The organism is Clostridium yunnanense (assembly GCF_016595795.1).
Lineage (GTDB): Bacteria > Bacillota > Clostridia > Clostridiales > Clostridiaceae > Clostridium_AR > Clostridium_AR yunnanense.
Genome location: NZ_JAENHN010000066.1, coordinates 230,686 through 278,278 on the forward strand (window position 1 = coordinate 230,686; position 47,593 = coordinate 278,278).

Sequence of the window (47,593 nt, forward strand, 5' to 3'; positions counted from 1 at the left end):
TTAATACAATTATAAAGAGCACAGACAAGATTATTGGATATATACAGGATGTCAGTACAAATATAACTGGAATTAATAATGATAAGAATGAAATGAATAAAAGATTATCAGATGTTAACACTACATTTGAGGAATTTAACAAAAGTATTGAAGAAATTTCAGCTTCTGTTAATAAGCAATGGGAAGATTCAGCAATGCTGGATGAGGTTAAATACTCTATGAATCAGACGGTTTCTAAGCTTCAGAGCTCCATATCAAGCTTTAAAGTTGATTAATTTAAGTTCATAAAATATATACACTTTGTTAAATAAAATTTACATGGTTGTAAGATTACTTAACAAACAGCTAATACTCACTTAACTTAAGGATAATATAATTTATTATGTAAGGTAGATAAATAATAAATTAGTAAATAAAATTTGGAGGTTATCAAATATGAATAAAAGAAGTTTAAAATTCGGTGTAATCGCACTAGCATTAACTATGGCAACTGGAATTTTCGCAGGATGTGCTTCAAAGAGTGATAACACAACTACAGATTCAGGAAAAGAAGCAGCTGTGGCTGGATCAATAACTTTATCAGGGTCAACGGCTTTACAACCCTTAGCAGAAAAAGCAGCAGCAAATTTCTCTGCTAAGAATAAAGATGCAGTAATAAATGTACAAGGCGGAGGAAGTGGAACTGGGTTAACTCAAGTTTTACAAGGTGCTGTGGAGATAGGTAACTCAGATGTTACTGCTGAAGAAAAGTTAAAAGCTGAGGAAGCAAAACAATTAGTAGATCATAAGGTTGCGGCTATAGGATTTGCTATAACTGTAAGTAAAGATGTTCCAGTAACTTCACTTACTAAAGATCAAATTGCTGGGATATTCTCAGGAAATATAAAGAATTGGAAAGAGATAGATGGTAAAACTGATTTAGAAATAAAAGTTGTTCATAGACCAGCTTCTTCAGGTACAAGATCAACTTTCATTAAAACAGTATTAGGTGGTAAAAAGGAACTTGAAAGCGACAAAATTGGTACAGTACAAGAAGCTAATGGTTCTGTTAAGACTACGCTTGAGAGTACAAAAGGTTCAATAAGTTATGTTGCATTATCATACTTACTTGATGAAGAAGCAAAAAAATCATTAAAAACTGTAGCAATTGACGGAGTTGAACCAACTAAAGAAAATATAACTACAGGAAAATATATATTCTGGGCATGGGAACATATGTATACAAAAGGAGAAGCTAAGGAATTATCAAAAGCATTTATAGAATATATAATGAGTGCTGATAATAAAAAGACTGTTGAAGATTTAGGTTTTGTATCAGTAACAGACATGAAAGTACAGTAATTAAAACAAATAGCTTTTAAGACTGGCGTATGCCAGTCTTAAGGTGTTTCTATATTCCTAAAGGTAAATTTCGAAAAAATCTATGTTTAGGTTAATGATTTTCTTATGTAATTCAGTATGTAAATATATCGAAAGACACTTATCTGTTTAAGATGGTGTATCACAATAAATATTATGAGGGAAGAGTTATGAAAAAAAGAAGTTTTTGGCAGAAATTAAAATCTGAATATATTGGCAAAGGTTTTGCAGTGTTTTGTGGGCTTTTAATAGTGGTATTGACTCTATCCATTATATTTTTTATAGCGTCAAGAGGATTGAATTTGTTCACAAAAGATAAGTATTCTATATTTAAATTTTTATTTAGTACAAATTGGACTCCAAATGCAGATTCTCCTCAATTTGGAGCGTTGACTCTTATTGCAGGCTCTACAGCGGTTTCTATTGGTGCGGTAATAGTAAGCACGCCAATAGCTATATCTCTTGCAATTTTTATGAATATGATTTCTACAAAGTATGGTAAAAAATTTCTTCAGCCAGCCTTAGAACTTTTCGTTGGTATACCTTCAGTTGTATATGGATGGATCGGACTTAGTGTGCTCGTTCCATTGATTAGAAATTATTTCGGTGGTGACGGTTCTAGCCTTCTAGCAGGGATCTTAGTTCTTAGTGTTATGATTCTTCCAACCATTGCATCCTTATCTTCTGATGCAATAAGAACTATACCTAATGATTATATAGAAGCAGCTTACGGTTTAGGATCTACCAGATGGCAAACTATTTATAAAGTAGTAGTTCCAGCTGCTAAAGGCGGAGTACTTACAGCCGTAGTACTAGGGCTTGCAAGAGCTTTTGGGGAAGCACTGGCAGTTCAAATGGTAATAGGAAATACAGTAAAGATTCCAGGAAGCCTTCTTCAATCTACCACTACGCTAACCAGTGTTCTTACAATGGATATGGCAAATACAGCTTTTGGTTCAATGTGGAATAATGCTTTATGGTCACTAGCATTTATGTTACTGATAATATCCTTTATATTTATAGTTATAGTTAGAAGTATAGGAAAAAGAGGTGAAGCATAATGAAGGCTAAAACTGCAGATAAGATTGCTACTACCGTACTTTATGTAATTTCAACATCAATAGTATTGCTTTTAGTGGCGTTCTTGGGTTATATTTTATTCAAAGGTGTAGGAATGATTAACTTTAATTTCCTATTCGGTCAATCAAAGAGTGGTGTAGCAGGTGGTGGTATAGGACCACAGTTATTTAACTCCTTTTACATGTTAATAGTCTCTCTTATAATTACTGTTCCTATAGGACTTGGTGCAGGAATTTATCTTTCTGAGTATGCAGGACAGGGAAGATTTGTTAACTTTTTGAGACTTTGTATAGAAACAATGTCTTCACTTCCTTCTATAGTTGTCGGTCTCTTTGGTCTTTTGGTATTTGTTACTCTTGCAGGATGGAAATACTCAGTTTTAGCTGGTGCTTTATCGGTAAGTATATTAAATCTTCCTTCCATGACAAGAGTAAGTGAAAATGCTATAAGAGAAGCATCAAAAAAGGTTAAAGAGGCAAGTGTTGGGCTTGGCGCAACACGATTTCAAACTATAAGAAAGATTACGTTGCCTTATGCTATGCCTCAGATATTGACAGGTATTATATTATCTGCAGGAAGAATATTCGGTGAAGCAGCAGCTTTCTTATACACAGCAGGGATGAGCGCGCCTTTGTTTAAATTTGATAGATTTTCACTTTTTGGCATGAGCTCAGTTGATAAGATTTCTGCTTACGATTTATTTAGACCGGCAGAAACATTGGCGGTTCATATATATAAATTGAAATCAGAAGGTACAGTTCCAGATGCAACAGCTATTGCAAATGGTGCTTCAGCAGTCTTAATAATAATGGTGCTATTATTTAATATAATTTCGAGATTAGTAGGTAATGCACTTTATAAGTCTTATAGTGGTAAGTAGGAGGATACAACATGTCAATAATTACAACGAATAATTTAAACTTATATTATGGGAATAATCATGCACTAAAGGGTATAAGCCTTGATATAGAACCTAATACAGTAACTGCGCTTATCGGACCTTCTGGTTGTGGTAAGTCAACTTTCCTGAGAACTTTAAATAGGATGAATGATCTTATAGATTCTGTTAGAATAGAAGGTGATGTTTTCTTCGAAGGCAGAAATATTTATAATGATTTTGACGAAATAGAACTAAGAAAAAGAGTAGGTATGGTTTTCCAAAGACCAAATCCATTTCCAATGTCAATCTATGATAATATAGCCTATGGCCCAAGAATTCATGGGATAAAAAATAAGGCTAAGTTAGATGAAATAATCGAGAAAAGTCTTAGAGGCGCAGCTTTATGGGATGAAGTTAAGGATAGATTAAAGAAAAGCGCTTTAGGTCTTTCTGGTGGCCAACAGCAAAGACTTTGTATAGCAAGAACTCTTGCAGTAGAACCAGAAGTCCTTTTAATGGATGAACCAACTTCTGCACTTGATCCTATCTCAACGAATAAAATAGAAGAACTAATGGATACACTAAAAAAGACATACACTGTTATAATTGTAACTCATAATATGCAGCAAGCAGGAAGAATTGCTGATAATACAGCATTTTTCTTGACAGGAGAAGTAGTAGAATACGGAAAAACAGATGACATATTCTATAAGCCAAGAGATAAGAGAACAGAAGATTATATAACAGGTAGATTCGGTTAAAATTACTTTATGAGGTGATATAAATGACAAGAACATCTTTCGATTATGGTTTACAGCTTTTACATGATGACCTAATAAAAATGGGAAGCATTGTAGAAAAACAAATACACGGTTCAGTTGAATCCTTAGTTAATCAGGATGTGGAACTAGCTGAAAGAATAATAAAGGGTGACGATTTAGTAGATGATCTTCAAAGAGAAATTGAAGACAAGTGTATAAAGTTAATTGGAAGGGAGCAGCCTTTAGCAAAAGATTTGAGAAATATCTTTACAACTACAAAGATAGTTACAGATCTTGAAAGAATGGCTGACCATGCAGTTGATATAGCAAAGATAACAAGAAGACTTAAAGATGAAAAGTATATTAAAAAGTTAATAGATATACCTAAGATAGCAACAGTTGTTCAAGAAATGATTAAGCTTTCTATAGATGCATATATAGCAGGAGATTCAGATAAAGCTTATGAAATTTGTAAAATGGATGATGAAGTGGATGCTGTATATAAAAAGGTATTTACTGAGCTTTTAGCATATATGAATTCTCATCATGAGACAGTAACTCAAGCAAGCCAACTATTATTTGTATGTAAATACTTAGAAAGAATAGCTGATCACGTTACTAATATATGTGAATGGACTATCTATCTTGTTACTGGTAATTTTGTAGATCTTAATGAATAGTATATAGATGTACAGTTTCTTAGATTCATCGAAAGCATCATTTTGAGTATAAGGATTTAAGTAGTCTATCTGCTTTGCGGAGTAGATATACCATTTCCACGATTTTAAAATATACAAAAAATCATTTTAACTATGGTGAACAGGGTGTTTAATAAATATATATTTATTAAATATAAAATAGCTTGAAATCCTAAAGGATATTCGAGCTATTTTTTACTGTAAAAGAAAGTATAAAATGTTATGACTAATAAATCTAGTGATTTAAGTGATTATGATAAGTTTTTAAGCATTTACAGTGGAAAATGAAGCTATGATTAAGACTTTTGTTAAAATTCAGTGGCGCATCTATATTTGTGTTAAATGATTTTTAATAATAAATTTTCAGATAATATATATCTTTTTATGAAAATGGACAAAATTTATAATGAATAGGGTTTTTATCCTAAAAATTTTGCTTATTTAGAGTTATATGAAAATGAGTATGGAGCGGTAATTGTTGACTACTAAGGGCTAATAGGGTATATTACATATTGAAGTATTTTTCAGGAGTGAAAAAGATGAAAAACAAAATTGCGAAGATTCTTCCTGGTGGAATAGCAGAAGAATTAGGAATTGAAGTAGGAGATTACTTAATTTCAATAAATGAAACAGAAGTAAATGATGTTATAGACTATAAGTTTTTGATGGCAGAGGAATACTTAGATGTAGAAGTAGAAAAACCAGACGGTGAAGTTTGGGTTTATGAAATAGAGAAAGAATATGATGAAGACTTAGGCGTTGAGTTTGAGGCTTCTATAATGGATAAAGCAAAAAGTTGTTCTAATAAATGCATATTCTGTTTTATAGATCAATTACCTACAGGTATGAGAGAGACTTTATATTTTAAAGACGATGATTCAAGACTTTCATTTCTTCAAGGTAACTTTGTAACCTTAACAAATATGAAGGACTGTGACATAGATAGAATAATAAGATATAGAATAAGTCCGATTAATGTATCAGTACATACAACTAATCCAGAGCTTAGAGTTAAGATGTTAAACAACAGGTTTGCAGGTAATGTTTATGACAGGCTTAAGAGGCTAGCAGAAGCTGGCATTGAAATGAATGCTCAAATAGTAGTTGTACCTGGTATTAATAATGCTGAAGAGCTTCAAAGGACAGTTTTAGACCTATATAAGCTATATCCTTCTATCCAAAATATAGCTGCGGTTCCCATCGGGATAACCAAACATAGAGAAGGACTTGCAAAATTAGATATTTTTGATGGTGACAGTGCAAGAAAAGAAATTGAAATGGTAGAGAAACTTCAAGAAAAATTCATTAAAGAGATAGGTTCACCTTTTGTGAGATTATCTGACGAGTTTTATGTTTTAAGTAATTATAACATACCTGATGAAGATTTCTACGATGGGTATCATCAGATAGAAGATGGCGTAGGTGTTATAAGAATGCTTAGAAATACCATCGACAGAGATATATCAGAACTAAAAGACAATATAAATGGCCATTTCGCTATTGCTACAGGTGTTTCTGCCTATGATGAAGTAAAAAAAGTAGCAGATAGCATTATGAATAAAAATAATAATATAAAAATTGATGTTTATAAAGTTATAAATCATTTCTTTGGAGAAACTATTACAGTAAATGGACTTTTAACTGGTACAGATATTATAAATCAGCTAAAAGAAAGCCTTGAAGCACCATACCTTATAATGGCTGATAATATGTTCAGAAAAGGTTATGAATTAGGTGATTCTCAGGATAAGATAATGCTTGATGATCTAAAGATAAAAGATGTTGAAGAGCAGCTAGATGTGAAAGTCATTGTATGTGATTACACTGGAGAAGACTTAATACAAATTATAAACACATATTGTGAGGAGGAATAAACATGGGAAAACCAATAGTTGCTATAGTTGGACGTCCAAATGTAGGGAAATCTACATTGTTTAATAAATTAGCAGGAAAAAGAATATCTATAGTACAGGATACACCAGGAGTTACTAGAGATAGAGTTTATGCAGAGGCTGAGTGGTTAAATTATAAATTTACTATGATAGATACAGGTGGTATTGAACCAGAAAGTGAAGATGTTATAGTAAAACAAATGAGAAGACAGGCACAAATAGCTATTGAAACTGCAGATGTTATAGTGTTTATCGTTGACGGTAAGGAAGGTCTTACAGCAGCAGATAAAGAAGTTTCTCAAATGCTTAGAAAGAGTAAAAAACCTGTTGTACTTGTTGTAAATAAGATTGATAACTTAAAAGATGAAGCTAATGCTTACGAGTTCTATAATTTAGGTATAGGTGATCCTATAACAATATCGGCAACTCAAGGTCTTGCACTTGGAGATATGCTTGATAGAGTAGTAGAACACTTCAAAGAGCTTGGAACAGATGATGAAGAAGATGAATATGTAAGAATAGCTATGGTTGGTAAACCAAACGTAGGTAAATCATCTCTTATCAATAAGCTTCTGCGTGAAGATAGAGTAATAGTAAGTGATGTTCCTGGTACAACTAGAGATTCTATAGATAGTTACCTTGAAACAGAAGAAGGAAAGTTTATACTTATTGACACTGCTGGTCTTAGAAGAAAAAGCAAGGTTAAGGAAGAAATAGAAAGATATAGCGTTATCAGAACTTACGCTTCAATTGAAAGAGCAGATGTAGTTATTCTTATGATTGATGCTCAAGAAGGTGTTACTGATCAAGATGAAAAGATTATAGGCTTTGCTCATGAAATGAATAAAGCTATAATGGTTATAGTAAATAAGTGGGATTTGATTGAAAAAGATGATAAGACAATGAATACTTATCTAAAAGATCTTCAATCAAGCTTAAAGTTCTTATCCTACTCACCTTTCTTATTCATATCAGCATTAACTGGCCAAAGAGTGCATAAGGTATTAGAGATGGCTAAGGGCTGCTATGATAACTACTCAAAGAGAATATCTACTGGTATTCTTAATGATGTTATAAATAGAGCAGTACTAATGAAAGAGCCACCTGTAGTTGGACTTAAGAGACTTAAGATATATTACGCAACTCAAGTTGCAAACAAACCACCTAAATTTATATTCTTTGTAAATGACAGCAATGCGTTACATTTTTCTTACGGAAGATATCTTGAAAATCAGCTAAGAGAGAGCTTTGATTTTAAGGGAACAGGATTAGAAATAGAGTATAGAGAAAGGAAGGAATAAAATATGAATAAGGTGACTTTTTTAGGAGGAGGAAGCTTTGGAACAGCTTTATCAATTCTTCTAGCCAAAAAGGGTGTAACGGTGTCTATTTGGGACAGAGATAAAGAGGTTGTTGATGAAATAAACAACAAAAGAACAAATGATAGATACATTAAGGAGTTACACATTCCTGAAAATGTCACTGCCTATTACGATTTAGAGGAAGCACTTAAGGATACAGGGTGCTTAGTGCTTGCAGTACCTTCCCATGTTATAAGAAATGCTTGCAAATCACTAAAAGGAAAACTTCCAGAGGATATTGTTGTTGTAAGTATAGCTAAAGGAATTGAAGAAGGTACTGATTTAAGATTATCAGAAGTAATAGAGCAGGAGCTTAATAATCCAATAGTAATTTTATCTGGACCTTCTCATGCAGAAGAAGTTGCCTTAGAATACCCAACTACCTTAGTTGCAAGTTCTAAAGATATGTCAGCGGCTGAAAAAGTTCAGGATCTATTTATGGCTCCGCATCTTAGAATATATACCAATGATGATCTCGTTGGTGTAGAAATAGGTGGAGCAGTAAAAAATATAATTGCTTTAGCAGCTGGGGTTTGTGATGGTATAGGTTATGGAGACAATGCAAAAGCGGCGCTTATGACTAGAGGTATGATGGAGATAAGTAAAATAGGTTTTAAGCTTGGAGGAAAGATGGAAACTTTCTTTGGACTAACAGGTATGGGAGACCTTATTGTAACTTGTACAAGTATGCATTCTAGAAATAGAAGGGCTGGAATATTAATCGGTCAAGGTAAGAGCCTTGCTGAAGCAGAAAAAGAAGTAGGAATGGTTGTTGAAGGGGTTAAAGCCTGCAGAGCCTTCTACGAATTGAAAGAGAAACTTGGAGTTGATATGCCAATTACTGATATTCTTCATAGAATACTTTTTGATGGACTAAGCCCAAATGAAGCAGTTAGTGGACTTATGGAAAGAGATAAGAAGTCAGAAAAATATCAATAATAAATATAGATACTTAAAGACTTGCTTTTTAGGCAGGTTATAATACGGTGATAATCGTAGGTATAACTTGTAAATGAAAGCAAGTTTTTTTACTGTAAAGAAAAGTGAAAAAATTATGCCGATTAAAACTAGTTACAGTAAAAAAATAAAACTTATTTGCCGCCAAACTTCCCTCATATACATTCGAAAAGGCAGATGAGTTAAAAAAGCTAAATAAAGAAGGTCACTTCAGCGATTTTTTTAGTTAGGTAATTTAATTTGGAACACTATGCAATTTAAAAACATAAGCTTAATTATAGGCTTCAGAATCCATATATACTAAAATTTGCAATATATATGTTTTTTTTATATAATTAACAAAAAGAACATTGATAAATTAATATAACTAGAGGGAGTATACCTATGGATTTCTTTTTATCATTTTTATACTGTGTTATATCAGCCATTTTATCAGGAATAGTATTTTATATAATATTTAGTGCGTTAAATGAAAGTGTAATACAATTATTTGTACCTATTAAAAGAATCGTAAATAAGTTAAAGTGGAAGAATATTTTGCGAAGTATTAGCTTTTTAATTACAATATTTTTAGCTGTAAATATAAAAGATTTTTTTAACTTAGGAGATGTTTGGTTTGGAGTTATTATCGGTTTTTTTAATAGTTTAAGTGATATTATCTTTGAAACTGGGCTGGCTGCACCTAAAAAAGATAGAGTAACTAGGGAAAGTTAGAAATATAAAATTACTTTATGTTAGGAGAATAAATATGAGAAAGTCCATATTTTGTTTAGTATTTGCCATAGGATTAACCTTAGTGGGGTGCCAAAATAATGATGGAAGTAAGGTAGCTAGTGACTCCTCGAAAAATAGTATAGAAAGTAATAACAAAAATAATGCTGAGGATATTAATGGCATAATTGATAAGTTAGAAGCTTTGGTTAATGAAAAAAAATATGTAGAGGCAAATGAGCTAATAACTGAACTAAATAGTAAAGAATTAAATAATACTCAAAAGAATACTATCAATGACCTAAAGATAAAAGTTGCTTCATCAGTGGCTAATTCAAAAAATGACAATCAGAAAAACAATAAGCAACAATATAAAGAAAAATTAGATAAAGTGGAAAAAAGCCTTAAATACTTGGATGATCCTAAATATTCGGCTACGACTTTGGATATGCGTAAGGCAGCTGGTGAAACCTATAAGCAGTGGGATGGAGCTTTAAATGAAATTTACGGTGTGTTAAAGAAACAGTTATCACAAAGTGAGATAAACGAACTGCAGGCTGAAGAAGTAAAATGGATAACCTACAGGGATAAAAAAGCAGAAGAAGATTCAGCAAGAGTAAAAGGCGGGACATTGGAACCTGTAGAACATACTTATTCTTTAGCGAATACTACAAAAAGTAGATGCTATGAACTTGTAGAAAAGTATATGAAGTAGTTTTTACCTGCTTAATCCCAATAGATATACCAATTCCATATATAAATAAATGTTGCAATTCTAAGTTATAAATTATGATAATAATATTGGATATTGGTGAGTAAATTTATTTTTTTGAAAATAAAAGGCCACGCATGATTTATGGGATATACCCATTAATATGCATGGCCTTTACTCTTAATGATGGAGAAGCAATTTCAATTTGTTTATTTATTAGCGTGAAATGATTGAATGTATTTGTAGCTTGAAAAATATAATGTAATGGTTTTACTTATTCTTCATTATCATCAAAGGTTGCAGTAGTTTTTGAAGACCAACTTTTATCCTTGTGAAATTCTGGTATTAATGAATCGCTTTCATCACCTTCAATGTCTGAAGATTCAACAGTTAAGTTTGAAGAAGTTGATAAGCCAAAAGAACCAGATGTTGATGGAGAAGTAAGTACTTTATCATGTTCACTTGATTTTGTTCTTTTCATAAAACCACCTCCAGAATTAGTATGTACATTTCATATTTTATTATTAAAGATGTAAACCTCCAGTCGAGAATATATTTAAACAAAGCTTTGTAGAACCACTGAAATCTTTATTTGGGTTTTAAAGCTTAAAGTAGTTTATCTGTATAGGCGAATAAATGTCCAGTTCCATTAATTTAAAACATAATAGAAATAATTTTAATTGTTAATTTATATATGTGCCCCTATATACAGATGACGCTATTTTCAAACAAGTATGAACTAAGTTTTCGTAATGGAAGCCTGTAAGTTATATCTATAATAAGATTAAATAACAATAATAGTATCTGTAAATGATTCGTTTTATGGTATATTGTGTATATGAAATATCTTTTGTTGGGTGAATAATAAATTTATTAAGCGAAATCCTACAACTAATTTTATTGCAAAGCTAGAAGATGATGTCGTAGGTGTAATATTGTGTGGCTATGATGGAAGAAGAGGATATTTTGATCTACTTAGTTTAAATAATAGATTTGTTTATGGAGAAAGGATGTAAAGAATATGGTAGAAAAGATATTGACTATGAGATTATTAAAGGATAAATATGGAGTTTGCAGACTACATAAAAATGAGCTTATACCTATTTGGGCTCAAGAGGGAGAATTCTTTTCTATAACCAAAACAACGGATGAGCTGTCTATCGTGTGTTATGAAGACAATATTCCTCACAATATAAAATGTGAAAAGGATTGGAAGATTTTAAAGATTGAAGGACCTTTAGATTTCTCTCTAATTGGTATACTTTCATCAATCAGTTCAATATTGGCAAGCAAAGGAATTAGTATTTTTGCTGTTTCTACTTATGATACAGATTATATACTAATCAAGAATAAGGATATAGATAAAGCTGTGAAGTCATTGATTGAAGAAAGGTATGAAATCATTGAATAAAAATACATAGTTAATGTGATTTTAAATTGAGGAGCTGTAATTATGAAGCTGATAGAAATTTGTGTTTTTTCAAAGGATGTTGAGGCGCTGGCTAATTTCTACTGTAATATACTTAGTGTGGAGTGTAAAGGTGATTCTAACTTCATGGAACTAAGTTTTGAAAATATTAAATTTACTATATTCTCTAATGAAGGAATGGAAAATATGGTACCTAATTCTATGAAGAATTCAGGTAGCGGGAATTTTGCAATCAGCATTGAGGTAAATGATGTGGACTTAGAGTATGAACGTTTAAAAACAATGGATATTGAATTTATAAAACTGCCAGCAACTCATCCATGGGGTACGAGATCAATGTGGTTTAGAGATATTGATGGAAATATTGTTAATTTTGTTACTGTAGTATAGATGTAACAGTTTTAAAATAAAAGGAGGTAAGCAATGAGTTACATAATTGATATAGTATTATTTAATGATTTTGAAACTTTGGATGCATTTGGCCCTGTAGAAATACTTGGTAAGCTTCCAGATATATTCAAATTGAAGTTTATATCAATGGAAGGAAGCTTAGTTGAAAGTTCTCAAAAAGTAAGAGTTGAAACTAATTTATATAAATATGAGGCTGGTGTAGAAAGGATTTTAATTATACCAGGTGGTAATGGGACGAGAGAAAATATTGAGGATGAAAGTTTTATTAGTTTTATTAAAGAGCTACATAACCGTGCTAAGTATACGCTTAGTGTTTGTACCGGATCAGCTTTACTTGCAAAGGCAGGAATATTAGATAATAAAAAGGCAACCACGAATAAAAAGGCGTATAAGTGGGTAACAGAACAAGGTGAAAAAGTTTTATGGGTTAAAGAAGCAAGATGGGTGAGAGATGAAAACATATATACATCTTCAGGAGTTTCTGCAGGTATGGATATGACTTTAGGATTTATAGAAGACCTTTTTGGCAAAGAAAAAGCATTGGAGACTTGTCAAAGAATAGAGTATATTTGGAACGAAGATAGCAAGTATGATCCATTCTCTAAGTTATATGAGTAATGGGAGTAATTTATATTAAAGCATGCCTGCTATAGAGTTCTTATAATAAGCTTTTTAACAGGCATAAAATATGTATTCATATCATACTAAAATAAATTTTTAGTATACTAGTATTTCTATTTAGGAGCTGAAAATCCACTTGCAAAACCTTTAAAAAAGTCTGGAACAGCAAGACCTATACCAACTATAATTAAGAGACCACCAATTAACTTAAGCGATTTTCCGTTCTCTTTTTTTCTTCCAAGTACTAAAAGAATTACCCCTATAACTATACCTAAAATTGAGATAATATCGTTCATTATATAATTTCCACCTTTCATATATTATAATAAGATAATGTACAGACTATTGTTATGAGGACTTATTAAAGAATTTATTCGACTCCACTTAACAAGTAATTACAGTGTAATTATAGTATATAAATGGATTAGTTTCAAATAAAAGTATAAACGCTATATATAGTTGAATATTAATTTAATATATAAGGAGAGATATTATGAAAATATCGTTATTACAGCCTAAGATTGAGAAAGGGAATATTAGAAATAATATAGCACATGTACAAGAGTTAATTGAGAAAAGTAAAGGAGAATTATTGATTTTACCAGAGTATGCTTTTACTGGATCACTTAATTCGGAAAGTAATGTGGATATAGATGAGTGGATAACTTATGGAGATGTAGCAAAGAAAAACTTAAAAATACCTGCAGGAAAGTTATTATTAACTAATTCTTTAGTAAAAATAAATGAGGAAGTTTATAACTGCTGCGAGTTCTTACCTGACGATAAAAAACAAATTAAGGTTTTTCCAGATTCAACAGAAGAAATACATGGAATAAAAGCTGGAAAAGAACATCAAACTTTTGAAATGTTTAATAAGAAATTTAAGATTTTTATTTGTATGGATTTTAAGCATTGGAAATCTATAGAGACGAATGATTTAGACTTTATATTATTTATTTATCATTTTACCAGTGAGAACTATGAAAAAAGAATTGAAGAGCTAAAGGAATTTGTAAGGGAAAGAAAAATTCCAGTGTTAGCTAGTAGTATAGTGTCAGATAATAATAATGGCTTTAGTACTTATATAAATGAAAGTACAATTATATCTCTTTCTGAATTAGAAGGAATATTAGAGATTGAGTTATAGAAGCTATGAAAAGTGAGATTAAAATATGAAGATAGTTGATTTAACACATATAATTTCGGAAAGAATGCCAGTATATCCAGGTACAGAGGAACCTAAATTAGAGGTTGTAAATACATATGATAAGAATGGTTTTAAAGAAACCTTATTAACTATGTTTTCTCATACAGGAACTCACATGGATGCACCTGCTCATATATTTGATAAAAAGACTAGCTTAGATTTATTTCCAGTTGAGCAATTTGTAGGAAAAGCATTAGTTATAGATTGTAGTGATTTAAAGGAAGGTGGAAAAATCACTATAAAGTATATTGAAAATGTAAAAGAAAAGGCTGACGAGGCAGAGTTTATTTTGTTTAGAACAGGGTGGGAGGAACTTTGGGGCACAGAGGCCTATTTCGGAGAGTATCCTCATATAACCGAGGAGGTTGCAGACTATTTGATACAGAGCAAAAAGAAAGGTATTGGCTTAGATACCATAAGTGTAGATTGTATTTCAGATGAAAATTTAATCTTACACAAAAAGCTTTTTGCAGAAACTGAAATAGTTGTTATGGAAAACTTGACTAATTTGAAGAAGGTTGGAAGTGGATTGTTTACTCTATGTGCACTTCCTTTAAAATATGAAAATGCTGATGGAGCACCAATTAGAGCAATTGCAATTTTAGAAGACAGATAAAGTATTTACATAGTTTGCTAGGTATGAGAAAGGGAGGCCTGAAAATGGTGTCCCTTTAATTGCTTAATATAAAATAGAGTATTTAACTAAATGGTGCCACTATTATTGACATACCATATTATTGAAAATAATATATATATTGAGTATAATGAAAATAATTAATAGATGTAAAAGTAAGGAAATAATTATTTCTATAAAAAGCTTGGATATAAGATTTTTGATGAATAAAGGAGTGACTTAGTCAAGGTCATGTTTTTTGAAAAAAGGCTGTTTTACAAGTAAAGCAATACCAATAATTATATGTTTATCAATTTAAATGAGGTGAGAGGTATTAAGAAAAGAATATTATTAATAGCATCAATTCTTTTATTCGTGATAGCAGCAGTAATTCTATTTATCGGTATACGAGATGATAACAATATAGCAAGAATTACAGCATTGGTCTTAATATTAGTGTTAAATATATTTAATGTTTTTAGAAATGCTGATAGGTGGAATAAAAAAAGATAAGATCAATTGGCTATGAATTTTATAATTGTTAACTTAACTTAATACTCCTGTAAAACACCGTACTATAAATAGTTACGGTGTTTTACTTATAACTAAAGAATAAAGGTGCAAAGAAATTAGTCATTAAAGCATGTTTTTCAGAAATAGAAAAGAGTATGCAAGTTTTGAAACAACAATTGATTAATACAAGGTGGTATGCTAGTCTTATTACATAAACTTTTAAAAGTTTGCGTAATAAGTTTGGAGAGTGGGGACAACTAATGAAAAATCGTTTCAGTTTAAGTTTTAAAGCGTTCTATTTTATATATTTAGGAGCTATTGGAACCTTCATGCCTTATGTAAATGTATATTTAGAAAAAAGTGTGGGATTGAATGGATCTCAAATTGGATTAATTACAGCGCTGAGTTCAATAGTTGGATTTGCTGTGATTCCTATCTGGGGAGTAGTTGGTGATAAAACTAAAAAATATAATGCGTTATTAAGAGCATCTCTTGCAGGAGCTTTAGTTATGGTAGCTTTATATCATAAAGCAGCAACATACCCAATGATAATACTTTGCGCAATTGGATTAGAAACAATGAGATTAGGTACTGTACCTATGTCGGATACTATTACTACTAAGTATTGCCATGAAAATGGTGGTAATTATGGAGCTATTAGGGCTATGGGATCTTTGGGATATATGCTGGCTAGTATGGCCGTTGGATTTTTGGCAGATAAGTTTGGATTAGATGGACCTATTTTTGCTAGTTATGCATTTTTATTAGCTATAACACTTCCCATTAGTTTCACTTTTCCTAAAAATGGTAATAAAGAAGGACAAGAAGAAGATAAATTACAAAAGGGCAGTTTTAAAGAATTATTGACTAATAAGAATTACATATTTATTTTGTGTATTACTATACTTACAACAGTAGTAATAGACTCTGCAATGAGTTATGCTGGAAATCACCTAGTATCTACTCTAAACGGTACCAAATCATTAATTAGTTGGATGACTTTTATAACAGTACTACCAGAAGTATTATTCTTAATGGTTGCTATTAAGGTTATTAATAAAATAGGTTTCAAAAAGTATTATATTTTAGTTGTTATTTCAATGATAGTTAGATTTGGAGTTTATTCCTTTTCTAATAATCAATATGCATTTTTAGTGGTAAGTGTTGTTCATTGTTTAGGTGTTGCAATGGTTACAGTTGGAAACTTGACTTATATCAGAAATTCAGTTAATTCAGCAGTTTTAGGTACTGCAATTACATTATTCAATGCTGCAATGTCTATAGGAAAAGCTATATTTGGATATGTATTTGGGATTGTATATCAATATGGTAATAGTTATATGATTTATATGTTAGGTGCTGTAACTTTTGTAGTTGCTTTAATTGTATTAATTAGGACAAACCATTTTGATAAAATGGATGTAAAAAAGGGACATATATTTTAAAGTTATTAGTTTTTAAGATTTAGGAGAACAAAATGAGTGAACTTTCTGGAAGACCTAATATTCTAAAGAGATTAAATAGTGACCTAATCAAAAATGCTTTAAAGAATTTAGAATCTGCAACAAAGGCAGAATTAGTGCAAGAGACAGGAATAAGTCTTACTACTGTTGGAGTTATACTAACTAAGCTTGTAGAAGATGGTGAGGTTAAAAATCAAGGCTATGATGAGTCAAGTGGAGGTAGAAGAGCAGAGAGATATACTCTTAACCTTAATTATTCTCTAGCTGCTGCTTTATGTGTTGAGAATAAGTACATAGATTATGCAGTAGGTAATTCGGCTGGAGAAATATTAGAAGAAGGACGAGTAGAAATTAATGAAACTAAGCAAATTAATTCAGTAGAAGAGGTTTTGAATTGTTTAATAGATAAGTTTGATTCAATAAAATGCATTGGTATTGGAGTGCCTGCAGCAGTGGCTAATGGACGACTTTTTACAGGGACAAAATTAGAAGAGTGGCATAATTTTAATGTTCAGGATTATCTTGAAAAAAAGTATAATCTTCCTGTAATTATGGAAAATGATCTTAATGCAATTGCTGTTGGGTTTGCTAATAATTATCTTAAAGAAAAGGGACTTCATGAATCTAACTTTTTGAATATTATCTATATAAATTTTATGACCACTGGTATTGGATCAGGGATTATAGCTAATGGGATGCTAATTAGAGGCTTTTCAAATTATGCTGGAGAAATATCTTTTCTTCAACTAGGCAATGGAGATACATTTTTTGACGCAGTTATGAGACAACATACAAATGAGGAGTATGCAAATGCAATAGCAATAGCCGTAGGAAACCTAAGTTGTATAGTTAATCCAGAATATGTTGTAATAGGTGGAGATGCATTTGAAGAGCATAATCTAGAGTTAATAAATGAGTATTGTTCTAAGTATATTCCAGATAATGTTAGACCTAAAATCATACACGCCGAAGACTATAGAGAGGATTATATTTCTGGAATAATGCATCTTACTATTGAAGAAATGAATTCAGGAATTAGGCTAGTAACAACTAAAAGATTATAATTTGATTTCAATATTTTTAAGTTTAACGTAGTTAATTTTTATTTTTGAAATTAAGTTGTCAACCATACCATGATTTAATGTACTTATGGAAGGAATTTGAGAGATGAGTCTTTATAGTTATTTTTAAATATAATTAAGTAATATTTAGGAGATATAGAATGATTGAATTTAATTATGAAAATGATGATGAGAATTATAAGGATAATGACAAGGATCGTGAAAAGAATCTAATTATGCTTGAATTATTGCAAGATACTCAGTTTATATTAGAAATGCTAATAAAAAAGTTATCTATAGTTGAAGCTAAGCTTGAAGTTAAGCAAAGTCATAGTGATGATGAAGTACTAAGGTCATTAATGATATTGTATAATAAAAGAAAGAGTAAATTCACTGAGTTAATAAATAGTGAAAGATAGATATACAAAAGCATAAGGAATTAAATCTATAAAACTAAATGTTATATGTAGTACTAGTATAATTACAATTATATATAATCTAAAATCTCTTTTATATTAGGACGAGATTTTTATATGGAGGAAAAATGAGCGATAAGAAAATAGGAAAAGTTACTTTATATCTAATGAGGCATGGGCAAACTATTTTAAACAAGGCTGAAAGAGTACAAGGTTGGTGCGATGGGGTTCTTACAAAGGAAGGAACTGAAGTTGCTGTAAATGTTGGATTAGGGGTAAGTGATATTAAGTTTAAGGCTGTTTATAGCAGTGATTTAGGAAGAGCTGCAAAGACTGCAAAGATAGTAATAAAGGAAAATAGAGCAAGTGATACTTTAGAACTAAAAGAGGTTGAAGGATTAAGAGAAGTATATTTTGGAAAGTTTGAAGGCGAACTTGAACGTGTTAAGTTCAACGCTATACTTAATTATCTTAAGGTAAGCTCTTTTGAAGAAGCCATAGAAAAATATGATTTTCAAAAAGAATATGTAAATTCGGTTGCTGCTTTAGATGAAACAAAGGAGGCAGAAGATCATGACACAGCATTAAAAAGAATTATGGAAGCTTTAAGAGAGATTTGCCTAGACAATTCTACTGAAAAAGATGAAAATGTACTTGTAGTATCTCATGGAGGGATAATTAGACTAGTTATAAACTACTTGGATAAAAGCTTTGATCTAAGACATATGGAGAATTCAAGTATATCAAAGATAGTGTATAAAGATGGAGATTTTAAAGTTGAATCAGTAAATGATACTAGTTATTGTGAAAAAGGTAAAGCTATGAAAACTGTGATTAGTTGATTAGGAGTTTATAAAGAAATTATAAAATATTCGTAAAGTGGTTGATAATAACTTATAAAGTAGTATAATTTATATATAAATTATAAACGAGGTAACTTTATGAGAGCAGAATTGCTTAACAGCATACAGGTATTATTTATTCTAATATTTTTCATAGGTTTTTTTGCTTATACAATCAGAGAAGCAAGAAACTGTATTAGGAAGTTTAAGTATAATTACATAAAGAGGACATATTCAAATGCTCTAGATTTTTCTAGGTTTATGATAAAAGAAAACTATTTTTCCTACGAAAAATATGATATTTGGCGGTATTGCGAGCTTTTTTAGATGAAGTGATGTATCTTAATATACTTTAATAATTAGGAGGAAAATTATGAACATCATTTCAAATCTATTAAATTCAATACTTGGATATTTTTTTAATATCACTGGGGATTTTGGTATAGCTATAATACTGCTTACTTTGGTGGTAAGAGTGATATTAATGCCATTGTCATTTAGACAGAAGATTAGCATGAAGGAACAGCAAAACCTTTCTAAAGGACTAGAGGAGATAAAAGAAAAGTATAAAAATAATAAAGCAAAGTTAGAAAGCGAAACTCAAAAATATTACAAGGAAAGTTCAAAAAGTATGCTAGGATTTTTGACAAGCTTTCTTCAACTCCCTATATTTTTTGCATTGTACAATGTGATATTAAAAATGCCAATGAGTACAGCAACCATGCTTGTGCCTTGGGTAGCAAGTCTAAAAATGGCAGATAGTTTCTTTATTATACCTACTGCTTATGTAATATCGGTGTTAATTCCAAACTTACTACCTTATGTACCGTTTTTAAAAATAACCACTCAGGCTAGAATTAGTAAAGCTAACATTTTAGTATCGAGTGTGATGAGTGCAATAATAACTTTTAAAGCGCCTATTGCTCTTGGATTGTATCTAATAACTACAAGTTTATTTTCTGCTATAGAAGAAATGATCTTTAGAATCTATATAAGAAGAAGAGAACTTGTTGCTTAAAGATTCTAATTACTGTATGAAATATTTAACATCGTCTATTCAAACTGAGTAGTACGATGTTTTTATTTTCAAAGAATATTACAGATAATTTATTTTATATCTAAATCTACCAAAATAAAGATTCGTAGATTCATCTAAATATCAAATTTCAGTCTATGGATAGAAGCAGGTCATATATATTTGGTTCAAAAGCAAAGCAAGTTTCATTATTTTGTAAAACCAGTAACTAAAAAATATATTTTGTATGATATAATATTAAAGTGAAAAATTGATTAGACTTTTGTAATATGAGGTAAATACTTATGATATATATAGATCAAGATAAATTTAATAAGGAGCTGAAAGCTGAATGTAAAGATTGTTTTGGCTTATGTTGTATAGCTTTATATTTTTCAGCTTCAGATGGTTTTCCTACAAACAAAGATGCAGGGAAGCCTTGCATAAACTTAAAAGAGGATTTTACATGTTCTGTACATAATAACCTTATAAATAAGGGACTTAAAGGCTGTACTGCATATGAGTGTTTTGGTGCTGGTCAAAAGATAGCTCAGGTAACTTATGAGGGAAAGAATTGGCGACAAGTACCTGAAGCATCTAAGGAAATGTTCGAAGCATTTCTAATAATGAGACAACTTCATGAAATGTTGTGGTATCTTACTGAAGCTTATAATATTAATAAAGAGAGTCAGATAAAACATGAAATTGGATTATTGATTAATAAGACGGAGGAGATTACACTTCTTGATGCTAAAGAACTTTTAAAGTTGGATGTAGAAGCTCATAGAAATAAGGTTAACATGTTTCTTAGAAATGTTAGTGAAATGGTACGTAATAATGCTAAAAATAAAGAGAACTTGAATAATAAAAAGAAAAGAGCAAGTGGTAGAAGATATGATTATTTCGGTGCGGATATGAGGAAAATGGAACTTGTAGGAGCAGATTTAAGAGGAGCATGTCTGATTGCTGCAAATCTAAAAGGCACTGATTTGAGTGGCGCAGATTTAATTGGAGCAGATCTAAGAGATGCTGATTTATGTGGCTCTAATCTTATAGATGCAATATTTCTAAGCCAAGCACAGATAAACGCAGCAAAGGGAGATATTAATACAAAACTTCCCCTGAGGTTAGTAAGACCAAGCCACTGGATGAAGTAGCTAAGGTATATTTTTATGTGCAAATATTTTAGAGTTATAATTTAAAACATCGTAAAATTCAACAATTAGGATTTTACGATGTTTTAATTGTACTAATAGGCTAGTTTTAAATAGACTTATTTTAATAGTACTTAATAATCTATTAAATTAAAGTTAGTCTGTAGATTCAGATTTCTTACATCCTTCATCTAAATGAGGATAATATTTAATGGACCAAGTCTCAATTTGTTTGATAATTTTAGTTAGATCCTTTCCTTTGTCAGTAAGAAAATACTCAACCTTTGGAGGAATTTCTGCATAAACCTTTTTATCAATTAAATCTTCAACTTCCAGTTCCTTAAGCTTTTCATTCAACACCTTTTGACTTATACCTTTAGTCATCCGTTGAAGCTCTAGAAATCTTTTAGGCTCATCGTATAGATGACAAAGTAAAACTGCTTTCCACTTACCTCTAATAAAATCCATAGCAAAATCCAATAAACAAACATATCTTTTGCCATTATAACTAATCATTAAATTACCTACTTTCAATCTTATAATTCAATTTGGTTATAAATACAATTTGTTTTAAAATACCTTATTAATAATAATAGTAAGCATAATCAAATTTGATTAAATACTAATTAGAATTACAGTATATATCAAGTAAACTTATAATAGCAAATCCATTGATGAAAAAAATATATCCTGCTAAATAATATAAATTTAAATTCGCCTTAGAACGTAAGAAGCATAATAAATCTTACTAAAAAGTAAGTCGTCTAACTAAAAAGTGCGTACTTGTGGCTTAAATTGCTGTCTCATATAATAAGCACATGGTTTTAAATTAAAGTGTGTGGAGGTATTAGTTATGAAAGTTGTAGCTTTTAATGGTAGTCCAAAAAAGAATGGTAATACTTATGAGGCAATTAAGGCAGTGGCTGCTGAATTGGATAAAGAAAAGATAGAGGTAGAAATTATTCATGTTGGCAACAAGACAATCCGTGGATGTATGGATTGTGGAGGATGTAGCAGAAATATGAATGAAAGATGTGTAATGCAGAATGATGAAGTTAATGATTGGATTCAAAAAATGAAAGAAGCGGATGGGATTATTTTGGGATCACCTGTACATTATGCTGCTATACCAGGTACTATGAAGTCGTTTTTAGATAGAGCCTTTTATGTTACATCCATTAATAAAGGAATGCTTAGACATAAGGTTGGAGCAAGTGTTGTTGCTGTAAGAAGAGCTGGAGGGGTTCCAGTATTCAATCAGCTAAATAATTATATAAATTACTCTGAGATGTTAATGCCTACATCTAATTATTGGAATGTAATCAATGGAACAGCACCAGGAGAAGTACTACAAGATGACGAAGGAATGCAAATTATGAGTGTATTAGGCAAAAATATGGCGTGGTTACTAAAGCTTGTTAAGGCAGGGGAAAGTACTGTAGAAGAGAATAAAAGAGAAGATAAAATATTTACTAACTTTATAAGATAACTATATTTATAGGTTGTTACAAAATATAGTTACATATATTGACAACTAAATGAAAGCAAACTACAATGAAAAGTAGTAATTAGATGGCACGATGGATATCGTGCTTTTTTACTGTAAAGGAAAATATAAAGTTTTTATGCCAATTAAACTTAGATATTTCAACGCTTTCAGAAGCTTTTTATGGCTATACAGTAAAAAAAAGTTATTCGCCTGCCAAATTTTCCACATATTCATTCGGAAAGGCAGATGCACAAAAAAAGTTCACTGAAGAAGGTCACTTCAGAGACTTTTTTACCTCATTCAATGCAATCGGTTGCGTGTAAAGCTAAGTAATAAATGCAATTGTTTATCACTTAGCTATGCCATACTAAAAAGATTTCAAAAATAATAATATTTAATAAATAGGGGCTTTCAATATAAGTTGTTAAAGAAAATTAAGGCTAGCATAACTAGTTTTATATATTGGGGCTAGGGGGGAAATACATGATTGTATTAGAAAATGTTTGTAAAGAATTTAAAACAGTGAAGAAGCAAGAAGGGCTTAAAGGAGCGTTTAAAGGCTTATTCTCAAGAGATTATACTTTAAAAAAAGCAGTTGACAACATGACCTTTACAATAAATAAAGGTGAGATAGTAGGTTACATAGGAGCTAATGGCGCAGGTAAGTCCACCACGATAAAGATGATGACAGGAATACTTACTCCATCTAGTGGAAAAGTTACTGTAGATGGTATAGTGCCATATGAAAATAGGACAGAGAATGCAAAAAAAATAGGAGTAGTTTTTGGACAAAGAACTCAGCTTTGGTGGGACTTAGCCCTAAGAGAAACGTTCACCGTATTGAAAGAGATATATGAAGTTTCAAATGAGGATTTTGAATATAGGATGAAGTTTTTAGACGACGTATTGGGACTTGATGAATTCATGGCAACACCTGTAAGAAGTCTTTCCTTAGGGCAAAGGATGAGAGCTGACCTTGCAGCTTCACTTCTTCATAACCCGCAAATATTATATTTAGATGAACCAACTATAGGACTTGATGTAATGGTCAAGGAAAAAGTAAGAAAAGCTATTAAGGAAATAAACAAAGAATTTGGTACGACGGTTATATTAACTACTCATGATCTAAACGATATTGAAGAGCTTTGTAACAGGATAATTATTATAGATAATGGTAAGAAAATCTATGATGGAAGCATTGAAGCAATAAAGAGTACCTTTGGATATATGAGTCAAGTAGAGATAAAAGTAAAAAGTACCGAAGTATTTAAAAGCTTTGATATTAATAAATCCTTAAACTTCTCAAAGGAGGACTTGTTCATTGAAGAAGGAGACGGTTCAGTAATAGTGACTTTTAATAAAAATAAAATTCCTGTATCAGATATAATCTATGTGATTATGAAAGAATGCCCAGTTATAGATGTATCAATTAAAGAAACAAGCATAGAGGAAATAATTAAGAAGATATATAGGAATGAGGTGAATGTTTAATGAAAAGGTTAGCAAAAGTCTATATGCCTTTCTTAAAATGTTCCATTCAAAGATTCGTAGCCTATAGAGCAAATGTGTACATGTTTATATTAGGAAATATAATAGCAACCTTTGTAGTCTATTATCTTTGGAAAGCTATTTTTGCCAATTCTCCAGAGGGAGTTATGTACGGTTTTACAGCTGCTGAGATGGCTTTATATGTATTTATGAGTAGGATAACAGCTGGGATATTAGAGAATAATGCAACCTATTTTGTAGGTGGAGAAGTTAGGGATGGTTCTATTGCTATGTCTCTAATTAAGCCTATAAATTTTATGGGAAGAGTACTTTTTCAATGCTTTGGAGGAACAGCAGCTTTTCTAATATTTGCAGCTTTACCTTTATGGGTAATATTGTTGATTGTAAGATATGTAACTATTGGTGAACTTCCACCTGATATAATGACATTAGGATTATATTTAACTAGTTGTATACTAGCATATTTTGTTCTTTTTTTCTTTAACTACTGCGTTGGACTATTAGCATTTTCTTTTACAAATCTATGGGGAATTTCGCAAATACAAGCTGCAGTCGTAGAATTTTGCTCAGGGTCTCTAATACCGTTGGTGTTTTTTCCACACTGGTTTCAGAATATATTAAAATTTGTACCTTTTTCATCGATGAATTATACTCCCATAATGATATATCTAGGGAAAATAAAAGGCTACGAAATACTAAATAGTTTACTAGTTCAAGTAGTTTGGATAGTGCTACTTGCACTATTAAGCACTTTCATGTGGAATAGATCAATGAAGAAACTAACCATACTTGGAGGTTGATATTATGAGATATGTTAAGCTTTATAAAAAGTTTTTAATCCAATATTTAAAGAGTCTAATGGAATATAAAGTGGATTTTTTCTTTGGATTGTTTGGATTTTTTCTAATCCAAGCCTCTGGGATAGCCTTTATTAACCTAGTATTTAGTAATATCCCAACTCTTAATGGGTGGAGTTATTATGATATGTTATTTATCTACGGATTTGCACAGCTACCAAGAGGAATAGATCATTTAATTATGGATAACATTTGGATTTTTGCAAGAGATATGGTAATACAAGGGACTTTCGATAGATATTTAGTAAGACCAATAAATCCGTTTTTTCAAATGATATCTGAAAGGTTTCAACCTGATGCCTTTGGAGAGATTATTGTAGGAATAGTGATTTTAGCGATTTCAGTTCCTAAGATAAACATTTCTATATCTATAATAAATATCTTAATTTTTGTAATACTTGTGTTTGCTGGATCGGTAATATATACCTCCATAAAGTTATTTTTTGCATCCTTTGCATTTTGGATTAAAAATTCTATAAATCTCGTTTTTATGGTTTATAATATCAGTACTTTTGCAAAATATCCAATGAGCATTTATCCAAAGGCAATAAGTATTGTAGTTCAGTTTATGGTTCCTTTTGCATTTACCGCCTTTGTTCCTGCAGAATATATGTTAGGTAAAGTAAGTTTTGTTTATGGAGTAGGGGGAACTATACTTTGTGCAGGCGTGGCCTGGATACTTGCATACGGACTTTGGACTCGAGGAATTAAAAGTTACGAGAGCTCAGGAAGTTAGTCTAACTAAAGATGAAACACTTCAATCCGAAATATAAATTTAACTATGAACTGGTTCATCTATATATTGGTGAGAATCATAAGACATAAAATACTGTAATCTTTAGAAATACACAGTGTCAGTTTTATATCTATCTTTTAAATCCCTCTTAGTTCTTGAAGAGATTTTTGGAAATCTAAAATAAAATAAAAAATCTGTTGAAATTATGGGAGATTTTAATTATAATTTACATGTAGACCAGTCACCATAATAAACTTGAAAGGTATAAATTTAATAAGCTTATGGGAATTAATACAAATGCGAAAGCTAAATTTATAGAAACTTCGTGTAGACTTTTTGAAATAAAGGGATATCACGCAACTGGATTGAATGAAATACTTAAGGAAAGCGGAGCTCCAAAAGGATCTTTGTATTATCATTTTCCCAATGGAAAAGAACAACTTGCATTAGAATCAATTAAATTTTCATGTGATAAGATAACTACAAACTTAAAAAATTTTTTGGATAAGTTTAAAAATCCAATTGAAGGTATTGCGGCTAATATTATAGGCCTAGCTGAAATACTTGAAAATGAGAAAAAGCTAAGAGATATGTCAATAAGTTTATTAGCTTTAGAAATATATGATACTAGTGAAGTTTTACGTGAAGCTTGTGAGCAGACTTTTTCTTCTATTGAAGATATATATATTGAAAAGCTTATAGAATATGGTGTGGATGAAGATAGAGCTAAAGAGATGGCGACAATTATTTTGTCACTGACTGAAGGAGCCATAATACTTAGTTTAACTAGAAAAAATGGTGAAGCTTTGAGAACAGCAGCTAAACAGATTCAGGTACTAATAAATGTATAAGGCGCTGAAATTAATTGGTTATTCATCCAACGCTTTAATGAGCTTATGAAAAGAGTTATCTAAAGATTACTTCTTAAATAAGAAATATCTTTAGATGCTCTATTTTTATGACGTTTAATTATGTAGACTGGTCTAGTGAATGGAGGGAAATTAATGGAAGCAAAAAACAAAGTTAACACTACAAAAAAGGTGAATTCAACAGCAATCATAGCAGTATTAGTACTAAGTGCATTTATTGCTACATTCAATGAAACCATATTAAATGTGGCATTGTCAGGGATAATGAAAGAAATGAAGGTTAATGCAGGAACAGTTCAGTGGATAATTACAGCGTATATGATAGTAACTTCTGTAATGGTTCCAGTTACTGCTTTTCTAATACAAAGCTTTAAGACCAAAAACTTATTTTTAAGTGCGTTAGGCCTATTACTTGTAGGAACCATATCAGCAGCATTTTCTAATTCTTTTAGTATGCTACTAATTTCAAGGATGATTCAAGCATCGGGAACGGGTATGATGATTCCGATTATGATGAATACAGTATTACTGGTAGCGCCAAGAGAGAAGATTGGTGCCTCAATGGCTATATGTGTTTCAGCAATTTCTCTTGGGCCTGCTTTTGGACCAACAGTATCAGGAATAATGCTGCAGTATTTTAGTTGGCATGCATTATTTATTGCTTTAATTCCAATCATAATACTAGTTATGGTTGCTGGAAGTTTAATTTTAGTAAATATATCAGAACTTACAAATCCCAAGTTAGATATTATATCAGTAATATTATCTACTTTAGGTCTTGGAGCTATAATATACGGAATAAGTAGTATTAGTGGTAGCGGCATAAAAATTGCTTTAGTAAGTTTTATACTGGGGCTAATTGCAACAGCTATTTTTGTAAAGAGACAGCTTATCCTAGACGAGCCTATGCTTAATCTTTCTCCATTTAAATATCCTAAGTTTGTAATAGGGGTATTATTAGTTATGGTGTCTATGATGATTATGTTTACCATGAATATAATGCTACCGATGTATATAGAAGGATCTCTTGGGAAAACAAGTTTTGTTGCTGCTCTTTCTTTATTACCTGCTGTAATCTTTAATGGAATAGCAACGCCAATAGGTGGGAAATTATATGACAAGATTGGTGTGAAGCTTTTAGTACCTATAGGAATAGCTATAATAGCTACATTTACGCTTATGTTAGCTTTTTCTACTAATGAAACACCTTTGCTTAGAATTGTAATATCATATATATGTTTATGCATAGGAGTAGGTTTCACTATGTCGCCTTCTCAAACACATTCTTTAAATCAACTGCCTAAAAAATATTATCCTGATGGAGTTGCAATAGTGAATACACTCCAGCAAGTTTCTGCTGCCATTGGATCTTCACTTTTCATTGGAATAATGTCAGCAGTTCAAGTTAAGAATTTAGCCATAGGAAATGTGACCAATGAAGCTTCGGTAGCAAAAGGCTTTTCAAGTGCAGCTTTAGTAGCCTTTGGTATTGTAGTAGTAGGTCTTATTTTATCCTTTTCCTTTGGAACAGGTAAGAAAAAAGCTGAAGAAGATGTGAAGGTTGCCTAACATAAACAGGATATTTATAGAGTACAAGGAATGAAGTTTTTTAAATAATTTAAAGTGAAATTTAATAAGTATTAAGTTATAACTAGTCATAAGTTTATTATATACAATTGTAAATAGAAAGAACCATGAACAGCTAGAAACTAAATTCCCTATTTCATGGTTCTTTTTTCTTAATTTAAGAGTATAACTTACAATCCATAAACATCAGAAAATTCTACGTCCAATCTATCGATTAAGCTGTTGGAATAATTATCGTAATTGTATGAGTAGATATTTTGATTTTGTTCCTCAGAGTTATTTATAGATAAATTAACGGGGAGTTTAATAGTGAATTTAGTGGATTTTCCTAGCTCACTTTCTACAGAAATCTCTCCTTGATGTAGTTCTACTAGTAATTTGACAATGGTTAAACCAATGCCACTACCTTCGCTATTTCTGCTAAAAGACTTGTCTACCTGTCTAAAACGTTCAAAGATCATTTCTTGCTTATTCTTTGGTATACCAATCCCGGTATCTACAACTTCAATGACTATAGTATCCTTTCTATCGTAGATACTTACAGTGATTTTATCACCTTCATCAGTAAATTTAATAGCATTAGAAAGTAGATTTAATATAATCCTTTCAATACTAAAAGGATCACAGATTATTACCTTACTCTTTATATCTGAATTAAATTCTAATATACGGTTTTTATTTTCTACATAATCAGAAACAGAGTAAGTTATAATACGTATAATATCAACAATATTATACTTTTGTAAGTTTAGATCAAAGGAATTTGAGCTTATCTTAGTTATATCAACTATATTGTTTACCAGTTTTAAAAGTCTATAATTATTCTGCTTGATGATATTAGCATATTTGTCTAACTTTTCATTGATAACTGTGCTTACATTAGTATTTCTATATAGATTTAGCATTTGTAAAGCACAAAACGAAAGATTAAGAGGCGTTTTCAATTCATGAGATAAGTTAGCAAAAAGCTCTAATTTTAGTTGATTGTATTCAAATTGCTCCCTAAGCATTGTATATTCAGTGACGTCTACTACGCAGCTTAAGGTTCCTTCGATTAAGCCATTTTCATCTCTTAAAAGTGTATTACGGCTATAAGCTATTCTTTCTTCCCCATAGTTAGTTATTATAACTCCACTTGAGTATTCAACTAGTTCTCCATTTATAGTCTTTTCAAAATCTGTTTTGATTTTATCTCTATCTTTTTCATGAATGAAGGTTTCATGCCATACCTTCCCTATTATTTCTTCTTCGCTACAACCTAAGATTTCACAGCCTTTTCTATTAATTAATAGGATTCGCCCCTTTTTATCTAGAACGAAGAATAAAACTTCAGCAATATCAAGGTATTTCTTTAAGTTATCACGTTCCTTTTTTAGCTGAGCAGTTCTTTCTTTAACTTTATTATCTAATATCTCATTAGAATATTCTAAATCATTATATAATCGCGCATTTTCCAATGATATTATTATCTGAGAGGACAGTAGTTCTAGTGTTTTTAATCTTCTGCTAGTAAAAGCGCCAGTTATAAGGTTGTTTTCAAGATAAATCAATCCTTTTAAGTCCTTCTGATTGATTAAAGGAAAGCACAAAACTGATTTTGGCTTTTGTTCCATGATGTATTTATCTCTGCAGAAACTTTTAGATGCAATAGAATTTTCTAAAATAATACTCTCGCTTGTTCTGCTAACATAATTAATGATGCTTAATGGAAGGTTTTCGTATTCTGAGAGTGTCATATCCTGAAAAATGGTTATTTTTTCTTCTGAGCTTTCTTTGATACCTTTAATTATAAAGCTATCAGATTTTTTCATAATAAATACAGCTTTTTCTGCACCTATATTTTCCACTATGCTTTTGATTAATTTTTTTATAAGCTCATCTAAGACAATTTCTTGAGAAATAGCTTGACTTGCTTTCATAATTGTATTGAAATCTATAAGTTCCGACATAGTAACCGTTGCATGATCTTCATATTTTTCTTTTTGAAAATCACTATTAAAAATGTTAGGATATTTAGTACTTAAGTTTTTAACCTTAGCTTTCGCTCCCCAGAGTTTATAACATGAATATGCTTCTTTCAGATGTAGTTTTGCGTATCTATAATTATTTATGAAAAGCCAAAACTGTCCAGCTAGCTCATTTGCTAAGGCTTCATCGCTGAGATATTCATGTTCTTTTGCCATTGAAATAGCCTTATCATAATGCTCTATAGCTTCATATGGCTTATCTTTTATTCTTAAAATCTCAGCTTCAACTAGGTGGAATTTATGCAAGAAATTCATTGGTGCATGGTTAGACCAGTATCTAAGACTTTCTTGATTTTCTTTGACCTTAGTTAAAAATTCTATTTTTTCATTATCAGAAGCACACGGATACAACGCAAGTCTCGAGAGCGAATCAAAATAATATAAAACAGCAATATCAAACATTCCAGCTACACCAGATAAGTTTTCTTCTGCTTTTTTTGCGTACTTAAGTGCAAGAGAATATTCTCCAAAAAGATAATATAGCATAGTTTTACTTAAAAAAATAAAAAATAGTGCAACCATATCCCTAGTATTATTTACAATATAAAGCATTTCGCTTTCATTGCAGAAATTTCCAGATAGGTGAGTAGGGTCTTTTGATCTTCCTTGCAGATTCAAAACAAGTTGGCCGAAAATCTTTTCGTAGTTTAGAGATGAGCATATCTTTATTTTTTCTATTACGCTGATGTTATTACAGATCTCTTCCTCAAGAATATCAAGAGACCGACCTAGATAAAAGGAATTTTTAGCATGTCCAGCTAAACAGCAAGCAGCATTTTCGAAATTACCATTTTCAACGCCTACATTAAAGCCCTCAATAAACTGATTAAGTGTCAAACTAAGATGCTCTTTCCAATGTTTAATACTGTAACTATTCATATCTAATACTATTGCTTTATATTGATTAAGATTTAATCTATCTACTAATTGGATGCTTACATTACCAATCCTACAACCTAATTCTATATTATTGTGTTTTGTGCAAAGCGATAATCCATAAAAAGTATAAGCTCCAGGAGAAAGCGGAGAATTACCATAAATTATTGAAAGTTCTACCATTTTGCAACTCAAGATAGGTGTCAGCATTGGAGCAGTTTTGTAGGTTGCAGGAGTTGTATTTAGCATAATCTCCATTGCTGAAAGCTTTATTGAATCACTCATAGTTGGTAAATTAAGTAGGTCTTCTGGCTCCATTTCTGACATAAGATTTTTTATGGTGCTAAAGGCTTTTTCTACGTCAGTGTGATCAGGATTATTAGGTATGTCTATTCCAATTAAGTCAAGAACGTATAAGCCGATTTCTAATGCCTCCTGATATTTTAGCTGAGCTTGATAAGCTTTTATTTTTATATTATAAATTCTCACTTTATCTGAAAGTAGCTTGGAATTATTCAGAACTATTTCTGCGTACTTGTTCATTTCTATATAATTACTATTAAGATAACACATCTCAGTTATTTCGAGATGAAGCTGCAGAGTAAGTTCATAGTTTTCTTCCCAAGCGTCACTGTATAACATTTCAATTGCAGTTTTAAAATGTACGAATGCCGACGTATAGGCAGATGCTTCTTTTGCTATAATACCTGCATCAAAATTTAGAAATATCAGGTTTAAATATTCTTGAGGATCATCGATAATATGCTTTCCAGCATTTAGATGCCTTAATGGCTCAAATATATAGTCACTCTCCAAATCTTTAGAGTACTTCTCAAGCAATAAGCGACCTATGTGTAGATGGGTTTTGTACTTTATTTTATCATTTAATAAGCAATAAATATCTTGCTGAATACGCTCATGTAGAAATTCGAATCTAGTATTATCTCCGGATTGATCAGAGCTTACTTCTTTAATGATAGTTATTAAGCCTTCTTCAATAGCTGATTGCAGATCATATAAAGTTGAGTCTAAGGTTTTATTTGTAACTAAGGAGAGGGTTTGTAGATCAAATTGATTGCCAATGCAGGCCGCAGTAATTAATAAATCTCTAGTTGAGGCTGATAAGGTACCAAACTTTAATAATAGCATTTCTAATATATTTTCCGTAATATCTAATCGCTTTATTTTTGCAAGATCAAAGCACCACTGCATTAAGTCATAATCAAACCATATATAACCTTTTTGATATAAAACTTGCAAAAACTGGTTTGTTAAAAACGGGTTGCCCTGAGCTTTTGAATATGCCAAGCTTGAAAGTTCTTTAACTTTGGAGAAATCCTCCTTAACGCTTATGGTATCGCTAATTAGTAGCTCAACTTCACTCTTTTTTAAAGGTTTCAATTCTATAGTATTAATTGATCCATTATCAAATATAAGTTCATCGTTCATTAGCTTAATTGGGCTTGATAAGCTATCCTCAGCATCACCTACACAAGCTATTATTAATAAATATTTAATAGAAGTATTGGTCATTAACATTTCTATAAAACCTAAACTAGCAGGATCAGCCCATTGTAAATCATCAATAAGTATTATAAGAGGGTGTTCTTTTTGGGCAATTGCCATAATGAAGTTTAGAAAAGTAAGTTTAAATCTATTTTGGGCTTCCGCTGCTGCTAGTTTGGAGATATCAGGTTGCTGGCCGATTATTAATTTCAAAGAAGGTAGAATATTAGTAAGTATTTGCCCGTTGTTGCCAACAGCATTTAATATCCTTTCACGCCATAACGATAATTCTTTTGAAGATTTCGTGAGAAGTTGATTTATAAAATCTTCAAAAGCATGAATTAGAGCTAGGTAGGGTAAGTTTCTTTGTGATTGTTCAAACTTGCCAGACACAAAACTATAAGAATTTTTTATGTCTGTATTATGGAGCTGATTCACAAATGTAGATTTTCCTACCCCTGAACTTCCTTTAATAAATAGTAGTTCCTTAGAGCCATCTTTTACTTTCTCAAGTGAATTTAATAGTTGCTTAATCTCCTGATCCTTACCATATAATTTGGAAGACACTAGAAAGCGATTACAAAGATCTTTGCTCCCTATTTTAAAATAGTCTATTTTCCCTTTAGTTCTATAACTTTCTCCACATATTTTCAAATCCCATGCTAGACCTGTCAAACTTTGATATCTTTCATCTGGCATTTTGGACATTAATTTCATAACAATATCAGATAAAACCTGAGGAATGTTACTATTAATTTTAATTGGAGGTATAGCTTCTTTTGCCATATGTGAATATATAAGTTCAAATTTATCAGCATTATCAAATGGCAAAATACCTGTTAACATTTCATAAAAAATGACGCCCAAAGAATAGAAATTTGCTCTGAAATCAACTGCCGTATCTAATCTTTCTGTATTTTCTGGAGCCATATATTCTAATGAGTATTGTAACTGCTCAATGTTTTTTTGATTTTGGTTCTTAGATTGTTTATATATTGAATTGTTAAATTGAATAATATTTATATTTTTACAGTGATCAACAAAAATATTATAAGGCGTAATACTCAGATGAATCACTTTACTTTTATGAATTTCATCTAAATAATTAACCAGTTGAGTAGAAATATGAAAGAAATCTTCTAAAGTGATTACATTATTTTTGATTATATTTTTAAGTGTGGTTTTTGTTAAGTTACCATCAATTTCGTATTCCTTAATCCTTATCACAAGTTATCTCTCCCTGCTATTTTTTATATTAGTGTTATAGGATTCCTTTGCGGAAAATTATTTTATAGTTGTTCAAAAATCGCGGCTTCTGAGGATTTTCGGGCATTTATGAATTAATAGTTGAGTTAGGAGCTCTATAGATAGTTTTATTATAAAAACTTAAGTTATGCATGTTCAAAAATTGTGGAGCTGAGGATTCTCGTGGTTTTAAGTGATAAAACTTGAAAATATAAATTTAAATATTAATTTGCTCATTATTTCAGATATCAGATAATTCAAATTTGCGCAGTAAAATAATTTATAAATTTACATATATATGCAATATATTAGCATTAATGACTATATACTTCAACAGTTTCCATAACTTGTGGAAAATTTATGAAAAGCTAAAATATATAACTTTAAAGATAAACCTAGTAATTTAAACAGAGTTAAATAGATTATTGGGGGACTTATTGGATTTTTTATTGCAGCCACATATTGTAACATTTACACAATATGGTAGTATAAGATTATTATAAATATTTTTGACTATGTTTAAGAACATTTTCAAAATTAAGTGGTTATGAGCTCATTAAAACATCAGATGGCTAAACTATTAATTTTGACACAGTACTTTATATATTTCTGATTAAAAAGAGTTGTATTGCGCTTACTTAAGTAAGCGTTATGAAATTTAATATTATATATCTTAGAAGATTGATTCTATAATTATAGGATCAAAGGAGGGAGTAGAAATGCTAAAAAAGACTATTATGAATAACTATAAACTTATAGTAGAAGCAATTAAAGAGGTTGATTATAAAGCTTTAAGTGATGAAGAATTATTAAGTGAGTCAAATAGATTAAAGCACCTGGCATCTAATGGAGAGATAGAGAGTGAACTTCTTGTAAATGGGTTTGCTTTAGTGAAAGAGGCTGTAAAAAGAACTTTAGGATTTGATGTTTATGATGTGCAGTTATTAGCTGCTGTAGCCCTAAATGATAGAAAATTGATTGAGATGCAGACAGGTGAAGGGAAAACTCTTACAGCAGTATTCCCGGCATATATAAATGGCATTTTCGAAAAAGGTGTACATATACTTACCTTCAATGATTATTTAGCCAAGAGAGATGCTCTTTGGATGAAACCTATATACGAAGCTTTAGGTGTAACTGTTGGATTTGTTCAAGAAAATATGAGTATTAATGAAAAGAAGCAAGCCTATGCTTGTGATATAACTTATGTTACAGCAAAGGAGGCTGGGTTTGATTATCTTAGGGATTCAATTTGTTACAGAAAAGAAGATTTAATACATAGGCCTTTTCACTTTGCAATTATAGATGAAGCTGACTCAATATTGATAGATGAAGCAAGAGTGCCACTTGTTATAGCTTCCAGTTCAGATGAAAAAGAGTTAAACTTGAGAAAAGTTAGAGAAGCTGTAGCAACATTAAAACCATCATATGATTACACTACTGACGAATATTCAATAAATGTATATCTAACAGATAGTGGTATAGATCATATTGAGGAGTCACTGGGCTGTGGAAACCTTTATGCAGAAGAAAACTTCGATTTATTAAGACAAGTAAATAGCGCTCTTTATGCTGATGTGCTTTTAGAAAAGGATATAGATTACATTGTAAGAGATGGCAAGATTGAAATGGTAGATGAATTTACAGGGCGTGTTGCTAAGAACAGACATTGGCCTGACGGGCTTCAAGGTGCATTAGAGACTAAAGAAAATTTAGATGTTCAGACAAAGGGGAGAATTATAACACAAATAACTCTTCAGCATTTTATTGGGTTATATGAAGGTGTAGCTGGTATGACAGGAACTGCTGTTGATGCAGAATATGAGCTTTATGATGTTTATGGTAAGGAGATTGCAGTAATACCAGCTAATCGCAAATCCATCAGAAAAGATCTACCCAATTATGTATTTACGCATAAGGAAGCAAAATACAAAGCTTTGGTTGAGGAAATAGAAAAGGTACATTTGACAGGACAGCCTATTCTTATAGGAACTAGCAGTGTTAAAGAGTCTTCGGATTTGGCATCTCAATTACTAAGTAGAGGAGTTAATTGCCAAGTGTTAAATGCCAAGAATGATGAGTTAGAGGCGAAGATTATTGAAAGAGCAGGGGTATTGGGAGCAGTTACGGTTTCTACCAACATGGCTGGACGGGGAATCGATATATTACTTGGTGGCCCTGAAGGAGTAGAAAGGGAAAAAATAAAAGAGTTAGGGGGGCTATACGTTATTGGAACCAACCTTCATGAGAGTCTACGAATTGATAAACAATTGAAGGGAAGGTCTGGAAGGCAAGGTGATCCAGGAATAACAAGGTTCTTTGTAAGTTTAGAGGATGATCTTATTGTAAAGTATGGAATAAACAATATCATCCCTGAAGGAAGAATGCCAAAACAAACAAATGAGCCGTTATTAAATCCTATATTTAACTATAAAATAAACCAAGTGCAGAGGATTGTTCAAGGAAAGAACTCAGATTTAAGGCGAGAATTATATAGATTTGCTTTTATATTAAATGATCAAAGACAATGCATGTACAATAACCGTATAGAAATTATTAAAGGTGAATGTAATGATGAAATTTTGTATAAAGATTTTCTAAGCTTATATGAAAATCTAAAACTAAAATATACCGATGATGAGATTGAACAATTTAAAAGAAACTTGAGATTATTTCATATTGACAAAGGCTGGGCAGAATATCTTGATAAAATTGCTAACATTAAAGAAGGAATCCATCTTAATATCTTAGGGGGCAAAAATCCATTAACAGTATTTAATATAACTTTAGTAGAAGAATTTGAGTCTTTACAGCAGGAAATAGAAGAGACAATAAAATCTGACTATATAAAGCTTCAAAATTCAGAAATTACCTTTGAAGAAATTAATGAGAGGAATAAACCACCACTTTCTACTTGGACATATTTTGTGAATGATAACTCCCTTGATGGTATATTGGGTATAGGAATGTTAGCAATAGTTGCAGTGGTGGAAGTAGGAAAACTATTAGGTAACAAAAGTTTAAAGAAGTATTTTTCTGCATTGATGTTTGATATGGAGTCAGTGTACTATAAGTTTTTCCGTAAAGATATATAAAAGAAGGTCTCAAATTTCACATATTGATAACTTTTTGTTAGAAAAAAGCCTATGAGAGAACTCCAATAGTTTTAATGTATAAAATTGAAACTATTGGAGTTTTAATTTTTGAGATTTATATTATTAGGCAATGTTTTTTTATGGTATAATTACCATTAATTGAAGTGTAATGCAGTTTGTAGGATAGCAAAGTTAGGGAGTTGATTAATATGGATGAAGATCATAAAAATGAAGATATAACAGCCGACGCAGATTATTTTACTGGAAGCACCTTTTTTAAGAGAAAAGAAATTAAATATATACTTAAAGTCTTTGGGTTATCGTTGATTCTGTATATACTAGCAGGAAACTTCGTTATAACTGAAGGAAGCAGTGAAAGTAATATAAGCAATATAAGTAGTATTACATATTTTTTAGCTTTAATAGCTTCGGTATTAGTTGTTAATGGATATGACAAAGCAAAAGAAAATAGTAGTGAAAAATAGATATATAAATGAAATTTAAGTTGTAAGAGATTAATACTTTTATTATTAGGAGGTTAGAAATGGAGCTTAAAAAAATAATTGGTATAGGAAATACAGCTACCGTATATGAGTTGGGAGATGATAAGGTTCTTAAACTTTTTCATAAAGGATATTGTAAAGATGCTATAGAGAGGGAATTTCATAATGCAAAGGCTATAGAAAACATGAATTTTGCAAAACCTAAGGCTTATGAAATCATGGATTTTGAAGAACAGTCGGGTATTATATATGATAAAGCAGAGGGAGAATCCCTTCTACATTGGGTCATAAAGACAGGAGATGTGCAGAAGTGTGCAATGATTATGGCAAAATTGCATAAGAAAATGGGACAAAATAATATTAGTGATGTACCTGATTATAAAGAGGCTTTAAGAGAAAATATACTTAATTCAGCTTCATTAGACTCGGTAAATCAACAAAAGACTTTGAAAAACTTAGACAGACTTCCAAAAGGAAATGCATTTTGCCATGGAGACTTCCATCCAGACAATATACTAATATCGGGAGACAGTGCTATAGTTATAGACTTTATGAATGTATGTCATGGAGATTTTTTGTATGACGTAGCAAGAACAGTATTTTTAGTGGAATACACACCTGTTCCAAATGATGCTGATAATAGAGAACAGCTTTTAGCATTCAAAAAAGCTTTAGCAGATTTATATTTAAGTGAGATGGAAGTTACAAGAGAAATGATACAGGATTATTTAGATGTGATTATTAAAGCAAGAAAAGGTGAATGTCCAGGTGAATGAAGATTTCATTGCAGACGCACTAATATTATAAAGATAAATGAATACTTACTTGTTATGATTTTTATAATAAATGGACTTATGACTATAATAAAAATTAGATAATTAAAAAACAAAGAAGTTACGAAGAATGATGATTATATTTTCTTATCAAAGAACCATTTGGTGGTTACTCTGGAAATCCAAAATATTATGCATATGCTAATAAAGGTCCAATACAACTTCCAACCAGTATATTCCAAAATTGCAGTATATTTCTCTGCGAAGTATTCTATAATTGTAAAAATAAGAGTTATCCCAAAGTAATATACGTATTTAATAGTTTTTGATGAAGCTTCAGGGAAAAATATATTAAAATGAATGCACATAATTGGTAACACTAGATACTCAAATAAAAAGCTTGTGCGATTAACACTATGCAATTCTCTGTAAGGATATTCAATAAATCCCAACTGTACAGCACTAAGTCCTAATATCCAAGTTAGTAACTGTACAAATAAGAAAATGAATTGAGCTTGAAAAAACTTGTTTTTAGGGACAAATAATAGAGAAAAAATTGAAACACCTGGAACTGCAAATAATAACATAGTTTCAATTTTCATTTTTAAGCTCCTTTCCTAGTATTTTTGATGAACCAATCACTATATTTAGTGGATATAAAATACGTTGCTAAAAGAAGTGGTAGAGAAAAGTACCAATTCCAGGATTTGTATTTGACTAGATTGGTATATTTATTATTAAGAAACTCAATAGTTATTGGTATCGTTAAAATGAGTAAAGTATATAGAAATCTCCAAGCTAATTTAGACTTTTTTGGATAGTGGATATAATAAATACAAAATATAGACGGATTTATAATAAATCCATTTAAAAATGAACTATCTATAGCCTTAGGGAAAAGCCGCACAGGATATTCAAGCATATGTAAATAAGTCAATAAAAGTCCTGCTGGCCATGTGAATGTCTGATATACCAAAATTGCTAAAAAAGCACTTTTAATATTTCTCTTACGTATAAATATTAAAAGTGATAAAATTGAAAGCCCTATAAGTAGGCAAATAACTATATAGTCCTTTCTCATTATAATCATCTCCTCTTAATATATATTGGTATTTAAATACAGAATTATACATAGTACTGAAAGTTTACATAAGGAACCTTCTTTTTGTTCAGAAAATCTATTGCTGTTTCCAGTAGCATCTTGCCATATCCGTTTCCTCTAAAAGATTTCTTTAAACCTAGATCAAAAACAGCTTTTCCATCTTCTATTTCGAACAATAAAAATCCTATTTCTTGTCCATTTAGTGCAGCTATAAAGTAGCAATTGTTATCATCAAGTTCCATAAGCAATGGCCTTTATTTGACTAGTATAATATAAACGAAATGATGAAATGTTTATAAAGGTTATTACATATAGTAAAAATAGCTTTTAAAACTTTTAGAAAGATATATCTACTGTATGAAATTAGTTTTTTTGAGTAAGTTTATGTATCTAAAAGAATTGATTTTAATATAAGGGATAAATTTCTTATAATAAAGTAAATGAAAAATATATAGGTTGGTGATTTATATGAAAGAATACGATATTTTAGGAGAAAAAGTTAAAGTCACAGTTGATAGACCTCTTGGTACATATCATCCAAGACATAAAACTATTTTTTATACAGTAAACTATGGGTATGTAGAAGGGATTATTGCTGGTGATGGAGCGGAGCAGGATGCGTATATCTTAGGAATTGATGTACCTGTAGAAAGTTTTACTGGAAAGGTGATAGCAGTAGTACATAGGTTGGATGATGTGGAAGATAAGTGGGTTGTTGTGCCAGAAGATTTTATTTTAAAAGAGGAAGATATAAGGAAGGCAGTGAATTTCCAAGAACAATTTTTTACTACAGAGTATTATTGCTTATACAAATAGGAGAAGTATAAATATTTAATATTATATGGGCTTTGCTTTTTTTAGAGCAAAGTAGAACTTATTAGATACAATATTGCAGTGCAGCTACTGAAAATATTCTTTTAGCTGCAGCAGGAATAGGTCTTGGGACTGTGTGGATTGGTTTTTATACCTCGCTAGGTAAGATCAAAGCCATTCGTAAAATTTTAAATATACCAGAACAGATTATACTTCTAGGTTCTGTTTATGTTGGTTACAGTGGAAAGATAAAAGAACCAAGAATTTAATATAATGAAAAAGTTATAAAAAACAAAAATATTTTTAATTATTTATCTATAATAAGATGTATTTATACAATCCTGTGAATATATTTGAAATATGAGATGTGTGAGGTTTTCTCATTTTCAAAAATACTAATATATATTCTAAAATCAGAAAAAAATCATGTATATTTTTCGAATTATTTCAATATATATGTAGTGTTAATAATATATATAGGAGGGTATATCTTGGACAGCTTTAATATATATAAGGATATAGCTGAAAGAACCCAAGGTGACATTTACGTTGGTGTTGTTGGGCCTGTAAGAACTGGTAAGTCTACATTTATTAAAAGATTCATGGATCTTATGGTAATACCAAAGATAGAAAATTCATATAAAAAAGAAAGGGCAAAGGATGAGCTGCCACAATCAGGATCAGGCAAAAGTATTCATACTACTGAACCTAAATTCATACCTAATGAAGCTATAGAAATCTCTTTAGATGAAGGCTTAAAATTCAAGGTAAGAATGGTTGATTGTGTTGGTTATATTGTAAAAGGAGCTTTAGGCTATATGGAGGGCGAGCAAGCAAAGATGGTTACCACTCCATGGTTTGATTATGAGATTCCTTTTGAAGATGCCGCGGAAATCGGTACAAGAAAGGTAATAACTGATCATTCAACTATCGGCTTAGTTATAACAACAGATGGCAGCATAACAGGAATACCTAGAGAAGATTACGTTGATGCTGAGGAAAGAGTAATTCAAGAATTAAAAACAATAGATAAACCTTTCATAATTGTACTTAATACAACTAAAGTAAATGCAGCTGAAACAAAAGAACTTAAGCTTCAACTTGAAGCAAAGTACAGTGTTCCAGTGCAGATTATGGATGTATTATCCATGAAGGAAGAAGACATAACCAATTTATTCAAAAAAGTACTTAAGGAATTCCCAGTGAAGGAAGTAAACATAGATATGCCAGAATGGATAGAAAAATTAGATCCATCTCACTGGTTAAAAGAGAATTTCTTAAACATAGTTAAGGATATGTGTAAAAACATATTTAAAGTTAGAGACATAAAGACTTGCTTGGATGGATATAGAGAAGAAGATTTCATGGGACTTACTGATATTGATGAGATGAACCTAGGCGATGGTACAGCAAGAATAAAGCTAAATCCAAAGCAAGGCATTTTCTATAAAATACTTAGTGAATTATGTGGCAATGAAATTGCATCCGAAAGTGAACTTATGACTTTAATGAAAGACCTTAATGAAGCAAAGGTTGAATATGATAAGGTTTCAGACGCTTTAAAGGAAGTTAAAGAAACGGGTTATGGACTTGTAGCACCTCAGCTAACAGAAATGAAGTTTGAAGATCCAGAGTTTGTAAAGCAAGGTGGAAAGTATGTGGTTAAGCTAAAAGCCAGCGCTCCAAGCTTGCATTTTATAAAGGCGGATATCGAAACAGAGATATCACCAATAATGGGTACTGAAAAGGAAACAGAAGAGTTATTTAAATCTCTTCTAGAACAGTTCGAAAGTGATCCAACAAAACTATGGCAGAGCAATATGTTCGGTAAGTCACTTGAAGTTCTTGTAAAAGAAGGACTACAGAATAAGTTATACAAGATGCCAGAAGATGTTCAAGTTAAGATCCAAAAGACTCTTCAGAAGATAATAAATGAAGGTAATGGTGGACTTATCTGCATAATTCTATAGCACATTAGTTGAAAAATATAACCAATTACATTAGTTGCTGATGTAATTGGTTATTTTTGTTTTCCAAGTACTTCTTTAATAAAGTTATTTTATAATCTTGTAACTTAGAAATATGATGATTTTTTGATATAATCAATTAATATTAAGAACAATCCAGCGGCTACACACAATCCTACAATAAAATTAGTCAGTATAAGTCCAGAGGTATAAAAAGGAGTGATTAAATACTCAGAATATTAACAAACATATGATGGTTGGTCTTAATTTAATTTTATAAAATATTTATTGTAAATGTGCTTTTAGTTACAGCAATTTTTAGTGGGAAGTGTTATACTAAATAATAATAATAATTGTTAAAAGAGGAGCGGGTATAATGTTTAATTGGAAACCTGAGTTTGAATTAGGTATGGAAAAGATAGACAATGAACATAAAAAATTATTTGAAATAGCTAATAAAGGCTATGAGCTTTTAAAAAATGATTTTTATGTGGACAAGTATGATAGAATAATGGAAATAATCGTAGAGTTAAGAGACTATGCTCAGTTTCACTTTACAGCTGAGGAAGAATATCTTGCAAGCATAGGTTATAAGAAATTATTCTCCCATAAGATCGAACATGATTCCTTTATGCAAAAAGTAAACAATGTTAATTTAAATGATGTGGATTCTAATCAAGATAAATATGTTCAAGATTTATTAGACTTTATAGTTTTATGGATTAAAGAACACATAATGGAAAAAGACAGAGAATACGTAAATCCATAAGATACACATTTTCTTAGATGTCTTTAAGAAGAGAAATAAAATGATTTTCTCTTTTTGTAGAAACAGCCATTTGAAATACGTGTAATTATTATTTACACCAGTATAACTTCTATTGTAATCATTGAAATCAATAACCAATTCATCTATAATAATATAGAAGAATTGGTTATTTTTGTTATAAGGAATAGTATTGAGTGGGGAGTTTTTATATTGAGGAATATTGGTAAAGCTAAAGTACTTATAATACCTATTATACTCTGTATATTAGGTGTTGTTGAATTCTATAAAATACAAAAAGAAAATGTGGAAGCTAATGATTATAGCAAATATTATTTGACATATAAGGAAAATTTAAAGGAGGAAAAGTATTCTGAGGCTAAGGAGTCTCTGAGTGCTGCAAATGCGGTGCGTAGTATAGAATTATATGATAAAAAGCTTGAAGAATGTGATAAATTACAAAAGTCTTTAGACTTATACAACCAAGGAACCTATTACTTCAATGCTGAACAGTATATTGAAGCGTACACTGCTTTTAATCAAGTTTATAATAATGACACTGAAAGATATGCTTTAGCACAAGAGAAGCTTAAGCAATGTAAGAAGCTTGCTTATGAAAAGACCATAAAAGATAGTAAATATGAAGAAAATGAAAAAAGTTACGCAATTGCTGCAATTATAACACATGATTATTTGTATTTCATAGGTAACGACAACACTATAAGAGAATTAAACGAAAAGTATAAAAGCTTACGAGATGGTACAGCTGAAAAGAAATAATCCTATTTAGGAGGGAATTTATTGAAGATCAAAAAAGAATATGTTTTTTTTATTCTTGTAATATTAGTATTAATAATATCAGCAAATATTCTGTATATTAAAAATGACAATAGATCTCAAGCGAAGCCTAAAGGAAAAGAAAAAGAAATCACAAGATTTTTACAAGCTTACGGTAACTTTTTTGCGCCAGAGGGTGAAAAGTATTTCTTGAATCTTTATTATTTTTATTCTAATAAAGATGAATTACAATCCCAAATTGAAAGAATTGAGTTTATTGATGCTAAAGATATAGAAATTACATCTTTTAAAATAATAGATGTTACAAATATTGAAAATTATAATATAAGGACCATCCCAATTGAAGTTATATTTCACAAAAAAGGTAGGTATCAACTTAATAAGATCAACATAACTGATCAAGCTGGAGCTAGTCATCTATTTGATATAGGAAAATTGAATATAACAGTTGAAAATAAAAGCTCTGACCAAGATATAAGACTAGGAGATAAATATCCTGCTATAAGAAATAATTTTAATAGTTATGAATTTTCTTTAGATAATGTAACTAATAGTGATATAACAATAACAGATATAGATTTTAGAGATACCAATTTGAAATATAATTTTGATAAAAAGTTTATTAAAGCTAACTCTAACTTAAGGGATGAATTTAAGTTCGATTTTAAAGAAAAGCAATATTCATATTATATTTTAAGACCTAAAATAGAGTATCAAATAGATGGAAAAACGAAATACTTTTATCCTACTTTAACTTATTATGATATTAATTCTATAAAGAAAGAGGTTTTAGAAAAAGATAAATTGAGGTAGCTAGTGATTGATATGGGGGTGAATTACGAAAGCTTAAGTTATGAGTGTGTATTTTCGATGAAGATCTTTATAATAACGATAGTAAAAGGTGAGCAGAAATAGAAAATCTGCTCACCTTTCTTAAATTAAACTTTTTTATATCTTACATGGTCCACGTCTTCATTCACAACAACTATGTTTCTATAAACTCCTTCTTCAACTTCTCTATTAAAAATGGCTCCATCTTGTGCATGCTCATTTTTTGGTAAGGTGGCGGACACAACATCCCTAAATTCAAAATGTTCACCTTCAGCTATTCCATTAAGTTTTTCCATGTCTATATGACTTTTTTCCATAACCATAACCTCCAGAATAATTCTAACTATTTCTTTATATATTTTCCTTGTTGAATTTATATATGTATTTATTGTGATTTCCTCTAAAGTAATAGAATAGAAAAGAGAAACTGTGAGTTTATGGTATAATAAGTTAAATGAAAGTGAAGATGAAAAACAATAAAGTTTACTAGTGAGTACATGTATTTAAATTCTATAAGGTGTAGTAGCATGTGATTGATGATGTTAATTGTATGAATATCCTAATAGTTAAATTTAGAAACCTATAAGGAAATTAGATATGATTAAGTATAATAAGTTATTTTTGAAAATTAAACTAATATTAAAATATTTGACTAAAAGAGTGGAGGGTAATTATGAAATTTGATGTTAAAGAATTATTCTGGATAAGAGAATTACAAGAAAAATCAGTGGAGCAAGATAAAATAGTTATGCTAACAGAACCAGGTACAGATTTATGGCAGAGGACTTATTATGGTTTTAGAAATGACAATGCACCTGCTCTAGTTATGGAAACTAATGAGAAGTTTTTTTCTTTTAGTGTTAAGACAGAATTTGAAAGTAAACACCGATTTGATCAGTGTGGAATAGTGCTTTATCAAGATAGTGATAACTGGCTTAAAGCATCAGTTGAATATGAAAATGATGATTATCAAAGACTTGGTAGTGTGGTCACTAATCACGGCTATTCAGATTGGGCTACTACGGATATTGAAGCTGATATTAAAACTATGTATTACCGATTAAGTCGCCGAGAAAGCGATTTTTGTATTGAATGCTCTTATGATGGAGTGAATTATAAACAAATGAGAATATGTCACCTTTTTGAGGGCTCAAAGAATATAAGGTTTGGGATTTATGCCTGCAGTCCAGAGAAGTCATCCTTTAAAGCTACCTTTACTGAAATGGAGCTTACTGAGTGCAAGTGGTTAGAACATAAATAAGATTTAAAGTATCTACAAAGTTAAAACAATACAGCTTTGTAGATACTTTTTTATATCTATTTCTAAACTCTTGAATAAAACTCAAATACATATATAAATCTCGCATCTATAGGAACTTTATTTAATAGATATAATATCAAATTTTGAAGGTTAAAAACAATTAGTTGCTTTGTTAATGTATAGGGATTTTTATAAGGTAAACACTATAGTAATATAGGAGGTGTTATAGATGAAGGTTGCTATCATGGGAGCAGGAATGTCGGGACTTTCTTGTGCTATAACTTTAGAAAGGAATGGAATCACACCAGTGATTTTTGAAAATCGCAGTATGGTAGGAGATAGGTTCGTCAACGCTGAGGCAATGTTTTGTGTCCTCAACAGACCTTTTAAAGATGAAATTAAATATTTATCAGAAAATTGCCATATAGATTTAAAGCCTGTAGATGTTGTTGAAAAGCTCACTATTCATTCTAAAAATGAGACAGGAAATATTGAGGGGAAAATAGGATATACCAACATAAGAGGCAGACATAAGAATTCATATGAGTCTCAGTTAGCTAGACAAGTAAAATCTGAAATTAACTATAACTCAACTTATGATTATGCATATCTATGTAAAAACTTCGATTACGTAGTACTGGCTACAGGGGATGGTCAATATTCATCAGCTATTGGAAATTATAAGTGTGATTTGACTGTAACTATAAAAGGTGCCACTATTGAGGGCAACTTCATTACAAAGCATCCTCATGTGTGGTTTGATTACGATGTACTGCCTAAAGGATATGCATGGATCATACCATTCTCAGAAAAAGAAGCAAATTTAGTAATTGCTTATCCCGATTACCCTGATAATCTAAAGTTGGATGTAGACGTAATGTGGCAAAAAGCCTATGATTTAGCATGCAAGAACTTAAAACAAAGTTTTAGAATCACAGACAAATTCGAAATCACAAGATATATGATGGGAATATGTAATAAAGCTAAAATAGACAATACCTATTTTGCAGGAAATTGTTTTGGAACTATATCACCTGGTCTTGGTTTCGGGCAGTTTGCTTCAATCTTAACCGGTGTATATGCTGCTTATGATATTTGCAATATAGGAGTTTATGAGGAACTCACTAAACCTTTATTTGAAAATTATAATCATTCCTTGGTCTTTAGAAGGTTCTTAGAGAGCTTAACCAATGAGCAGATGGATATACATATTAAAAATTTAGATAGTAAAATTCTTGATTCTTTAATAGATAAGATATGTAGCACTGATGGCGGTATAGATCTATTAAAGATATCAACGCCTTTAATGAGATTATGGAACAATTATAAAGAACATAGCCATAACAAATAAATAATTTATATCACATATAAGTTTCAAGATTATAGATAGTATTTATTCGAACAAATAATTCTACATCTAGGTATAGAAGCATAAAAGCGCTACAAATATTACGTCATAGTTTCTTTAGTAACAATATTTAGGCGAAAACACTTCCAAGTGTATCAACTAGTGGAATATTTAGAAATAAAGAGATATATCAAAAAAATGTATAAGTAAATTGTTCTCAGGGCATATTACATAATATTGAGTATTAATTAATATGATATTATAGGTTATGTCGCTGCAACACAGTTCGACAAAACAACACAAAGTTTTAAAACAAAATTTAAATTAAATTTAAAAAAGTTTTTAAAAATGTGTTGACAAAGAAATCTTACGGTGGTAAGATATAAAAGCTGTCAGAAAAACAGCAAAACAACTTGGTCTTTGAAAATTAAACAGAGAAGATAAACAAAGTCTAAATATAGACTTAAACTAAACCAGCA

Annotated in this window: 51 protein-coding genes (1 of these 51 cut by a window edge); 43 read left to right on the plus strand and 8 right to left on the minus strand. The window is 30.7% G+C overall.

Annotation, left to right across the window (positions count from 1 at the left end):
• The 11 genes from JHL18_RS24675 to JHL18_RS24725 form a co-directional block, all read left to right on the plus strand.
• On the plus strand, positions 1-275 hold the end of the coding sequence (locus JHL18_RS24675) for a methyl-accepting chemotaxis protein (RefSeq protein ID WP_200274267.1). 1,726 nt of this gene lie to the left of the window's left edge; only the last 275 of its 2,001 coding nucleotides appear in the window; its start codon lies beyond the left edge, outside the window; its stop codon occupies positions 273-275.
• A gap of 160 nt (positions 276-435) precedes the next feature.
• The gene (locus tag JHL18_RS24680) at positions 436-1,341 is read left to right on the plus strand and encodes a PstS family phosphate ABC transporter substrate-binding protein (RefSeq protein WP_200274269.1); all 906 of its coding nucleotides are present in this window, start codon (positions 436-438) and stop codon (positions 1,339-1,341) included.
• Positions 1,342-1,529: 188 nt separating this feature from the next.
• Positions 1,530-2,420 (plus strand): phosphate ABC transporter permease subunit PstC, encoded by an 891-nt coding sequence (pstC, locus tag JHL18_RS24685; RefSeq protein WP_200274271.1) that lies wholly within the window; start codon positions 1,530-1,532, stop codon positions 2,418-2,420.
• Entirely contained in the window at positions 2,420-3,319 is a 900-nt protein-coding gene (pstA, locus tag JHL18_RS24690; protein WP_200274273.1) for a phosphate ABC transporter permease PstA, read from the plus strand. The genes pstC and pstA overlap by 1 nt, the downstream gene beginning before the upstream one ends.
• Positions 3,320-3,330: 11 nt before the next feature.
• Positions 3,331-4,080, plus strand: a complete 750-nt coding sequence (gene pstB, locus JHL18_RS24695) for a phosphate ABC transporter ATP-binding protein PstB (protein ID WP_200274275.1) — start codon at positions 3,331-3,333, stop codon at positions 4,078-4,080.
• A 23-nt stretch (positions 4,081-4,103) separates the two neighbouring features.
• Complete coding sequence (gene phoU / locus JHL18_RS24700; protein WP_200274277.1) at positions 4,104-4,760, plus strand: phosphate signaling complex protein PhoU; 657 nt, start codon at positions 4,104-4,106, stop codon at positions 4,758-4,760.
• Positions 4,761-5,317: 557 nt separating this feature from the next.
• Entirely contained in the window at positions 5,318-6,652 is a 1,335-nt protein-coding gene (locus JHL18_RS24705; RefSeq protein ID WP_200274279.1) for a DUF512 domain-containing protein, read from the plus strand.
• Positions 6,653-6,654: 2 nt separating this feature from the next.
• Positions 6,655-7,971 carry a ribosome biogenesis GTPase Der gene (der, locus tag JHL18_RS24710; RefSeq protein WP_200274281.1) on the plus strand — a complete coding sequence of 439 codons (1,317 nt, stop codon included), beginning with the start codon at positions 6,655-6,657 and terminating at the stop codon, positions 7,969-7,971.
• Between the two features lie 3 nt (positions 7,972-7,974).
• Positions 7,975-8,970, plus strand: coding sequence for an NAD(P)H-dependent glycerol-3-phosphate dehydrogenase (locus tag JHL18_RS24715; protein ID WP_200274283.1), 996 nt, complete (start codon positions 7,975-7,977; stop codon positions 8,968-8,970).
• Between the two features lie 402 nt (positions 8,971-9,372).
• A complete protein-coding gene (locus JHL18_RS24720; protein WP_200274285.1) occupies positions 9,373-9,702 on the plus strand; it encodes a hypothetical protein in 330 nt (109 codons plus the stop codon).
• A gap of 34 nt (positions 9,703-9,736) precedes the next feature.
• Entirely contained in the window at positions 9,737-10,414 is a 678-nt protein-coding gene (locus JHL18_RS24725) for a lysozyme inhibitor LprI family protein (protein ID WP_200274287.1), read from the plus strand.
• Positions 10,415-10,685: 271 nt separating this feature from the next.
• On the opposite strand, the gene JHL18_RS24730 is transcribed toward JHL18_RS24725, so the two are convergent.
• Complete coding sequence (locus JHL18_RS24730; RefSeq protein WP_200274289.1) at positions 10,686-10,892, minus strand: hypothetical protein; 207 nt, start codon at positions 10,890-10,892, stop codon at positions 10,686-10,688.
• A 376-nt stretch (positions 10,893-11,268) separates the two neighbouring features.
• Between JHL18_RS24730 and JHL18_RS26125 the strand changes: the two genes are divergently transcribed.
• Genes JHL18_RS26125 through JHL18_RS24750 form a run of 4 tightly spaced genes read left to right on the plus strand, consistent with a single transcriptional unit; the run spans position 11,269 to position 12,869 of the window.
• Positions 11,269-11,427 (plus strand): hypothetical protein, encoded by a 159-nt coding sequence (locus JHL18_RS26125; RefSeq protein WP_243278156.1) that lies wholly within the window; start codon positions 11,269-11,271, stop codon positions 11,425-11,427.
• 5 nt (positions 11,428-11,432) lie between these two features.
• Complete coding sequence (locus tag JHL18_RS24740; RefSeq protein WP_200274291.1) at positions 11,433-11,822, plus strand: ACT domain-containing protein; 390 nt, start codon at positions 11,433-11,435, stop codon at positions 11,820-11,822.
• 42 nt (positions 11,823-11,864) lie between these two features.
• On the plus strand, positions 11,865-12,230 hold the full coding sequence (locus JHL18_RS24745; protein ID WP_200274293.1) for a VOC family protein: 366 nt from the start codon (positions 11,865-11,867) through the stop codon (positions 12,228-12,230).
• A 33-nt stretch (positions 12,231-12,263) separates the two neighbouring features.
• Positions 12,264-12,869 carry a DJ-1/PfpI family protein gene (locus JHL18_RS24750; protein ID WP_200274295.1) on the plus strand — a complete coding sequence of 202 codons (606 nt, stop codon included), beginning with the start codon at positions 12,264-12,266 and terminating at the stop codon, positions 12,867-12,869.
• A 116-nt stretch (positions 12,870-12,985) separates the two neighbouring features.
• Here JHL18_RS24750 and JHL18_RS24755 read toward each other — a convergent pair whose 3' ends face one another.
• Positions 12,986-13,168: a hypothetical protein gene (locus tag JHL18_RS24755; protein WP_200274297.1), complete on the minus strand. Its 183-nt coding sequence runs from the start codon at positions 13,166-13,168 to the stop codon at positions 12,986-12,988.
• 197 nt (positions 13,169-13,365) lie between these two features.
• Between JHL18_RS24755 and JHL18_RS24760 the strand changes: the two genes are divergently transcribed.
• The 10 genes from JHL18_RS24760 to JHL18_RS24805 all read left to right on the plus strand — a co-directional run bounded on the left by JHL18_RS24760 (position 13,366) and on the right by JHL18_RS24805 (position 21,159).
• Positions 13,366-14,019 carry a carbon-nitrogen hydrolase family protein gene (locus tag JHL18_RS24760; RefSeq protein ID WP_200274299.1) on the plus strand — a complete coding sequence of 218 codons (654 nt, stop codon included), beginning with the start codon at positions 13,366-13,368 and terminating at the stop codon, positions 14,017-14,019.
• 25 nt (positions 14,020-14,044) lie between these two features.
• Entirely contained in the window at positions 14,045-14,695 is a 651-nt protein-coding gene (locus JHL18_RS24765; protein ID WP_200274301.1) for a cyclase family protein, read from the plus strand.
• A 300-nt stretch (positions 14,696-14,995) separates the two neighbouring features.
• Positions 14,996-15,205 carry a hypothetical protein gene (locus JHL18_RS24770; RefSeq protein ID WP_200274303.1) on the plus strand — a complete coding sequence of 70 codons (210 nt, stop codon included), beginning with the start codon at positions 14,996-14,998 and terminating at the stop codon, positions 15,203-15,205.
• A 260-nt stretch (positions 15,206-15,465) separates the two neighbouring features.
• A complete protein-coding gene (locus JHL18_RS24775; RefSeq protein ID WP_200274305.1) occupies positions 15,466-16,650 on the plus strand; it encodes an MFS transporter in 1,185 nt (394 codons plus the stop codon).
• Positions 16,651-16,682: 32 nt separating this feature from the next.
• The gene (locus JHL18_RS24780) at positions 16,683-17,732 is read left to right on the plus strand and encodes an ROK family protein (protein ID WP_200274306.1); all 1,050 of its coding nucleotides are present in this window, start codon (positions 16,683-16,685) and stop codon (positions 17,730-17,732) included.
• Between the two features lie 158 nt (positions 17,733-17,890).
• Positions 17,891-18,148: a hypothetical protein gene (locus tag JHL18_RS24785; RefSeq protein WP_200274308.1), complete on the plus strand. Its 258-nt coding sequence runs from the start codon at positions 17,891-17,893 to the stop codon at positions 18,146-18,148.
• A 125-nt stretch (positions 18,149-18,273) separates the two neighbouring features.
• Positions 18,274-18,987, plus strand: coding sequence for a histidine phosphatase family protein (locus JHL18_RS24790; RefSeq protein ID WP_200274311.1), 714 nt, complete (start codon positions 18,274-18,276; stop codon positions 18,985-18,987).
• 99 nt (positions 18,988-19,086) lie between these two features.
• Complete coding sequence (locus tag JHL18_RS24795) at positions 19,087-19,314, plus strand: hypothetical protein (RefSeq protein ID WP_200274313.1); 228 nt, start codon at positions 19,087-19,089, stop codon at positions 19,312-19,314.
• Between the two features lie 46 nt (positions 19,315-19,360).
• A complete protein-coding gene (locus tag JHL18_RS24800; RefSeq protein WP_200274315.1) occupies positions 19,361-20,005 on the plus strand; it encodes a YidC/Oxa1 family membrane protein insertase in 645 nt (214 codons plus the stop codon).
• Positions 20,006-20,307: 302 nt separating this feature from the next.
• Positions 20,308-21,159, plus strand: coding sequence for a pentapeptide repeat-containing protein (locus JHL18_RS24805; protein WP_200274317.1), 852 nt, complete (start codon positions 20,308-20,310; stop codon positions 21,157-21,159).
• 153 nt (positions 21,160-21,312) lie between these two features.
• On the opposite strand, the gene JHL18_RS24810 is transcribed toward JHL18_RS24805, so the two are convergent.
• A complete protein-coding gene (locus tag JHL18_RS24810; protein ID WP_200274319.1) occupies positions 21,313-21,672 on the minus strand; it encodes a winged helix-turn-helix transcriptional regulator in 360 nt (119 codons plus the stop codon).
• 337 nt (positions 21,673-22,009) lie between these two features.
• Here JHL18_RS24810 and JHL18_RS24815 point away from each other — a divergent pair, with 337 nt between their 5' ends.
• The 7 genes from JHL18_RS24815 (at position 22,010) to JHL18_RS24845 (ending at position 28,185) form a co-directional block, all read left to right on the plus strand.
• Entirely contained in the window at positions 22,010-22,645 is a 636-nt protein-coding gene (locus JHL18_RS24815; RefSeq protein ID WP_200274321.1) for a flavodoxin family protein, read from the plus strand.
• Between the two features lie 83 nt (positions 22,646-22,728).
• Positions 22,729-22,968, plus strand: a complete 240-nt coding sequence (locus tag JHL18_RS24820; protein ID WP_200274323.1) for a hypothetical protein — start codon at positions 22,729-22,731, stop codon at positions 22,966-22,968.
• 160 nt (positions 22,969-23,128) lie between these two features.
• Entirely contained in the window at positions 23,129-24,136 is a 1,008-nt protein-coding gene (locus JHL18_RS24825) for an ABC transporter ATP-binding protein (protein WP_200274325.1), read from the plus strand.
• Positions 24,136-24,954 carry an ABC transporter permease gene (locus tag JHL18_RS24830; protein ID WP_200274327.1) on the plus strand — a complete coding sequence of 273 codons (819 nt, stop codon included), beginning with the start codon at positions 24,136-24,138 and terminating at the stop codon, positions 24,952-24,954. Before JHL18_RS24825 ends, JHL18_RS24830 begins: the two co-directional genes overlap by 1 nt.
• 4 nt (positions 24,955-24,958) lie before the next feature.
• A complete protein-coding gene (locus JHL18_RS24835) occupies positions 24,959-25,747 on the plus strand; it encodes an ABC transporter permease (RefSeq protein WP_207753109.1) in 789 nt (262 codons plus the stop codon).
• A gap of 281 nt (positions 25,748-26,028) precedes the next feature.
• Positions 26,029-26,598: a TetR/AcrR family transcriptional regulator gene (locus JHL18_RS24840; RefSeq protein WP_200274329.1), complete on the plus strand. Its 570-nt coding sequence runs from the start codon at positions 26,029-26,031 to the stop codon at positions 26,596-26,598.
• A 153-nt stretch (positions 26,599-26,751) separates the two neighbouring features.
• On the plus strand, positions 26,752-28,185 hold the full coding sequence (locus JHL18_RS24845) for a DHA2 family efflux MFS transporter permease subunit (RefSeq protein ID WP_200274331.1): 1,434 nt from the start codon (positions 26,752-26,754) through the stop codon (positions 28,183-28,185).
• Between the two features lie 188 nt (positions 28,186-28,373).
• Here the strand turns inward: JHL18_RS24845 and JHL18_RS24850 are convergent, their stop codons facing one another.
• A complete protein-coding gene (locus JHL18_RS24850) occupies positions 28,374-33,839 on the minus strand; it encodes an AAA family ATPase (protein ID WP_200274334.1) in 5,466 nt (1,821 codons plus the stop codon).
• Positions 33,840-34,576: 737 nt separating this feature from the next.
• Between JHL18_RS24850 and secA2 the strand changes: the two genes are divergently transcribed.
• The 3 genes from secA2 to JHL18_RS24865 all read left to right on the plus strand — a co-directional run bounded on the left by secA2 (position 34,577) and on the right by JHL18_RS24865 (position 38,231).
• Positions 34,577-36,952, plus strand: coding sequence for an accessory Sec system translocase SecA2 (gene secA2, locus JHL18_RS24855; protein WP_200274336.1), 2,376 nt, complete (start codon positions 34,577-34,579; stop codon positions 36,950-36,952).
• A 209-nt stretch (positions 36,953-37,161) separates the two neighbouring features.
• Positions 37,162-37,437, plus strand: coding sequence for a hypothetical protein (locus tag JHL18_RS24860; protein WP_200274338.1), 276 nt, complete (start codon positions 37,162-37,164; stop codon positions 37,435-37,437).
• Positions 37,438-37,496: 59 nt separating this feature from the next.
• On the plus strand, positions 37,497-38,231 hold the full coding sequence (locus JHL18_RS24865; protein WP_200274340.1) for an aminoglycoside phosphotransferase family protein: 735 nt from the start codon (positions 37,497-37,499) through the stop codon (positions 38,229-38,231).
• Positions 38,232-38,365: 134 nt separating this feature from the next.
• On the opposite strand, the gene JHL18_RS24870 is transcribed toward JHL18_RS24865, so the two are convergent.
• The 3 genes from JHL18_RS24870 to JHL18_RS24875 are packed head-to-tail and all read right to left on the minus strand — an operon-like array spanning position 38,366 to position 39,572.
• Positions 38,366-38,830: a CBO0543 family protein gene (locus JHL18_RS24870; RefSeq protein ID WP_200274342.1), complete on the minus strand. Its 465-nt coding sequence runs from the start codon at positions 38,828-38,830 to the stop codon at positions 38,366-38,368.
• A 2-nt stretch (positions 38,831-38,832) separates the two neighbouring features.
• Complete coding sequence (locus tag JHL18_RS26650; RefSeq protein WP_420839239.1) at positions 38,833-39,318, minus strand: CBO0543 family protein; 486 nt, start codon at positions 39,316-39,318, stop codon at positions 38,833-38,835.
• A 35-nt stretch (positions 39,319-39,353) separates the two neighbouring features.
• Positions 39,354-39,572 (minus strand): GNAT family N-acetyltransferase, encoded by a 219-nt coding sequence (locus JHL18_RS24875; RefSeq protein ID WP_200274344.1) that lies wholly within the window; start codon positions 39,570-39,572, stop codon positions 39,354-39,356.
• A 226-nt stretch (positions 39,573-39,798) separates the two neighbouring features.
• Between JHL18_RS24875 and JHL18_RS24880 the strand changes: the two genes are divergently transcribed.
• The 6 genes from JHL18_RS24880 to JHL18_RS24905 all read left to right on the plus strand — a co-directional run bounded on the left by JHL18_RS24880 (position 39,799) and on the right by JHL18_RS24905 (position 44,487).
• Entirely contained in the window at positions 39,799-40,146 is a 348-nt protein-coding gene (locus JHL18_RS24880) for an inorganic pyrophosphatase (protein ID WP_200274346.1), read from the plus strand.
• A gap of 65 nt (positions 40,147-40,211) precedes the next feature.
• The gene (locus tag JHL18_RS24885; protein WP_200274390.1) at positions 40,212-40,412 is read left to right on the plus strand and encodes a nitroreductase family protein; all 201 of its coding nucleotides are present in this window, start codon (positions 40,212-40,214) and stop codon (positions 40,410-40,412) included.
• A gap of 222 nt (positions 40,413-40,634) precedes the next feature.
• Positions 40,635-42,113 carry a stage IV sporulation protein A gene (gene spoIVA / locus JHL18_RS24890; protein ID WP_200274348.1) on the plus strand — a complete coding sequence of 493 codons (1,479 nt, stop codon included), beginning with the start codon at positions 40,635-40,637 and terminating at the stop codon, positions 42,111-42,113.
• 373 nt (positions 42,114-42,486) lie between these two features.
• Complete coding sequence (locus JHL18_RS24895) at positions 42,487-42,879, plus strand: bacteriohemerythrin (protein ID WP_200274350.1); 393 nt, start codon at positions 42,487-42,489, stop codon at positions 42,877-42,879.
• Between the two features lie 210 nt (positions 42,880-43,089).
• Positions 43,090-43,656, plus strand: coding sequence for a hypothetical protein (locus JHL18_RS24900; RefSeq protein WP_200274352.1), 567 nt, complete (start codon positions 43,090-43,092; stop codon positions 43,654-43,656).
• 21 nt (positions 43,657-43,677) lie between these two features.
• Positions 43,678-44,487: a hypothetical protein gene (locus JHL18_RS24905; RefSeq protein WP_200274354.1), complete on the plus strand. Its 810-nt coding sequence runs from the start codon at positions 43,678-43,680 to the stop codon at positions 44,485-44,487.
• Between the two features lie 125 nt (positions 44,488-44,612).
• Here the strand turns inward: JHL18_RS24905 and JHL18_RS24910 are convergent, their stop codons facing one another.
• Positions 44,613-44,822, minus strand: a complete 210-nt coding sequence (locus JHL18_RS24910; RefSeq protein ID WP_200274356.1) for a hypothetical protein — start codon at positions 44,820-44,822, stop codon at positions 44,613-44,615.
• A gap of 356 nt (positions 44,823-45,178) precedes the next feature.
• Here JHL18_RS24910 and JHL18_RS24915 point away from each other — a divergent pair, with 356 nt between their 5' ends.
• Together JHL18_RS24915 and JHL18_RS24920 are read left to right on the plus strand one after the other, a co-directional pair.
• Complete coding sequence (locus JHL18_RS24915; protein WP_200274358.1) at positions 45,179-45,766, plus strand: DUF1349 domain-containing protein; 588 nt, start codon at positions 45,179-45,181, stop codon at positions 45,764-45,766.
• Between the two features lie 229 nt (positions 45,767-45,995).
• The gene (locus tag JHL18_RS24920) at positions 45,996-47,117 is read left to right on the plus strand and encodes an NAD(P)/FAD-dependent oxidoreductase (protein WP_200274360.1); all 1,122 of its coding nucleotides are present in this window, start codon (positions 45,996-45,998) and stop codon (positions 47,115-47,117) included.
• The last annotated feature ends 476 nt before the right edge of the window (positions 47,118-47,593 follow it).

Coding starts and splice junctions, on each gene's coding strand:
- JHL18_RS24800 (WP_200274315.1), top strand. CDS start 19,361: ATGAACATCATTTCAAATCTATTAAATTCAATACTTGGATATTTTTTT.
- JHL18_RS24750 (WP_200274295.1), top strand. CDS start 12,264: ATGAGTTACATAATTGATATAGTATTATTTAATGATTTTGAAACTTTG.
- JHL18_RS24765 (WP_200274301.1), top strand. CDS start 14,045: ATGAAGATAGTTGATTTAACACATATAATTTCGGAAAGAATGCCAGTA.
- pstA (WP_200274273.1), top strand. CDS start 2,420: ATGAAGGCTAAAACTGCAGATAAGATTGCTACTACCGTACTTTATGTA.
- JHL18_RS24805 (WP_200274317.1), top strand. CDS start 20,308: ATGATATATATAGATCAAGATAAATTTAATAAGGAGCTGAAAGCTGAA.
- JHL18_RS24815 (WP_200274321.1), top strand. CDS start 22,010: ATGAAAGTTGTAGCTTTTAATGGTAGTCCAAAAAAGAATGGTAATACT.
- JHL18_RS24880 (WP_200274346.1), top strand. CDS start 39,799: ATGAAAGAATACGATATTTTAGGAGAAAAAGTTAAAGTCACAGTTGAT.
- JHL18_RS24835 (WP_207753109.1), top strand. CDS start 24,959: ATGAGATATGTTAAGCTTTATAAAAAGTTTTTAATCCAATATTTAAAG.
- JHL18_RS24720 (WP_200274285.1), top strand. CDS start 9,373: ATGGATTTCTTTTTATCATTTTTATACTGTGTTATATCAGCCATTTTA.
- JHL18_RS24875 (WP_200274344.1), bottom strand. CDS start 39,572: ATGGAACTTGATGATAACAATTGCTACTTTATAGCTGCACTAAATGGA.
- JHL18_RS24795 (WP_200274313.1), top strand. CDS start 19,087: ATGAGAGCAGAATTGCTTAACAGCATACAGGTATTATTTATTCTAATA.
- JHL18_RS24845 (WP_200274331.1), top strand. CDS start 26,752: ATGGAAGCAAAAAACAAAGTTAACACTACAAAAAAGGTGAATTCAACA.
- JHL18_RS24910 (WP_200274356.1), bottom strand. CDS start 44,822: ATGGAAAAAAGTCATATAGACATGGAAAAACTTAATGGAATAGCTGAA.
- JHL18_RS24840 (WP_200274329.1), top strand. CDS start 26,029: ATGGGAATTAATACAAATGCGAAAGCTAAATTTATAGAAACTTCGTGT.
- JHL18_RS24785 (WP_200274308.1), top strand. CDS start 17,891: ATGATTGAATTTAATTATGAAAATGATGATGAGAATTATAAGGATAAT.
- JHL18_RS24825 (WP_200274325.1), top strand. CDS start 23,129: ATGATTGTATTAGAAAATGTTTGTAAAGAATTTAAAACAGTGAAGAAG.
- JHL18_RS24860 (WP_200274338.1), top strand. CDS start 37,162: ATGGATGAAGATCATAAAAATGAAGATATAACAGCCGACGCAGATTAT.
- pstB (WP_200274275.1), top strand. CDS start 3,331: ATGTCAATAATTACAACGAATAATTTAAACTTATATTATGGGAATAAT.
- JHL18_RS24760 (WP_200274299.1), top strand. CDS start 13,366: ATGAAAATATCGTTATTACAGCCTAAGATTGAGAAAGGGAATATTAGA.
- JHL18_RS24915 (WP_200274358.1), top strand. CDS start 45,179: ATGAAATTTGATGTTAAAGAATTATTCTGGATAAGAGAATTACAAGAA.
- phoU (WP_200274277.1), top strand. CDS start 4,104: ATGACAAGAACATCTTTCGATTATGGTTTACAGCTTTTACATGATGAC.
- JHL18_RS24865 (WP_200274340.1), top strand. CDS start 37,497: ATGGAGCTTAAAAAAATAATTGGTATAGGAAATACAGCTACCGTATAT.
- JHL18_RS24870 (WP_200274342.1), bottom strand. CDS start 38,830: ATGAAAATTGAAACTATGTTATTATTTGCAGTTCCAGGTGTTTCAATT.
- JHL18_RS26650 (WP_420839239.1), bottom strand. CDS start 39,318: ATGATTATAATGAGAAAGGACTATATAGTTATTTGCCTACTTATAGGG.
- JHL18_RS24705 (WP_200274279.1), top strand. CDS start 5,318: ATGAAAAACAAAATTGCGAAGATTCTTCCTGGTGGAATAGCAGAAGAA.
- pstC (WP_200274271.1), top strand. CDS start 1,530: ATGAAAAAAAGAAGTTTTTGGCAGAAATTAAAATCTGAATATATTGGC.
- JHL18_RS24755 (WP_200274297.1), bottom strand. CDS start 13,168: ATGAACGATATTATCTCAATTTTAGGTATAGTTATAGGGGTAATTCTT.
- JHL18_RS24780 (WP_200274306.1), top strand. CDS start 16,683: ATGAGTGAACTTTCTGGAAGACCTAATATTCTAAAGAGATTAAATAGT.
- JHL18_RS24730 (WP_200274289.1), bottom strand. CDS start 10,892: ATGAAAAGAACAAAATCAAGTGAACATGATAAAGTACTTACTTCTCCA.
- JHL18_RS24790 (WP_200274311.1), top strand. CDS start 18,274: ATGAGCGATAAGAAAATAGGAAAAGTTACTTTATATCTAATGAGGCAT.
- JHL18_RS24820 (WP_200274323.1), top strand. CDS start 22,729: ATGGCACGATGGATATCGTGCTTTTTTACTGTAAAGGAAAATATAAAG.
- JHL18_RS24810 (WP_200274319.1), bottom strand. CDS start 21,672: ATGATTAGTTATAATGGCAAAAGATATGTTTGTTTATTGGATTTTGCT.
- secA2 (WP_200274336.1), top strand. CDS start 34,577: ATGCTAAAAAAGACTATTATGAATAACTATAAACTTATAGTAGAAGCA.
- JHL18_RS24920 (WP_200274360.1), top strand. CDS start 45,996: ATGAAGGTTGCTATCATGGGAGCAGGAATGTCGGGACTTTCTTGTGCT.
- JHL18_RS24770 (WP_200274303.1), top strand. CDS start 14,996: ATGTTTATCAATTTAAATGAGGTGAGAGGTATTAAGAAAAGAATATTA.
- JHL18_RS24740 (WP_200274291.1), top strand. CDS start 11,433: ATGGTAGAAAAGATATTGACTATGAGATTATTAAAGGATAAATATGGA.
- JHL18_RS24725 (WP_200274287.1), top strand. CDS start 9,737: ATGAGAAAGTCCATATTTTGTTTAGTATTTGCCATAGGATTAACCTTA.
- JHL18_RS24775 (WP_200274305.1), top strand. CDS start 15,466: ATGAAAAATCGTTTCAGTTTAAGTTTTAAAGCGTTCTATTTTATATAT.
- JHL18_RS24680 (WP_200274269.1), top strand. CDS start 436: ATGAATAAAAGAAGTTTAAAATTCGGTGTAATCGCACTAGCATTAACT.
- JHL18_RS24745 (WP_200274293.1), top strand. CDS start 11,865: ATGAAGCTGATAGAAATTTGTGTTTTTTCAAAGGATGTTGAGGCGCTG.
- JHL18_RS24895 (WP_200274350.1), top strand. CDS start 42,487: ATGTTTAATTGGAAACCTGAGTTTGAATTAGGTATGGAAAAGATAGAC.
- JHL18_RS24830 (WP_200274327.1), top strand. CDS start 24,136: ATGAAAAGGTTAGCAAAAGTCTATATGCCTTTCTTAAAATGTTCCATT.
- der (WP_200274281.1), top strand. CDS start 6,655: ATGGGAAAACCAATAGTTGCTATAGTTGGACGTCCAAATGTAGGGAAA.
- JHL18_RS24715 (WP_200274283.1), top strand. CDS start 7,975: ATGAATAAGGTGACTTTTTTAGGAGGAGGAAGCTTTGGAACAGCTTTA.